At 39.2% G+C, this 56274-nt stretch carries 70 protein-coding genes, 1 rRNA gene, 1 pseudogene and 2 other annotated features (1 of these 74 only partly in view); of the genes and pseudogenes, 71 read left to right on the top strand and 1 reads right to left on the bottom strand.

Annotated features, from left to right (window positions below; genetic code table 11):
• From rrf to ACIQ7L_RS24690, 71 genes and pseudogenes are all read left to right on the top strand, one after another.
• A 5S ribosomal RNA gene (gene rrf, locus ACIQ7L_RS24340) occupies positions 1–93 on the top strand; the annotation flags it as partial.
• A gap of 179 nt (positions 94–272) precedes the next feature.
• Positions 273–734, top strand: coding sequence for a CtsR family transcriptional regulator (locus ACIQ7L_RS24345; protein ID WP_400572341.1), 462 nt, complete (start codon positions 273–275; stop codon positions 732–734).
• Positions 735–898: 164 nt separating this feature from the next.
• Positions 899–1447 carry a protein-arginine kinase activator protein McsA gene (mcsA, locus tag ACIQ7L_RS24350; protein ID WP_400572343.1) on the top strand — a complete coding sequence of 183 codons (549 nt, stop codon included), beginning with the start codon at positions 899–901 and terminating at the stop codon, positions 1445–1447.
• Between the two features lie 4 nt (positions 1448–1451).
• The gene (gene mcsB, locus ACIQ7L_RS24355) at positions 1452–2516 is read left to right on the top strand and encodes a protein-arginine kinase McsB (protein WP_400572345.1); all 1065 of its coding nucleotides are present in this window, start codon (positions 1452–1454) and stop codon (positions 2514–2516) included.
• A gap of 22 nt (positions 2517–2538) precedes the next feature.
• On the top strand, positions 2539–4974 hold the full coding sequence (gene clpC, locus ACIQ7L_RS24360; RefSeq protein ID WP_400572346.1) for an ATP-dependent protease ATP-binding subunit ClpC: 2436 nt from the start codon (positions 2539–2541) through the stop codon (positions 4972–4974).
• A 95-nt stretch (positions 4975–5069) separates the two neighbouring features.
• Complete coding sequence (gene radA, locus ACIQ7L_RS24365; RefSeq protein WP_400572348.1) at positions 5070–6446, top strand: DNA repair protein RadA; 1377 nt, start codon at positions 5070–5072, stop codon at positions 6444–6446.
• A 3-nt stretch (positions 6447–6449) separates the two neighbouring features.
• On the top strand, positions 6450–7523 hold the full coding sequence (gene disA, locus ACIQ7L_RS24370) for a DNA integrity scanning diadenylate cyclase DisA (protein WP_400572350.1): 1074 nt from the start codon (positions 6450–6452) through the stop codon (positions 7521–7523).
• A gap of 160 nt (positions 7524–7683) precedes the next feature.
• A complete protein-coding gene (locus tag ACIQ7L_RS24375) occupies positions 7684–8790 on the top strand; it encodes a PIN/TRAM domain-containing protein (protein WP_335358655.1) in 1107 nt (368 codons plus the stop codon).
• 16 nt (positions 8791–8806) lie between these two features.
• Complete coding sequence (gene ispD, locus ACIQ7L_RS24380; RefSeq protein WP_400572352.1) at positions 8807–9487, top strand: 2-C-methyl-D-erythritol 4-phosphate cytidylyltransferase; 681 nt, start codon at positions 8807–8809, stop codon at positions 9485–9487.
• Positions 9488–9603: 116 nt separating this feature from the next.
• A complete protein-coding gene (ispF, locus tag ACIQ7L_RS24385; RefSeq protein ID WP_097898951.1) occupies positions 9604–10089 on the top strand; it encodes a 2-C-methyl-D-erythritol 2,4-cyclodiphosphate synthase in 486 nt (161 codons plus the stop codon).
• Positions 10090–10168: 79 nt separating this feature from the next.
• Positions 10169–11626 carry a glutamate--tRNA ligase gene (gene gltX, locus ACIQ7L_RS24390; protein WP_400572354.1) on the top strand — a complete coding sequence of 486 codons (1458 nt, stop codon included), beginning with the start codon at positions 10169–10171 and terminating at the stop codon, positions 11624–11626.
• A 47-nt stretch (positions 11627–11673) separates the two neighbouring features.
• Positions 11674–11920, top strand: a binding site (T-box leader).
• A gap of 135 nt (positions 11921–12055) precedes the next feature.
• Positions 12056–12721 carry a serine O-acetyltransferase gene (gene cysE / locus ACIQ7L_RS24395; protein WP_097898949.1) on the top strand — a complete coding sequence of 222 codons (666 nt, stop codon included), beginning with the start codon at positions 12056–12058 and terminating at the stop codon, positions 12719–12721.
• A complete protein-coding gene (gene cysS, locus ACIQ7L_RS24400; RefSeq protein ID WP_400572356.1) occupies positions 12702–14099 on the top strand; it encodes a cysteine--tRNA ligase in 1398 nt (465 codons plus the stop codon). Before cysE ends, cysS begins: the two co-directional genes overlap by 20 nt.
• 2 nt (positions 14100–14101) lie before the next feature.
• Complete coding sequence (locus tag ACIQ7L_RS24405) at positions 14102–14509, top strand: Mini-ribonuclease 3 (RefSeq protein WP_097898947.1); 408 nt, start codon at positions 14102–14104, stop codon at positions 14507–14509.
• Positions 14506–15249 carry a 23S rRNA (guanosine(2251)-2'-O)-methyltransferase RlmB gene (rlmB, locus tag ACIQ7L_RS24410; protein WP_400572359.1) on the top strand — a complete coding sequence of 248 codons (744 nt, stop codon included), beginning with the start codon at positions 14506–14508 and terminating at the stop codon, positions 15247–15249. The genes ACIQ7L_RS24405 and rlmB overlap by 4 nt, the downstream gene beginning before the upstream one ends.
• Positions 15250–15251: 2 nt before the next feature.
• Positions 15252–15764 (top strand): NYN domain-containing protein, encoded by a 513-nt coding sequence (locus ACIQ7L_RS24415; RefSeq protein WP_400572360.1) that lies wholly within the window; start codon positions 15252–15254, stop codon positions 15762–15764.
• A 67-nt stretch (positions 15765–15831) separates the two neighbouring features.
• Entirely contained in the window at positions 15832–16491 is a 660-nt protein-coding gene (locus ACIQ7L_RS24420; protein WP_400572362.1) for an RNA polymerase factor sigma-70, read from the top strand.
• A gap of 129 nt (positions 16492–16620) precedes the next feature.
• Positions 16621–16767, top strand: coding sequence for a 50S ribosomal protein L33 (rpmG, locus tag ACIQ7L_RS24425; protein ID WP_002070160.1), 147 nt, complete (start codon positions 16621–16623; stop codon positions 16765–16767).
• Positions 16768–16799: 32 nt separating this feature from the next.
• Complete coding sequence (secE, locus tag ACIQ7L_RS24430; protein ID WP_097898943.1) at positions 16800–16979, top strand: preprotein translocase subunit SecE; 180 nt, start codon at positions 16800–16802, stop codon at positions 16977–16979.
• 120 nt (positions 16980–17099) lie between these two features.
• Positions 17100–17633 carry a transcription termination/antitermination protein NusG gene (gene nusG / locus ACIQ7L_RS24435; protein WP_000415795.1) on the top strand — a complete coding sequence of 178 codons (534 nt, stop codon included), beginning with the start codon at positions 17100–17102 and terminating at the stop codon, positions 17631–17633.
• 169 nt (positions 17634–17802) lie between these two features.
• Positions 17803–18228, top strand: a complete 426-nt coding sequence (gene rplK, locus ACIQ7L_RS24440; protein WP_001085872.1) for a 50S ribosomal protein L11 — start codon at positions 17803–17805, stop codon at positions 18226–18228.
• 181 nt (positions 18229–18409) lie between these two features.
• Positions 18410–19102, top strand: a complete 693-nt coding sequence (gene rplA, locus ACIQ7L_RS24445) for a 50S ribosomal protein L1 (protein ID WP_400572365.1) — start codon at positions 18410–18412, stop codon at positions 19100–19102.
• Positions 19103–19151: 49 nt separating this feature from the next.
• Positions 19152–19295: a sequence feature (ribosomal protein L10 leader region), on the top strand.
• 40 nt (positions 19296–19335) lie between these two features.
• A complete protein-coding gene (rplJ, locus tag ACIQ7L_RS24450) occupies positions 19336–19836 on the top strand; it encodes a 50S ribosomal protein L10 (protein WP_097898942.1) in 501 nt (166 codons plus the stop codon).
• Between the two features lie 67 nt (positions 19837–19903).
• Positions 19904–20263 carry a 50S ribosomal protein L7/L12 gene (rplL, locus tag ACIQ7L_RS24455; protein WP_000159736.1) on the top strand — a complete coding sequence of 120 codons (360 nt, stop codon included), beginning with the start codon at positions 19904–19906 and terminating at the stop codon, positions 20261–20263.
• A 76-nt stretch (positions 20264–20339) separates the two neighbouring features.
• Entirely contained in the window at positions 20340–20939 is a 600-nt protein-coding gene (locus tag ACIQ7L_RS24460; protein ID WP_400572367.1) for a class I SAM-dependent methyltransferase, read from the top strand.
• A gap of 289 nt (positions 20940–21228) precedes the next feature.
• A complete protein-coding gene (gene rpoB, locus ACIQ7L_RS24465; RefSeq protein WP_097898940.1) occupies positions 21229–24759 on the top strand; it encodes a DNA-directed RNA polymerase subunit beta in 3531 nt (1176 codons plus the stop codon).
• Between the two features lie 37 nt (positions 24760–24796).
• Positions 24797–28411: a DNA-directed RNA polymerase subunit beta' gene (gene rpoC / locus ACIQ7L_RS24470; protein ID WP_400572368.1), complete on the top strand. Its 3615-nt coding sequence runs from the start codon at positions 24797–24799 to the stop codon at positions 28409–28411.
• Positions 28412–28524: 113 nt separating this feature from the next.
• Positions 28525–28773 carry a ribosomal L7Ae/L30e/S12e/Gadd45 family protein gene (locus ACIQ7L_RS24475; RefSeq protein ID WP_097898938.1) on the top strand — a complete coding sequence of 83 codons (249 nt, stop codon included), beginning with the start codon at positions 28525–28527 and terminating at the stop codon, positions 28771–28773.
• Between the two features lie 115 nt (positions 28774–28888).
• A complete protein-coding gene (rpsL, locus tag ACIQ7L_RS24480) occupies positions 28889–29311 on the top strand; it encodes a 30S ribosomal protein S12 (protein ID WP_001142341.1) in 423 nt (140 codons plus the stop codon).
• A 29-nt stretch (positions 29312–29340) separates the two neighbouring features.
• A complete protein-coding gene (gene rpsG, locus ACIQ7L_RS24485) occupies positions 29341–29811 on the top strand; it encodes a 30S ribosomal protein S7 (protein ID WP_003194344.1) in 471 nt (156 codons plus the stop codon).
• 210 nt (positions 29812–30021) lie between these two features.
• On the top strand, positions 30022–32100 hold the full coding sequence (fusA, locus tag ACIQ7L_RS24490) for an elongation factor G (RefSeq protein WP_400572371.1): 2079 nt from the start codon (positions 30022–30024) through the stop codon (positions 32098–32100).
• Between the two features lie 117 nt (positions 32101–32217).
• Positions 32218–33405, top strand: a complete 1188-nt coding sequence (gene tuf, locus ACIQ7L_RS24495) for an elongation factor Tu (RefSeq protein ID WP_400572373.1) — start codon at positions 32218–32220, stop codon at positions 33403–33405.
• A 388-nt stretch (positions 33406–33793) separates the two neighbouring features.
• Positions 33794–34102, top strand: coding sequence for a 30S ribosomal protein S10 (rpsJ, locus tag ACIQ7L_RS24500; RefSeq protein ID WP_001040596.1), 309 nt, complete (start codon positions 33794–33796; stop codon positions 34100–34102).
• Positions 34103–34136: 34 nt separating this feature from the next.
• Positions 34137–34769 carry a 50S ribosomal protein L3 gene (rplC, locus tag ACIQ7L_RS24505; protein WP_400572375.1) on the top strand — a complete coding sequence of 211 codons (633 nt, stop codon included), beginning with the start codon at positions 34137–34139 and terminating at the stop codon, positions 34767–34769.
• Positions 34770–34794: 25 nt separating this feature from the next.
• A complete protein-coding gene (rplD, locus tag ACIQ7L_RS24510; protein ID WP_001127261.1) occupies positions 34795–35418 on the top strand; it encodes a 50S ribosomal protein L4 in 624 nt (207 codons plus the stop codon).
• Positions 35418–35708 carry a 50S ribosomal protein L23 gene (gene rplW, locus ACIQ7L_RS24515; RefSeq protein ID WP_003194353.1) on the top strand — a complete coding sequence of 97 codons (291 nt, stop codon included), beginning with the start codon at positions 35418–35420 and terminating at the stop codon, positions 35706–35708. The genes rplD and rplW overlap by 1 nt, the downstream gene beginning before the upstream one ends.
• Positions 35709–35736: 28 nt before the next feature.
• Positions 35737–36567 (top strand): 50S ribosomal protein L2, encoded by an 831-nt coding sequence (gene rplB / locus ACIQ7L_RS24520; RefSeq protein WP_006093109.1) that lies wholly within the window; start codon positions 35737–35739, stop codon positions 36565–36567.
• 60 nt (positions 36568–36627) lie between these two features.
• Positions 36628–36906, top strand: coding sequence for a 30S ribosomal protein S19 (rpsS, locus tag ACIQ7L_RS24525; RefSeq protein WP_042981373.1), 279 nt, complete (start codon positions 36628–36630; stop codon positions 36904–36906).
• Between the two features lie 17 nt (positions 36907–36923).
• A complete protein-coding gene (rplV, locus tag ACIQ7L_RS24530) occupies positions 36924–37265 on the top strand; it encodes a 50S ribosomal protein L22 (protein WP_003194358.1) in 342 nt (113 codons plus the stop codon).
• 3 nt (positions 37266–37268) lie between these two features.
• Positions 37269–37928 (top strand): 30S ribosomal protein S3, encoded by a 660-nt coding sequence (gene rpsC / locus ACIQ7L_RS24535; protein WP_000529958.1) that lies wholly within the window; start codon positions 37269–37271, stop codon positions 37926–37928.
• A 1-nt stretch (position 37929) separates the two neighbouring features.
• The gene (gene rplP / locus ACIQ7L_RS24540) at positions 37930–38364 is read left to right on the top strand and encodes a 50S ribosomal protein L16 (RefSeq protein ID WP_016116953.1); all 435 of its coding nucleotides are present in this window, start codon (positions 37930–37932) and stop codon (positions 38362–38364) included.
• Positions 38354–38554, top strand: a complete 201-nt coding sequence (rpmC, locus tag ACIQ7L_RS24545; RefSeq protein ID WP_000855718.1) for a 50S ribosomal protein L29 — start codon at positions 38354–38356, stop codon at positions 38552–38554. The genes rplP and rpmC overlap by 11 nt, the downstream gene beginning before the upstream one ends.
• 20 nt (positions 38555–38574) lie before the next feature.
• Positions 38575–38838, top strand: coding sequence for a 30S ribosomal protein S17 (gene rpsQ, locus ACIQ7L_RS24550; protein WP_016116954.1), 264 nt, complete (start codon positions 38575–38577; stop codon positions 38836–38838).
• Positions 38839–38881: 43 nt separating this feature from the next.
• On the top strand, positions 38882–39250 hold the full coding sequence (gene rplN, locus ACIQ7L_RS24555; protein ID WP_061129083.1) for a 50S ribosomal protein L14: 369 nt from the start codon (positions 38882–38884) through the stop codon (positions 39248–39250).
• A 38-nt stretch (positions 39251–39288) separates the two neighbouring features.
• Positions 39289–39600, top strand: coding sequence for a 50S ribosomal protein L24 (gene rplX / locus ACIQ7L_RS24560; RefSeq protein ID WP_000558201.1), 312 nt, complete (start codon positions 39289–39291; stop codon positions 39598–39600).
• Between the two features lie 26 nt (positions 39601–39626).
• On the top strand, positions 39627–40166 hold the full coding sequence (gene rplE, locus ACIQ7L_RS24565; RefSeq protein WP_400572380.1) for a 50S ribosomal protein L5: 540 nt from the start codon (positions 39627–39629) through the stop codon (positions 40164–40166).
• Between the two features lie 33 nt (positions 40167–40199).
• Positions 40200–40385 carry a 30S ribosomal protein S14 gene (gene rpsN, locus ACIQ7L_RS24570; protein ID WP_001085700.1) on the top strand — a complete coding sequence of 62 codons (186 nt, stop codon included), beginning with the start codon at positions 40200–40202 and terminating at the stop codon, positions 40383–40385.
• A gap of 29 nt (positions 40386–40414) precedes the next feature.
• Positions 40415–40813, top strand: coding sequence for a 30S ribosomal protein S8 (gene rpsH / locus ACIQ7L_RS24575; protein ID WP_000245511.1), 399 nt, complete (start codon positions 40415–40417; stop codon positions 40811–40813).
• Between the two features lie 32 nt (positions 40814–40845).
• Positions 40846–41385 (top strand): 50S ribosomal protein L6, encoded by a 540-nt coding sequence (rplF, locus tag ACIQ7L_RS24580; RefSeq protein WP_003194369.1) that lies wholly within the window; start codon positions 40846–40848, stop codon positions 41383–41385.
• A 31-nt stretch (positions 41386–41416) separates the two neighbouring features.
• On the top strand, positions 41417–41779 hold the full coding sequence (gene rplR, locus ACIQ7L_RS24585; protein WP_000628816.1) for a 50S ribosomal protein L18: 363 nt from the start codon (positions 41417–41419) through the stop codon (positions 41777–41779).
• 21 nt (positions 41780–41800) lie between these two features.
• Positions 41801–42301 (top strand): 30S ribosomal protein S5, encoded by a 501-nt coding sequence (rpsE, locus tag ACIQ7L_RS24590; RefSeq protein WP_003194373.1) that lies wholly within the window; start codon positions 41801–41803, stop codon positions 42299–42301.
• Between the two features lie 16 nt (positions 42302–42317).
• Positions 42318–42500: a 50S ribosomal protein L30 gene (gene rpmD / locus ACIQ7L_RS24595; RefSeq protein WP_001085234.1), complete on the top strand. Its 183-nt coding sequence runs from the start codon at positions 42318–42320 to the stop codon at positions 42498–42500.
• A 33-nt stretch (positions 42501–42533) separates the two neighbouring features.
• Positions 42534–42974, top strand: a complete 441-nt coding sequence (gene rplO, locus ACIQ7L_RS24600; RefSeq protein WP_400572382.1) for a 50S ribosomal protein L15 — start codon at positions 42534–42536, stop codon at positions 42972–42974.
• Positions 42974–44275, top strand: coding sequence for a preprotein translocase subunit SecY (gene secY / locus ACIQ7L_RS24605; protein WP_400572384.1), 1302 nt, complete (start codon positions 42974–42976; stop codon positions 44273–44275). Before rplO ends, secY begins: the two co-directional genes overlap by 1 nt.
• Positions 44276–44327: 52 nt before the next feature.
• Positions 44328–44978 carry an adenylate kinase gene (locus ACIQ7L_RS24610; protein WP_097898926.1) on the top strand — a complete coding sequence of 217 codons (651 nt, stop codon included), beginning with the start codon at positions 44328–44330 and terminating at the stop codon, positions 44976–44978.
• A complete protein-coding gene (gene map / locus ACIQ7L_RS24615; protein ID WP_097898925.1) occupies positions 44978–45724 on the top strand; it encodes a type I methionyl aminopeptidase in 747 nt (248 codons plus the stop codon). Before ACIQ7L_RS24610 ends, map begins: the two co-directional genes overlap by 1 nt.
• Positions 45725–45792: 68 nt before the next feature.
• Positions 45793–46011 carry a translation initiation factor IF-1 gene (infA, locus tag ACIQ7L_RS24620; protein WP_001029884.1) on the top strand — a complete coding sequence of 73 codons (219 nt, stop codon included), beginning with the start codon at positions 45793–45795 and terminating at the stop codon, positions 46009–46011.
• A 35-nt stretch (positions 46012–46046) separates the two neighbouring features.
• Entirely contained in the window at positions 46047–46160 is a 114-nt protein-coding gene (gene rpmJ, locus ACIQ7L_RS24625; protein WP_000868344.1) for a 50S ribosomal protein L36, read from the top strand.
• Between the two features lie 21 nt (positions 46161–46181).
• A complete protein-coding gene (gene rpsM, locus ACIQ7L_RS24630) occupies positions 46182–46547 on the top strand; it encodes a 30S ribosomal protein S13 (RefSeq protein ID WP_000090789.1) in 366 nt (121 codons plus the stop codon).
• A 24-nt stretch (positions 46548–46571) separates the two neighbouring features.
• Positions 46572–46961 (top strand): 30S ribosomal protein S11, encoded by a 390-nt coding sequence (gene rpsK, locus ACIQ7L_RS24635; protein WP_000101799.1) that lies wholly within the window; start codon positions 46572–46574, stop codon positions 46959–46961.
• A 180-nt stretch (positions 46962–47141) separates the two neighbouring features.
• Positions 47142–48086, top strand: a pseudogene (locus ACIQ7L_RS24640) (DNA-directed RNA polymerase subunit alpha).
• 35 nt (positions 48087–48121) lie between these two features.
• Entirely contained in the window at positions 48122–48484 is a 363-nt protein-coding gene (gene rplQ / locus ACIQ7L_RS24645; RefSeq protein WP_000331491.1) for a 50S ribosomal protein L17, read from the top strand.
• A 110-nt stretch (positions 48485–48594) separates the two neighbouring features.
• Entirely contained in the window at positions 48595–49437 is an 843-nt protein-coding gene (locus tag ACIQ7L_RS24650; protein WP_400572388.1) for an energy-coupling factor ABC transporter ATP-binding protein, read from the top strand.
• Positions 49413–50294, top strand: coding sequence for an energy-coupling factor ABC transporter ATP-binding protein (locus ACIQ7L_RS24655; protein ID WP_400572390.1), 882 nt, complete (start codon positions 49413–49415; stop codon positions 50292–50294). Before ACIQ7L_RS24650 ends, ACIQ7L_RS24655 begins: the two co-directional genes overlap by 25 nt.
• A complete protein-coding gene (locus ACIQ7L_RS24660) occupies positions 50282–51076 on the top strand; it encodes an energy-coupling factor transporter transmembrane component T family protein (protein WP_097898921.1) in 795 nt (264 codons plus the stop codon). Before ACIQ7L_RS24655 ends, ACIQ7L_RS24660 begins: the two co-directional genes overlap by 13 nt.
• 14 nt (positions 51077–51090) lie before the next feature.
• The gene (gene truA, locus ACIQ7L_RS24665; RefSeq protein ID WP_400572392.1) at positions 51091–51834 is read left to right on the top strand and encodes a tRNA pseudouridine(38-40) synthase TruA; all 744 of its coding nucleotides are present in this window, start codon (positions 51091–51093) and stop codon (positions 51832–51834) included.
• Between the two features lie 152 nt (positions 51835–51986).
• Positions 51987–52424, top strand: a complete 438-nt coding sequence (rplM, locus tag ACIQ7L_RS24670; protein ID WP_400572394.1) for a 50S ribosomal protein L13 — start codon at positions 51987–51989, stop codon at positions 52422–52424.
• 21 nt (positions 52425–52445) lie between these two features.
• Complete coding sequence (gene rpsI, locus ACIQ7L_RS24675; RefSeq protein WP_000079986.1) at positions 52446–52838, top strand: 30S ribosomal protein S9; 393 nt, start codon at positions 52446–52448, stop codon at positions 52836–52838.
• Between the two features lie 393 nt (positions 52839–53231).
• Entirely contained in the window at positions 53232–53660 is a 429-nt protein-coding gene (locus ACIQ7L_RS24680; protein ID WP_097898919.1) for a DUF2521 family protein, read from the top strand.
• 66 nt (positions 53661–53726) lie between these two features.
• Positions 53727–54440, top strand: a complete 714-nt coding sequence (gene cwlD, locus ACIQ7L_RS24685; RefSeq protein WP_097898918.1) for an N-acetylmuramoyl-L-alanine amidase CwlD — start codon at positions 53727–53729, stop codon at positions 54438–54440.
• 149 nt (positions 54441–54589) lie between these two features.
• Positions 54590–55657: an Mrp/NBP35 family ATP-binding protein gene (locus tag ACIQ7L_RS24690; RefSeq protein WP_400572396.1), complete on the top strand. Its 1068-nt coding sequence runs from the start codon at positions 54590–54592 to the stop codon at positions 55655–55657.
• 194 nt (positions 55658–55851) lie between these two features.
• Here ACIQ7L_RS24690 and gerD read toward each other — a convergent pair whose 3' ends face one another.
• Positions 55852–56274 carry the 3' portion of a spore germination lipoprotein GerD gene (gene gerD / locus ACIQ7L_RS24695; RefSeq protein WP_400572398.1) on the bottom strand. It continues 189 nt past the right edge of the window, so the window shows 423 of its 612 coding nt (coding positions 190–612); its start codon lies off the right edge, out of view; its stop codon occupies positions 55852–55854.

Genomic DNA, 56274 nt, shown 5'->3' on the forward strand with positions numbered 1-56274 from the left:
CACACCCGTTCCCATACCGAACACGGAAGTTAAGCTCTCTAGCGCCGATGGTAGTTGGGGCCTTGCCCCTGTGAGAGTAGGACGTCGCCAAGCAATTAAAGCACGAGTCAATTGACTCGTGCTTTTTTGTATTCTTTTATAAACAATAAATCTTGTGATTAAACAATGAAAATTATGGCTAGGATAATGAAGAGGCAAAAGAGTTGCAAATTTTTTTAATACGTATATAATTAAAGTCAAAGATAGTCAAAGTCAATAAAGGTGGCGGATAAATGAGAAATATATCTGATATCATTGAGCAATATCTAAAGCAAGTTATTGACTTAAGCAACAATAATGTGATTGAAATTAAGAGAAATGAGATCGCGGATCGATTTGATTGTGTTCCGTCTCAAATTAATTATGTAATCAATACCCGCTTTACATTGGAAAGAGGATTTGTAGTGGAAAGTAAACGAGGTGGAGGAGGTTACATTCGCATTATCAAAGTCAAATTGCATGACGATATAGACATTATTGATCAAATGTTTCATATGATTGAGCATAGTATTGCACAAGGAAATGCAGAAAGTATTATTATACGCTTAATAGAAGAAGGTATTGTAACAAAGAGGGAAGCCAAACTTATGTTAAGTGTATTAGATCGCTCTGTATTATTAATGGATGCATCTTCTAGAGATCAACTTAGGGCGCGCATATTATGCGCAATGTTAAGGACACTGAAATATAAATAAATATAACTTTTGTTAAGAAATGTTTTTGAGAGTAATACAATTCATAATAGTTTTTTACAGACAACATGTACCTTTGCAAAACTGATTAAGTGAAGGAGAAAATTTTGTAATGTATGAAAAGTATTATGAAATAGATCGTTCCTGTTGTAAAGGTGGGGATAGAGATGACTTGTCAAAACTGTAATATAAGACCAGCGGCCTTACATTATACAAAAGTAGTAAATGGAAAAAAGACGGAAGTTCATCTTTGTGAGCAATGTGCAGAACAAAGTGGCTATACGTCTTTCTTTCAATCACCACAATCCAGTTTTTCCTTTCATGACTTATTAGCTGGATTACTACATGGTGAACCATCGATGTTTGAACAACAAGAGAATCATTTTACAGATTCAAAGGTTTTAAAATGCCCAGATTGTAAGATGACATATGAACAATTTGCAAAGGTGGGGCGTTTTGGCTGTTCTTCTTGTTATGAGGCATTTGGAGAACAAATAAAGCCAATGTTGAAGCGTCTTCATGGTGGTCATACGCATCATTGTGGAAAAATTCCAGAACATATGGGAGGAAATATCCACTTAAAGAAAGAATTAGATGAACTAAAACTAAGTTTGAAGCAATATGTACAGAAAGAAGAATTTGAAAAAGCGGCTCAAGTCCGTGATCAAATTCGAAGTATCGAAAATCAGCTTAGTGAGCATAGAAAGGGGGAATAATTCTATGTCACTGGATCGTATTATGAATGAAGCAATTAGCCCTTGGATGAAGGGAGATGGCCCTGATTCTGACATTGTTTTAAGCAGTCGTATTCGTTTGGCTCGTAATTTAAAAAAATATCATTTCCCTACTATGCAGACAGACGAAGAAGCTAAGCAGATTACTGAGTTATTTCAGCAAAAGTTTGTTAATGAAACAACGGAAACTTTTGTTGATTTTGAGTTATTAAAGATGAGTGATCTAAAGCCCTTACAGCGGAGAGTTTTAGTAGAAAAACATTTAATTAGTCCTAACCTTGCAGGGACAGAATTTGGAGCTTGTCTATTATCAGAAAGCGAACATATGAGTGTAATGCTTAATGAAGAAGATCATGTGCGAATTCAATGTCTATTCCCTGGACTACAATTATCTGAGGCGCTTCAAAGTGCAAATCAAATGGATAATAAGATTGAAGAAGTGGTTGAGTATGCTTTTGATGAATCACTTGGCTATATTACCAGTTGTCCTACAAATGTAGGTACGGGGTTAAGAGCTTCTGTAATGATTCATTTGCCTGCACTTGTTTTAACGAAGCAAATAAACCGTATTATACAGGCAATTCAAAAATTAGGATTGGTAGTAAGGGGAATATATGGTGAAGGTAGCGAAGCGTTAGGGAATATATTTCAAGTCTCTAATCAGATGACACTAGGAAAGTCAGAAGAAGATATTATAGCAGATTTAAAGAGTGTCATTCATCAACTTATACAGCAAGAAAGATTGGCCCGAGAATTAATTGTGAAAAATTCAAGTATTGAGCTTGAAGATAAGGTGTATCGTTCTTACGGTGTTTTGGCTAATAGCCGTTTAATTGAATCAGCGGAGGCAGCTACTTGCTTATCCGATGTACGACTTGGCATTGATCTTGGCTATATAAAAAATATATCGAGAAATATTTTAACAGAGCTAATGGTCCTGACCCAGCCAGGGATTTTACAGCAATATGCAGGTGGTCCTTTAGGGCCAGAGGAAAGAGATTATCGAAGAGCAACGTTAATCCGTGAACGATTACGAATTGAACAAAATTGAGCGCAAGTAGGAGGCGATTTCTATGATGTTTGGAAGATTTACAGAGCGAGCACAGAAAGTATTAGCTTTATCTCAAGAAGAAGCAATTCGCATTGGGCATAATAATATTGGAACAGAACATATTTTACTTGGGCTTGTACGCGAAGGGGAAGGAATTGCAGCTAAAGCGTTAATTGCTCTTGGATTAAGTCCAGAAAAGGTACAAAAGGAAGTAGAAGCATTAATTGGCCGTGGAACAGAGGTATCTCAAACGGTTCATTATACACCTCGTGCCAAAAAGGTAATCGAATTATCTATGGACGAAGCGCGTAAATTAGGTCATTCCTATGTTGGAACAGAACATATTTTACTAGGTTTGATTCGTGAAGGTGAAGGCGTTGCAGCACGTGTTTTAAATAACTTAGGTGTAAGTTTAAATAAAGCAAGGCAACAAGTACTACAGCTTCTTGGAAGCAATGAAGCTACTTCAGGTCACCAAGGTGGTTCTTCAACAAATGCGAATACACCAACACTTGATAGCTTAGCGCGTGATTTAACAGTTGTTGCACGTGAAAATCGATTAGACCCTGTTATCGGCCGTAGTAAGGAAATACAACGTGTTATTGAAGTACTGAGCCGTAGAACGAAAAATAATCCAGTGTTAATTGGAGAACCAGGTGTAGGTAAAACAGCAATCGCAGAAGGATTAGCGCAGCAAATCGTAAATAATGAAGTTCCGGAAACATTACGTGATAAGCGTGTTATGACACTAGATATGGGTACTGTTGTTGCTGGTACAAAATATCGCGGTGAGTTTGAAGATCGTTTAAAGAAAGTAATGGATGAGATTCGCCAAGCGGGTAATATCATTTTATTTATTGATGAACTTCATACATTAATTGGTGCAGGTGGTGCAGAAGGTGCAATCGATGCATCTAATATTTTAAAACCATCTTTAGCACGTGGTGAATTACAATGTATTGGAGCTACAACGCTAGATGAGTATCGTAAGTATATTGAAAAAGATGCAGCGTTAGAGAGACGTTTCCAACCAATCCAGGTTGATGAACCGAGTCTAGAAGAGTCTATTCAAATTTTAAAAGGTCTCCGTGACCGCTACGAGGCACATCATCGCGTATCCATTACAGACGATGCAATTGACGCAGCGGTAAAACTTTCAGATCGCTATATTACAGATCGTTTCTTACCTGATAAAGCAATTGATTTAATTGACGAAGCTGCATCAAAAGTTCGTTTGCGTTCATATACAACGCCACCAAATTTAAAAGAACTTGAAGTGAAGCTTGAGGAAATTCGTAAAGAAAAAGATGCAGCTGTACAAAGCCAAGAATTTGAAAAGGCCGCTTCTTTACGAGATATGGAACAACGTTTACGTGAAAAATTAGAAGATACAAAACGTCAATGGAAAGAACAGCAAGGAAAAGAAAATTCAGAAGTAACAGTAGAAGATATTGCAAATGTTGTTTCTACATGGACACGTATTCCGGTTTCTAAGCTTGCACAAACAGAAACAGATAAATTGCTGAACTTAGAGTCTATTTTACATGATCGTCTAATTGGTCAAGATGAAGCGGTTGTTGCTGTAGCAAAAGCAGTGCGACGTGCAAGAGCGGGGTTAAAAGATCCAAAACGTCCAATTGGTTCATTTATTTTCTTAGGACCGACTGGTGTAGGTAAGACAGAGCTAGCGCGAGCATTAGCAGAATCCATGTTCGGTGATGAGGATGCAATGATTCGTATCGATATGTCTGAGTATATGGAGAAACATTCTACATCTCGTTTAGTTGGATCTCCTCCAGGATATGTTGGGTACGAAGAAGGCGGTCAATTAACAGAAAAAGTTCGTCGCAAACCATACTCTGTTGTTCTATTAGATGAAGTAGAGAAAGCACATCCAGACGTATTTAACATTTTATTACAAGTGTTAGAAGACGGTCGTTTAACAGATTCTAAAGGCCGCACAGTTGATTTCCGAAATACAATTGTTATTATGACTTCTAACGTTGGTGCTGAGGCATTAAAACGTAATAAGCATCTTGGATTTAACGTGCAAGATGAGAGTCGTGACTATTCAGATATGAAAGGTAAAGTAATGGATGAATTGAAAAAGGCATTCCGTCCAGAATTCTTAAACCGCATCGATGAAATCATTGTGTTCCATATGCTTGAGAAAAAACATATTCAAGAAATTGTAACACTTATGGTAAATCAATTAGTGAAACGATTAAAAGAGCAAGAAATCGACTTAGAATTAACAAGTGCAGCAATTGCAACGATTGCTGATAAAGGATTTGATCGTGAATATGGTGCTCGTCCACTTCGTAGGGCAATCCAGAAACATGTGGAAGATCGATTATCAGAAGAACTTCTAAAAGGAGCAATTGAGAAAGGTCAAAAAGTTATCTTTGATGTAGAAGGAGAATCATTTGTCATTCACAGTGCAGAAAAGGTAAAATAAGTATAGACAAACAAAGAGGGCTATCAGGTAGCCCTCTTTGTTGTACGAGAAGAATCTATGTTTATAGATGAAAGTGAAGTGAAGTATAAAACAAAATGGCTAAAAAGAAAACAAAATTTATATGTCAAGAATGCGGATATCAATCACCAAAATATATGGGGAAATGCCCTGGGTGCGGACAATGGAATACACTCGTTGAAGAAATGGAACAAGTTGTATCATCACGGCGTCTTAACTATGCAAATGCAATTCAAACAGAAGTAACAAAGCCGCGGCGTCTTACAGAAGTGGAAATAAAGTCTGAAGCCCGTATTGAAACGAAATTCCAAGAGTTTAATCGTGTACTAGGTGGGGGGATTGTTGATGGTTCTCTTGTACTGATTGGTGGAGACCCTGGGATTGGGAAATCAACGTTGTTACTACAAATATCATCACAATTAGCAGACTCTTCGTATGATGTACTATATATATCGGGTGAAGAATCAGCGAAGCAAATTAAACTTCGCGCAGATCGTCTCCATGTAAATGGGGGTAATTTATTTGTTGTGTCGGAAACAGATTTGCAGCGAATCGTAGCGCATATTGAGGAAATGAATCCGTCCTTCGTTGTGATTGATTCCATTCAAACGATTTATTTACCAGAAGTGACTTCAGCACCTGGAAGTGTGGCACAAGTACGTGAATGTACAGCAGAACTGATGAAGCTTGCGAAAACGAAAGGGATTCCAATTTTTATTGTAGGGCATGTGACGAAAGAAGGTGCCATTGCAGGGCCACGTATGTTAGAACACATGGTGGATGCAGTCCTTTATTTTGAAGGAGATCGTCATCATACATATCGTATTTTGCGAGCGGTAAAAAACCGGTTTGGCTCTACAAATGAAATGGGTATTTTTGAAATGAAGGAACTCGGTCTTGCAGAAGTATTGAATCCTTCTGAAATTTTTCTAGAAGAAAGGCCTGTTGGAGTTGCAGGATCTACAGTTGTTGCTTCGATGGAAGGAACAAGACCTGTTTTAGTAGAAATACAAGCATTAATCTCTCCTACTAGTTTTGGAAATCCTCGGAGAATGGCTACAGGAATTGATCATAATCGAGTATCACTGATTATGGCAGTGCTAGAAAAAAGGTCTGGTTTATTATTACAAAACCAAGATGCGTATTTAAAGGTTGCTGGTGGTTTGAAATTAGACGAACCAGCAATTGATTTAGCGGTTGCTTTAAGTATCGCTTCAAGTTTTCGAGATAAATCAACTGCACCGACTGACGTGGTGATAGGAGAAGTGGGGTTAACTGGAGAAGTAAGAAGGGTATCAAGAATTGAACAACGTGTACAAGAAGCAGCTAAATTAGGATTTCAACGTGCTATTATCCCACGAAAAAATTTGGGGGGATGGACAATTCCTGATGGGATTGAAGTAGTTGGTGTTTCCAATTTAGGAGAGGCGCTTCGCTTGACATTAGGAGGCTAGGCTATGGAGGAAAACAAGCAACGTGTCAAAAGTATGATTAATATTTTACAGCTTGTTGCACCAGGAACACCGCTGCGTGATGGAATAGATAATGTACTTCGTGCACAGACAGGTGGCTTAATTGTTCTTGGATATAATGAACAAATTAAAAGTATTGTTGATGGAGGATTTCACATTAATTGTGCGTTTTCACCAGCTAGTTTATATGAATTGGCAAAAATGGATGGGGCGCTTATTTTAAATGAGACAGGGAGCAAAATTTTAATTGCAAATGCGCAATTAGTTCCTGAATCATCTATTGATTCTATTGAAACAGGGATGCGTCACCGTACGGCAGAACGTGTAGCAAAACAAACGGGTAGCCTTGTTATTGCTATTTCACAAAGACGTAATGTAATTACGCTATATCAGGGAAGTCTACGTTATACATTAAAGGATATAGGTGTTATTTTAACAAAAGCCAATCAAGCAATTCAAACTTTAGAAAAATATAAGGCAGTATGGAATGATGGTATTACGAATTTGGGCATTCTAGAATTTGAAGAGGTTGTTACATTGTCTGAAGTGGTTCATGTTTTGCATAGCGCTGAAATGGTACTTCGTATTAAGAATGAAATCCTAAGTTATATTCATGAACTAGGAACAGAAGGTAGACTCATTCGTTTACAACTGACGGAATTACTGGCAGATTTGGAAGCAGAGGCTGCATTGTTAATTAAAGACTATTATCAAGAGAAGACGCAAGATCATTATCAAATTTTAAAAAAATTACAGGAACTTGCTAATGCACAGCTTTTAGAAGACAGTGATTTAGTTAAATTGCTTGGTTACTCAGGACAAACGAGCTTAGAAGAAAGTGTGACACCGAGAGGGTATCGAATTACAAGTAAAATTTCTAGAGTACCCCCCCTTATTATTGAAAATTTAATTAATCGATTTAAAACATTGCAAGGTGTTTGTCGTGCAACGATTAATGAATTAGATGATGTGGAAGGAATTGGAGAAGTTCGAGCGAAGAAAATACGAGAAGGTTTAAAACGAATTCAAGAGCATCTTTATATGAGTAGACACAATTAAGAATATTACATTGATTCTACAATATAACGACACTAGAACATTTTTGGTATATGATATGGTATATTGGTAAATAAAACTATTTATGAAAAAACACGTCCGCTTTTGCATTCGGCGTTTTGAATAGCAAAACAATGGTTAATAATGAGTAGGAGGTGGTTGGATGTTAAAACGGATCGTACAGCTCTTCTTTTTAGTAATCGGGGGAGCGTTGGGGATTTTTCTAATCCCAAAAATTATTGATGTATTGGATATTGGTGCAGTCCCTTTTCTTGAAGGTTCATATGTTCGTGCAATTATTGGTGCAATTATTTTATTTCTAACAACATTTTGGCTTGTAGATTATATTGTTCAGCTTATTAAACACATTGAAGAAGCCCTTGTAAAGGCGCCCGTAGCAGATGTTTTATTTGGTACGTTAGGGTTAATCTCTGGTCTTATTGTTGCATATTTAATTTTGATACCAATTCGTGAATTTACAATTCCAGTCATTAGCACTGTATTACAAATCTTCTTTACACTTTTACTTGGCTATTTAGGTTTCCAAGTAGGATTTAAAAAGAGAAATGAACTGTTAGGATTATTTACATTACCACAGCGCGGTGGTAAGAAGAAAAATAATAATAGCGAAAGTGAAGAAATAGAAACAGAAGAATCTTCTTCACATTGGAAGATCCTTGATACAAGTGTAATTATTGATGGACGCATTGCTGATATTTGCCAAACTAAGTTTCTAGAAGGAACAATTGTTATTCCGCAGTTTGTATTAGAGGAATTGCAACATATTGCTGATTCTTCGGATGCATTAAAGCGTAATCGAGGTCGCAGAGGATTAGATATTTTAAACCGTATTCAAAAAGAGATGCCAATTCCGGTAGAGATTTATGAAGGCGATTTCGAAGACATTCAAGAAGTGGACAGCAAGCTTGTGAAATTAGCGAAAGTAACTGGTGGTACTGTTGTCACAAATGATTTTAATTTAAATAAAGTTTCCGAACTACAAGGAGTAACAGTTCTGAACATTAATGATTTAGCAAATGCGATTAAACCGGTTGTGCTACCTGGTGAAGAATTAAGTGTTTACGTTGTTAAAGATGGAAAAGAGCAAAATCAAGGTGTTGCTTACTTAGATGATGGTACGATGATTGTAGTAGAAGACGGTAGGGAGTATGTCGGTTCACAACTTGATGTGCTTGTTACGAGTGTATTACAAACATCTGCTGGCCGCATGATTTTTGCAAAGCGTAAATTATTAGAAAAAGCATTATAAGTAGAGGATTATTAGCATGTATACATTAATTATTCCGGCAGCGGGCCAAGGGAAACGAATGGGTGCTGGTAAAAATAAATTATTTTTGCTTATTGATGAAGTGCCTATTATTGTGCATACATTACGTGCTTTTGAGAAAGATGAAGCATGTGAAAGTATTATTATGGCAATTAATGAAGAAGAACGTTCCTATTTTGAAGAGTTAATGCAGAGATATCCGATTCAGAAAAGTGTGCAGTTTATTCAAGGTGGGGCTGAAAGACAAGATAGTGTATATAATGCACTTCAGCATGTGAAGCAAACTGAGTATGTTCTCGTACATGATGGAGCGCGTCCATTTGTAACAAATAAAATGACCCATGATGTATTAAATACAGCGAAGCAAAAAGGTGCTTCCATTTGTGCAGTACCTGTAAAGGATACAGTAAAGAGGGTAGAACAAAATACAGTTGTTGAAACAGTTGAGCGTTCTCACCTTAGAGCTGTACAAACACCGCAAGGATTTTCTGTTGCACTTTTACTAGAAGCGCATCAAAGTGCAAAACAGGGATGTTTTCTTGGTACAGATGATGCAAGTCTTGTAGAACGCATTGGTAAGGAAGTAGGCGTAGTAGAGGGTAGTTATTATAATATTAAAGTAACGACACCAGAAGATTTATTAATCGCTGAAAGTTTCTTACAGGTTCAGAAGGGATAGCGGCAGTGGTATAATATAAAGAAAAGCTCGGTCACTGCCGGGCTTTTCTTTATAGGGACAGCGATATAATATAGAGTCATAAAGCTTAGTAGTTTAGCTTGAGGAGGATGTAAACAATGTTTCGAATTGGGCAAGGTTTTGATGTGCATGAATTTGCAGAAGGTAGACCGCTGATTATCGGGGGGATTACAATTCCATATGAGAAAGGTTTGTTAGGTCACTCAGACGCAGATGTACTTTTGCATACAATTGCTGATGCATGTTTAGGAGCGATTGCTGCAGGTGACATCGGAAAACATTTTCCGGATACAGATCCTGCCTTTAAGGATGCTGATTCGGCGGTATTATTACAAAAGGTTTGGGAATTTGTGCATGAACAAGGCTATGAATTAGGTAACTTAGACTGTACAATTATTGCACAGAAGCCAAAGATGGCACCACATATTGAAAGTATGCGAAAGCGTATTAGTGAGTTGCTAGAAACTTCTATTGACAATATTAATGTAAAGGCAACAACAACAGAAAAATTAGGTTTTACAGGTAGAGAAGAAGGAATTGCTTCTCAAGCAGTGGTCTTATTGCAGAAAAATAATGGTTTTTGATTTGCAAGATGGATAATCGTATTTTTTTGGTGTACAATTATAGAATGTGTTGACATTAAGAATGGAAGGTGTACCAATTATGGAAAAGCAAGTGAGAGTGCGCTATGCGCCAAGTCCAACAGGACACTTACATATCGGAAATGCGCGTACGGCATTATTTAATTATTTATTTGCTCGTCATCAAGATGGCAAGTTTATTATTCGTATTGAAGATACTGATGTAAAACGTAACGTTGCTGGTGGTGAAGAAAGCCAATTAAAATACTTGAAATGGCTCGGCATGGACTGGGATGAGGGTGTTGATGTTGGCGGTGAATATGGACCGTATCGTCAAACAGAACGTTTAGATATTTATAAAAAGTTATATGAAGATTTATTAGAGCGTGGTTTAGCTTATAAATGTTATATGACAGAAGAAGAATTAGAAGCAGAACGCGAGGGACAAATTGCTCGTGGTGAAACACCTCGTTATGCAGGTAATCACCGTGATTTAACAGAAGAACAAATCAAACAATTTGAAGCGGAAGACCGCATTCCAAGTATCCGTTTCCGTGTACCAGCTAATCGCGACTACACATTTAAAGACATCGTAAAAGATGAAGTTGCTTTCCACTCAAATGACTTTGGTGACTTTGTTATTGTGAAAAAAGATGGCATTCCAACTTATAACTTTGCGGTAGCAGTAGACGATCATTTAATGGAAATTACGCACGTTCTTCGCGGTGATGATCATATTTCTAACACACCAAAACAAATGATGATTTATGAAGCGTTTGGATGGGATATCCCGCAGTTTGGTCATATGACATTAATCGTAAATGAAAGTCGTAAAAAATTAAGTAAACGCGATGAATCTATTATTCAATTTATTGAACAATATCAAGCGCTTGGATATCTTCCAGAGGCAATCTTTAACTTTATCGCATTATTAGGTTGGTCACCAGTAGGAGAAGAAGAAATTTTCTCTAAAGATGAATTTATTGAAATGTTTGATGCAGCTCGTTTATCAAAATCGCCTGCATTATTCGATTCTCAAAAACTAAAATGGATGAACAACCAATATATGAAAAAGCAAGATCTAGATGCTGTTGTGGCATTAAGCCTACCGCACTTAGTGAAAGCTGGTCGTGTAAGTGAAAGCCTAAGCGAACAAGAACAAGCTTGGGTTCGTGATGTAATTGCTTTATACCATGAACAAATGAGCTTTGGAGCTGAAATTGTAGAGCTTTCTGAAATGTTCTTCAAAGATCATGTAGACTATGAAGAAGAAGGACAAGAAGTATTGAAAGGTGAACAAGTACCTGAAGTACTTCGTGCATTCGCAGCGGAATTAGAAGCTTTAGAAGAAGTAGAGCCGGCAGCAATTAAAAAGGCAATTAAGGCTGTTCAAAAGGAAACAGGCCATAAAGGTAAAAACTTATTTATGCCAATTCGTGTTGCAACAACTGGACAAACACATGGCCCAGAACTTCCAAATGCAATTGCGCTTCTTGGAAAAGAGACAGTTTTAAATCGTATTCGTAAAGTAATTGGTTAACATTTAACGAATTTAGAAATATAATAAGAGTACTAAAAAACGAATAAGGAAAAGCGACGAGAAGGAGAAGTAGAAAGTCAGGCTTTTTACAGAGAGAACCACCTTTTGGCTGGAAGTGGTTTATAAGCGGATTTTCGAAATGCCCCTTCGAGTCTTCTGCCCAACAACGAATCATTTCGGGAAACGTCTAATGACGCAAAGTAAGCAGAAGCGGTGTAAACCGTTATCATGGATGAGTTTGAGGCTTTTTTTAGCCTAAACAGAGTGGAACCGCGCTTATAAGGCGTCTCTGTCAATTTGACAGAGGCGTCTTTTTTTATACCATGTAAATGATTATAAGTCTTTATGTATTTGAATAAAGACTGGGGGATAAGTGAGGGAGAAATCAGTTCACTCGGAAAAGCAGCCCATAAAGGGGAGGGGACATCGATGTTTAAGAGGCTTCGAGAAGATATTGAAGTCGTTTTTGAACAAGATCCAGCGGCAAGAGGTTATTTCGAAGTCATTTTAACGTATTCTGGATTACATGCAGTTTGGGCACATCGAATTGCACATGCTTTTTATAAAAAGAATTTTTTCTTTATTGCACGTTGGATTTCACAAGTTAGTCGTTTTTTTACTGGCATTGAGATTCATCCAGGAGCAACAATTGGTCGACGCTTTTTCATTGATCATGGTATGGGAGTTGTTATTGGCGAGACATGTGAAATTGGAGATAATGTAACAATTTATCAAGGAGTTACTCTTGGTGGTACGGGGAAAGAAAAAGGGAAAAGGCACCCAACAATTCAAGATAATGTATTAATTGCAACAGGTGCAAAAGTACTTGGATCCATTACCGTTGGAGAAAATTCTAAAATTGGGGCAGGGTCTGTCGTATTAAAAGAAGTTCCTGCACATTCTACAGTTGTAGGTATACCTGGTCGTGTCGTAATTCAAAATGGAGTAAAGATTGGTCAGGAATTAAATCATTCAGATCTTCCGGATCCAATTTTTGATAAATTGAAAGTGATGGAAGCAGAGCTTGAGGCATTAAAGAAGCAACTTGCATTAAAAGTAGAGAGGAAGGATAAAAATGACTATTCACATTTATAATACGTTAACGCGTCAAAAGGAAGCGTTTGTTCCATTAGAAGAAAATAAGGTGAAAATGTATGTGTGCGGTCCTACAGTATACAACTATATCCATATTGGGAATGCAAGACCACCTATGGTATTCGATACAGTACGTCGTTATTTAGAATATAAAGGGTACGATGTACAATATGTTTCTAACTTTACTGATGTAGATGATAAATTAATTAAAGCGGCGAATGAGCTAGGAGAAGATGTTCCAACAATTGCAGATCGCTTTGTTGAAGCGTACTTTGAAGATGTAACGGCACTAGGTTGCAAACATGCGACAGTTCATCCTCGTGTAACAGAAAATATGGATATCATTATTGAGTTTATTCAGGAACTTGTGAATAAAGGCTATGCATATGAATCTGAAGGTGATGTTTATTACCGAACAAAGGAATTTGAAGGTTACGGTAAATTATCACATCAGCCAATTGCAGACCTACGTCATGGTGCACGTATTGAAGTTGGAGAAAAGAAACACGATCCACTTGACTTTGCATTATGGAAAGCAGCGAAAGAAGGAGAAATCTTCTGGGAGAGCCCTTGGGGGAAAGGTCGTCCAGGATGGCATATCGAATGCTCGGCAATGGCACGTAAATATTTAGGGGATACAATCGATATTCATGCTGGTGGTCAAGATTTAACATTCCCACATCATGAAAATGAGATTGCGCAATCAGAAGCTTTGACTGGAAAAACATTTGCACGTTACTGGATGCATAATGGATATATTAATATTAACAATGAAAAGATGTCTAAGTCATTAGGAAACTTCATTTTAGTTCACGATATTATTAAACAGTATGATCCACAGTTAATCCGATTCTTTATGTTATCTGTACATTATCGTCATCCAATCAACTTTAGTGAAGAGTTATTGCAAAGTACGAATAATGGATTAGAGAGAATTAAAACGGCTTATGGAAACTTAAAACATCGCATGGAAAGCAGTGCGGATTTAACGGACCATAATGAGAAATGGTTAGCTGAAATGGATAAATTCCAAGTGGCATTTGAAGAAGCGATGGATGATGACTTCAATACAGCAAATGCGATAACTGAGTTATATAATTTAGCAAATCATGCGAATCAATATTTATTAGAAGAGCATACGTCAAAAACTGTCATTGAAGCATATGTAAAACAATTTGAAACATTGTTTGGCATTTTAGGTTTAGAATTAGCAAAAGAAGAGTTGCTTGATGAAGAGATTGAAGCACTCATCCAAAAACGTATCGAGGCTCGTAAAAATCGTGATTTTGCATTATCTGATCAAATTCGTGATAATTTAAAAGAGCGTAATATTATTTTAGAAGATACCGCTCAAGGTACAAGATGGAAAAGAGGATAAGTATGATCGATGCAAAGCAATTAAATAGCTTGGCGTTAGCATATATGGGTGATGCGGTATATGAACAATATATTCGCTATCACCTTCTTCAAAAAGGAACGGTTCGTCCTAACCAGCTACATCGTTTAGGGACAAGCTTTGTTTCAGCGAAAGCGCAGGCGAAAGTGGTTTATCATTTATTAGAAACGGCATTCTTAACAGAGGAAGAAGAAGCGGTACTAAGAAGAGGGCGTAATGCAAATTCGGGTACTGTGCCGAAAAATACGGATGTACAAACATATCGTTATAGCACGGCCTTCGAGGCACTGCTTGGTTATCATTATTTATTGAACAATCGAGAAAGATTAGAAGAACTTGTATATAAGGCAATTGATGTTTTAGAAGCGAAGGAAGGGGGCACATCATCATGAGTAGTGAATACATTATTGGACGTAACCCTGTAATTGAAGCGTTACGATCTGGAAGAGATATTAATAAGATTTGGATTGCAGAAGGTGCTGCCAAAGGACAAGTACAAATTGTATTAGCGTTAGCAAAAGAAAATAAAATTATTTTGCAGCATGCACCAAAGAAAAAGTTAGATCAACTTGTTGAAGGGAACCATCAAGGTGTAATTGCGCAAGTGGCGGCATATCAATATGCAGAGTTAGAGGATTTATTTGAAGTGGCTGCTAAGCGTAATGAAGATCCTTTCTTCTTAATCTTAGATGAAATTGAGGATCCACATAATTTAGGCTCTATTATGCGTACGGCGGATGCGACTGGGGCTCATGGGATTATTATTCCGAAAAGAAGAGCTGTAGGTCTTACAGCATCAGTTGCAAAAGCTTCAACAGGAGCAATTGAATATATTCCTGTTGTGCGTGTGACAAATTTATCCCGTACAATTGATGAATTGAAGGAACGCGGTCTTTGGATTGCAGGTACAGATGCAAAAGGAAAAACGGATTACCGTAACCTAGATGGTAATATGCCAATCGGATTAGTAATTGGTAGCGAAGGGAAAGGTATGAGCCGTATTATTGGCGAAAAATGCGATTTCCTAATTCATTTACCGATGGTTGGTAAAGTTACATCCTTAAATGCTTCGGTAGCTGCAAGTCTGTTAATGTATGAGGTATATCGTAAACGTCACCAAATCGGTGAGTGAAAATGAACGATATTTTAATCGTTGATGGTTACAACATTATTGGGGCTTGGAGAGACTTAAAAAAATTGAAGGATGTAGATTTACAGGCATCAAGGGACGCGCTAATTGATAAAATGGCGGATTATCAAGGCTACACAGGAACGAGAGTAATAATTGTATTTGATGCTTATACAGTTTACGGTATTGAGAAGAAGATGAAACAATCGCGTGTTGAAGTTATTTTCACAAGGAAAAATCAAACGGCCGATGAAAAAATTGAACAGCTCGCGATTGAGCTTCGTAACATTAATACACAAATTTATGTTGCGACTTCTGATTATACGGAGCAGTGGGTTATCTTTGCGCAAGGAGCACTTAGGAAATCAGCTCGCGAACTAGAGATAGAAGTGCAGGCGATGGAACAACAAGTGCGCCAGCAGACACAAGTTACAAAAGAGAAACAGCCTACTATGCGAACGATATTTAGTAAAGATATTACAGAAAAGTTAGAAAAATTAAGGCGAGGAGAGCGTTGAAACATTGACGCTCTTCAAACGCTTACTGTATAATATTTCTAAATAAATAGCGGTCGGAGGGATCAGAGTGGAAGCAGGCTTCGTAAGTACCAACAACGTTACGTTTCGCGATTTAGAGGATGAGGCGATAGTTGAGTTAGTTCGAAAAGGTAATATTGATGCTCTTGAATATTTAATTCACAAGTATAAGAACTTTGTTCGTGCAAAATCAAGATCGTATTTTTTAGTAGGGGCCGATCGAGAGGATATTGTTCAAGAGGGTATGATTGGATTGTTTAAAGCAATTCGTGATTATAAAGAGGACAAGCTATCTTCTTTTAAAGCATTTGCTGAATTGTGTATTACTCGTCAAATTATTACTGCTATTAAGACAGCAACGAGACAAAAACATATTCCTTTAAATTCGTATGTTTCTTTAGATAAACCGATTTACGATGAGGAATCTGATCGTACGCTATTAGATGTTATTTCGGAAGCAAAGGTGACTGATCCTGAAGAGATGATCATCAGTCAGGAAGAATATACCGACATAGAACTAAAAATATCTGAATTATTAAGCGATTTAGAAAGGAAAGTTCTTTCTTTATATTTGGATGGTCGTTCTTATCAAGAAATCTCAGAGCAACTAAATAGGCATGTGAAATCGATTGATAATGCTCTGCAACGTGTAAAAAGAAAATTGGAACGATATATGGAAATGAGAGAAAATACAACTTCAAACTCATAGTATATGTTGCAGGAGTGAAGTGAATCTCCTGCTTTCTTTTTGTAAGAGAGTAAGCGGCATGTCATTGACATTACCTTTTATTGTATGATACATTTTTAGGGACATAATGTTACAAGGTTGGTGTAACAAATGAGAAAAAAAGTTGTACTCTCATGTGAAGAGTGTAAAAATCGAAACTACTCTACAATGAAAGATACGAGCTCAGTGGAGCGACTTGAGATAAAGAAGTTTTGTAAAACATGCAATCAGCATACAGTTCATAAGGAAACAAAATAAATAATCGAAATAATACACTGGAGGTCCCGTAAATGCGTTTGACGAACTTTTTCGGCGATGTAGGTCGCGAAATGAAAAAAGTAAGTTGGCCTAAGAAAGACGAATTACTCCGTTCAACAACTACTGTTATTGCAACAGTTGTATTCTTTGCGATTTTCTTCGCAGTGGTTGATATGGGTATTTCTTCTTTAATTCGGTTAATTCTTGAATAAGAAGTACTTATCCATGATATAATGTTATTTATACGAACTGTGTAAAAGCCCGGTGAACGGGTTTTTTCATTTGCACAAAAAAATGTACGTCAGGGAGGGAAGGACGCTCGTCCTAAATGAATGGAAAAAAGTTGGTATGTTGTCCATACTTATTCTGGATATGAAAATAAAGTAAAAGCAAACCTAGAGAAACGTGTAGAATCAATGGGAATGCAAGATAAAATTTTCCGTGTTGTTGTCCCAGAAGAAGTAGAAGTAGAAATGAAAAACGGAAAAGAAAAATTAACAAAAAGAAAAGTATTCCCAGGTTATGTGTTAGTTGAACTAATTATGACTGACGATTCTTGGTATGTTGTCCGTAATACACCAGGCGTGACAGGTTTTGTTGGATCTTCCGGATCAGGTTCAAAACCATCTCCTCTATTAGAAGAGGAAGTTGTTACCATTATGAAGCATATGGGAATGGACAATGAAGTTGTTGATTTTGACTTTGAACTTCATGAAACAGTGCGTGTAAATGAAGGTCCGTTCGCAAACTATACAGGTGCAATCGAAGAAATTGATATGGAAAAACAAAAAGTACGAGTGCTTGTAGATATGTTTGGTCGCGAAACGCCGGTCGAGCTTGACTTCCATCAAATTGAAAAATTATAAAATGAAACTTGAAATGAATTGTAAAAAGTGATAATATCTTTTAAGTCAGTACGTCTTCGGTAACGGAGACGTTTTTTGAAAAAGATTTTATCGTTATAGATAAAATATGAAGTGGGAGGACAAATCATTGTCCAATTGACCACATCACGGACTTAAGGAGGTGTGTCTCGTGGCTAAAAAGGTAATTAAAATGGTAAAACTTCAAATTCCTGCAGGTAAAGCTAACCCAGCTCCACCAGTTGGTCCAGCATTAGGACAAGCGGGTGTTAACATCATGGGCTTCTGTAAAGAGTTCAACGCTCGTACAGCAGATCAAGCTGGTCTTATCATTCCTGTTGAAATTACGGTATTCGAAGACCGTTCATTCACTTTCATTACTAAAACTCCTCCTGCTGCTGTTCTTCTTAAGAAAGTAGCTGGTATCGAGTCTGGTTCTGGTGAACCAAATCGTAATAAAGTGGCAACTGTTAAGCGTGATAAAGTACGCGAAATCGCTGAAACTAAAATGCCTGACCTTAACGCTGCTAGCGTAGAAGCTGCAATGCGTATGGTTGAAGGTACTGCACGCAGTATGGGCATCGTTATCGAAGACTAATTCGATTTGTTTTTTGTAAAGAAGGTTGCGGGTCTGGAATTCCAATTCGCAACCTTTATTATCGTAAATGAGTATCGTTTTTAAATAAATGGATGGGCGCGCATCCTCGGGGTTTTCCCGGAATGAAGGCGTAAACGTGGGAGGTTATTCCGCTAAAACCACATTCAAGGAGGAAATAAACATGGCTAAAAGAGGTAAAAAGTACGTAGAAGCTGCGAAGCTTGTTGATCGTGCAACTGCTTACTCTGCAACAGAAGCAGTAGAATTAGTAAAGAAAACAAACACAGCTAAATTTGATGCAACTGTAGAAGCTGCATTCCGTTTAGGTGTTGATCCTAAGAAAGCTGACCAACAAATTCGTGGTGCAGTTGTTCTTCCACACGGTACTGGTAAAGTACAACGTGTATTAGTATTCGCTAAAGGTGAAAAAGCAAAAGAAGCTGAAGCTGCTGGTGCTAACTTCGTAGGCGATACTGATTACATCGGTAAAATCCAACAAGGTTGGTTCGATTTCGATGTAGTAGTAGCAACTCCGGACATGATGGGTGAAGTTGGTAAACTTGGTCGCGTATTAGGACCTAAAGGTTTAATGCCAAACCCTAAAACTGGAACAGTTACTTTCGATGTAACAAAAGCTGTTAACGAAATCAAGGCTGGTAAAGTTGAATACCGCGTTGATAAAGCTGGTAACATCCATGTTCCAATCGGTAAAGTATCTTTCGAAGATGCAAAATTAGTAGAAAACTTCAAAACAATTGCTGACACGCTATTAAAAGCTAAACCAGCTGCTGCAAAAGGTACTTACATGAAGAACGCAACTGTTGCTTCTACAATGGGACCTGGCGTACGTGTAGACGTTTCTACAATCGCGTAAAAATTGGAAGTTGACTTCATAAAGAAGTTTTAATATAATCATTTATGTTGTGAATTTAAATAGTGTACCGTAGACAGTAGGTGCCAATTTGGCTTAATTTCCTACCTAGGTGTTAATATACGAAACGGAATTTTTTTCTGTGACTATATGCCTCCATGTCTACAATTGGGCATGGAGGTTTTTTAGTGCACTGTCGGTACATCTTCTATATAATCTACAGGAGGTGTAATAACATGAGCAAAGCAATCGAAACTAAACAACAAGTTGTGACTGAAATCGCTGAAAAACTTCGCGAAAGTAAATCTACAATCGTTGTTGACTACCGTGGTTTAACAGTATCTGAAGCAACTGAATTACGTAAAAACTTACGTGAAGCTGGCGTTGAGTTCAAAGTTTACAAAAACTCTTTAACTCGTCGTGCTGCAGAGTCTGTTGAAATGGCTGAGTTAAACGAATTCTTAACAGGACCAAACGCAATCGCATTCAGTAACGAGGATGTAGTTGCTCCTGCGAAAGTATTAAACGACTTCGCTAAAGATCATGAAGCTTTAGAAATTAAAGCAGGCGTAATCGAAGGTAAACTTGTAACACTTGATGAGGTTAAAGCTATCGCTACTCTTCCATCACGTGAAGGCTTACTTTCTATGCTTCTTAGCGTTCTTCAAGCTCCAATCCGTAATCTTGCACTTGCTACTAAAGCAGTTGCAGATCAAAAGGAAGAGCAAGGCGCTTAATTTTTTAAAAGATAATTACGTATTATCGATACAACAATACAAACCTATTTAAGGGAGGATATTTACAATGACTAAAGAACAAATCATTGAAGCAGTTAAATCTATGACTGTATTAGAACTTAACGACTTAGTAAAAGCTATCGAGGAAGAATTCGGCGTAACTGCTGCTGCTCCTGTAGCTGTTGCTGGTGGCGCTGGAGAAGCTGCTGCTGAGAAAACTGAATTTGATGTGGAACTAACTAGCGCTGGTGCACAAAAAATCAAAGTTATCAAAGTTGTTCGTGAAATCACTGGTCTTGGCTTAAAAGAAGCTAAAGAATTAGTTGACAACACTCCAAAAGTAATCAAAGAAGCTGCTGCTAAAGAAGAAGCTGAAGAAATCAAAGCTAAACTTGAAGAAGTTGGCGCTGCTGTAGAAGTTAAGTAATTAACTTTTGATGCTTTAAAAAAAGCTCGCTCTCATGCGAGCTTTTTTTTTAACTGTAAAGAAAAGAGGTGGCCATATGGCAGACCATTATTTTTCTAACGACCCTTCTAGTAAAAGTGATCGTAAACGATGGGAATTTGCACTTCGTGGATCGCGGTTTGTTTTTTTATCTGACCATGGGGTGTTTTCGAAAAACGAGGTGGACTTTGGTTCTCGTCTTTTAATTGAAGCGTTTCAAATGCCGGATATCAAAGGCGATGTATTAGATGTCGGATGTGGATACGGTCCAATCGGCTTATCATTGGCGAAAGAGTTTCAGGAGCGTAGTGTTCACATGGTGGATGTGAATGAAAGGGCACTTGGGCTTGCGAAAGAAAATGCGGTTAATAACAAAGTTGCAAACGTTCGTATTTTTCAAAGTAGCGTCTATGAAAATGTAGATGGCAAGTATGCTGCTATTCTATCTAATCCGCCGATTCGTGCTGGTAAGCATATCGTACATGAGATTTTAGAAGAAGCTGCCCATCATCTAGTACCGGGTGGAGAACTTTGGATTGTTATTCAAAAGAAACAAGGTGCACCATCTGCACTTAAAAAACTAGAGGAAACATTTTCTGAAGTCGAAGTTGTAGAAAAGAAAAAAGGATATTATATCATAAAATCAAAAAAACGTTGACGGTTTTTTTTGGCTATGTTACCATTATAAAATGCCAATATATGATTTTCTGCGTTGAGAAAGATGTATATTTTTGCTTCTCTTGGAAAAGATAGTAAAATCAGCAGATTATGAAACAGAATGATGGTTTTCTTATAGAAGCCATTTTTCTTTTTTGAACAGGTAGAAAGACTCAACGTATCTATCTTTGAGAGAAAAAGCTACGCTACTAGCGTTAGCTGTATTTATTTGTGATTTTGCACAATTTTTTTGTGCATTTATAATACTCATGATTTGAGGGGTGAAGCAGTTGACAGGTCAACTAGTTCAATACGGACGCCACCGCCAACGAAGAAGTTATGCCCGTATTAGTGAAGTATTAGAGTTACCAAATCTTATCGAAATTCAAACCTCTTCTTATCAGTGGTTTCTTGATGAGGGTTTGCGAGAAATGTTCCAAGACATTTCTCCGATTGAAGACTTTACGGGAAATCTATCGCTTGAATTTATCGACTACAGTTTAGGTGAACCGAAATACTCTGTAGAAGAATGCAAAGAGCGTGATGTGACGTACGCAGCACCACTTCGTGTGAAAGTTCGTCTAATCAACAAAGAAACTGGTGAAGTAAAAGAACAAGATGTGTTCATGGGAGATTTCCCACTCATGACAGAGACTGGAACATTCGTAATTAACGGTGCAGAACGTGTTATCGTTTCCCAGTTAGTTCGCTCTCCAAGCGTATACTATAGTGGCAAAGTGGATAAAAACGGAAAGCGTGGTTTTACTGCTACTGTAATTCCAAACCGCGGAGCTTGGTTAGAGTATGAAACAGATGCTAAGGATGTTGTATATGTGCGTATCGACCGTACGCGTAAACTTCCTGTAACTGTTTTGTTACGCGCATTAGGGTTTGGCTCTGATCAAGAAATCACCGAGCTTTTAGGTGATAACGAATACTTAAGCAATACGCTAGAAAAAGACAACACAGACAGCACAGAAAAAGCATTGCTTGAAATTTATGAGCGTCTACGTCCAGGTGAACCACCAACAGTAGAAAATGCAAAAAGCTTGCTTGTTTCGCGTTTCTTTGATCCAAAGCGCTATGATTTAGCAAATGTAGGTCGCTATAAGATCAACAAAAAGCTACACATTAAAAACAGATTGTTTAACCAACGCTTAGCTGAAACATTAGTAGATCCAGAAACTGGAGAGATTTTAGCGGCAGAAGGAACAGTCTTAGATCGCCGTACACTAGATCGCATTTTACCTTACTTAGAGAAAAACATTGGATTCAAAACAGCGAAACCAATGGGTGGAGTGGTAGAAGGCGATGTTGAGCTGCAATCTATTAAGATTTATGCTCCAGAGTCAGACGGTGAACGTTCTATCAATGTAATTGGGAATGCAAACATCACTCGTGACATAAAACACATCACACCAGGTGATATTCTTGCTTCTATTAGTTACTTCTTTAACCTGCTATACAAAGTAGGGGATACAGATGATATTGACCATTTAGGAAATCGTCGTCTGCGTTCTGTAGGGGAACTATTACAAAACCAATTCCGTATCGGTCTTTCTCGTATGGAACGTGTTGTTCGTGAGAGAATGTCGATCCAAGATACAAATGCAATTACACCGCAGGCGTTAATTAACATTCGTCCGGTTATTGCATCTATTAAAGAGTTCTTCGGAAGTTCTCAGTTATCTCAGTTCATGGATCAAACGAATCCATTAGCAGAGTTAACACATAAACGAAGACTATCTGCATTAGGACCCGGTGGTTTAACACGTGAGCGTGCAGGCTTTGAAGTACGTGACGTTCACTATTCTCACTATGGTCGTATGTGTCCGATTGAAACGCCAGAGGGACCAAATATCGGTTTGATTAACTCGTTATCTTCCTTCGCGAAAGTAAATGAGTTTGGTTTCATTGAAACACCATACCGTCGTGTTGATCCAGAAACTGGTCGTGTAACGGGCCATGTTGATTACTTAACAGCAGATGAAGAAGATAATTATGTTGTAGCCCAAGCGAATATGAAGTTATCTGAAGAAGGAGAATTCCTTGATGAAGATATCGTAGCTCGTTTCCGTGGTGAAAACATTGTCACAAATAAAGAACGTATCGACTACATGGATGTATCTCCAAAACAAGTAGTGTCCGCAGCGACAGCTTGTATACCGTTCTTAGAAAACGATGACTCCAACCGTGCACTTATGGGTGCGAACATGCAACGTCAGGCGGTTCCGTTAATGAATCCGGAATCTCCGATTGTAGGTACAGGTATGGAGTATGTATCAGCAAAAGACTCAGGTGCTGCAGTAATTTGTAAACACCCTGGTGTTGTTGAACGCGTAGAAGCACGTGAAGTTTGGGTACGTCGCTATGTAGAAGTTGACGGTCAAAAAGTAAAAGGCGATTTAGATCGCTACAAAATGTTGAAATTCATTCGTTCTAACCAAGGAACATGTTACAACCAACGTCCAATCGTAAGTGTTGGCGATCAAGTTGTAAAAGGTGAGATCCTTGCGGATGGTCCTTCTATGGAAAAAGGTGAACTAGCACTTGGACGTAACGTGCTTGTTGGCTTTATGACATGGGACGGTTATAACTACGAGGATGCGATCATTATGAGTGAGCGCCTTGTAAAAGATGATGTGTACACTTCTATCCATATTGAAGAATATGAATCAGAAGCTCGTGATACGAAGCTTGGACCAGAAGAAATCACACGTGATATTCCGAACGTTGGGGAAGATGCACTTCGCAACCTTGACGAGCGCGGTATTATTCGTGTCGGTGCTGAAGTAAAAGACGGAGATCTACTTGTTGGTAAAGTAACACCAAAAGGTGTAACGGAATTAACAGCAGAAGAACGTTTATTACATGCAATCTTCGGTGAGAAAGCGCGTGAAGTACGTGATACATCACTACGTGTACCACATGGTGGTGGCGGTATTATCTTAGACGTAAAAGTATTTAACCGTGAAGATGGCGATGAGTTGCCACCAGGTGTAAATCAACTTGTACGTGCATATATTGTTCAAAAACGTAAAATTTCTGAAGGTGACAAGATGGCCGGTCGTCACGGTAACAAAGGTGTTATCTCCCGTATTTTACCGGAAGAAGACATGCCGTACTTACCAGATGGCACACCAATCGATATCATGTTGAACCCATTAGGGGTACCATCTCGTATGAATATCGGTCAGGTATTAGAGCTTCACCTTGGTATGGCAGCAAGATACCTTGGCATCCATGTTGCAACACCAGTATTCGATGGTGCTCGTGAGGAAGATGTATGGGGTACAATTGAGGAAGCTGGTATGGCGAATGACGCGAAGACGATTCTATATGATGGACGTTCTGGTGAACCATTCGACAACCGTGTATCAGTTGGTGTCATGTACATGATTAAGCTTGCGCACATGGTTGACGATAAACTTCATGCTCGTTCTACTGGACCATACTCACTTGTAACGCAACAACCTCTTGGAGGTAAAGCACAGTTCGGTGGACAACGTTTCGGTGAGATGGAGGTTTGGGCACTTGAAGCTTACGGTGCTGCTTATACTCTTCAAGAAATCTTAACAGTGAAGTCTGACGATGTTGTCGGCCGCGTTAAGACATACGAAGCAATTGTTAAAGGCGAAAATGTTCCAGAACCAGGCGTTCCAGAATCATTCAAAGTATTGATTAAAGAACTGCAAAGTTTAGGTATGGACGTTAAAATGATGTCTAGCGACGATACAGAAATTGAAATGCGTGATACGGAAGATGATGAACAGCAATCCGCAGACAAATTAAATATCGAAGTTGAGGCAACTAAGGAATAATTGGGATAACCTGTAGACTAAAAGGGAGGTAGGCCCCTTGATAGATGTAAATAACTTTGAATATATGAAGATTGGACTTGCTTCACCTGACAAGATTCGCTCTTGGTCATATGGTGAAGTTAAGAAACCAGAAACAATTAACTATCGTACATTAAAGCCTGAAAAAGATGGCTTGTTCTGTGAGCGTATTTTTGGACCACAAAAGGACTGGGAATGTCATTGCGGAAAGTATAAACGTGTACGTTATAAAGGTGTAGTTTGTGATCGATGTGGCGTTGAAGTAACGCGTGCGAAAGTTCGTCGTGAACGTATGGGTCATATTGAATTAGCTGCTCCTGTATCTCATATTTGGTATTTCAAAGGTATCCCGAGCCGCATGGGACTTGTCTTAGACATGTCCCCTCGCGCGCTTGAAGAAGTAATTTATTTCGCTTCTTATGTTGTAACAGAAAGTGGAGATACACCACTTGATAAGAAGCAATTGCTTTCTGAAAAAGAATACCGTGCATATCGTGATCGATATGGTAGCACATTCCAAGCTGCTATGGGCGCAGAAGCGATTAAGAAGCTATTACAAGACATCGATTTAGATAAAGAAGTAGACTTCTTAAAAGAAGAATTAAAAACAGCACAAGGACAACGTCGTACTCGTGCTATTAAACGTCTAGAAGTATTAGAAGCATTCCGTAACTCTGGAAATCAGCCATCTTGGATGATTTTAGATGTTCTTCCAGTTATCCCACCAGAACTACGTCCAATGGTACAGTTAGATGGTGGACGTTTTGCAACTTCTGACTTAAACGACCTATACCGTCGTGTAATTAATCGTAACAACCGTTTAAAACGTCTATTGGACTTAGGTGCACCAAGCATTATCGTTCAAAACGAAAAACGTATGTTACAAGAAGCTGTAGATGCGTTAATCGATAACGGCCGCCGTGGTCGTCCAGTTACTGGACCAGGTAATCGTCCGTTAAAATCACTATCTCACATGCTGAAAGGTAAACAGGGACGTTTCCGTCAAAACTTATTAGGTAAACGTGTTGACTACTCTGGTCGTTCTGTAATCGTTGTAGGACCGAACTTAAAGATGTACCAATGTGGATTACCAAAAGAAATGGCGCTTGAACTGTTCAAACCTTTCGTTATGAAAGAGTTAGTGGGAAAAGGGTTAGCACACAACATTAAGAGTGCGAAACGTAAAATCGAGCGTGTACAACCTGAAGTTTGGGATGTTTTAGAATCTGTGATTAAAGAGCATCCAGTACTTCTAAACCGTGCTCCAACACTTCACCGTCTTGGTATCCAAGCGTTCGAACCTACATTAGTAGAAGGACGCGCAATCCGTCTTCATCCACTTGTATGTACTGCATACAACGCGGACTTTGACGGTGACCAAATGGCGGTTCACGTTCCGTTATCATCAGAAGCACAAGCTGAAGCGCGTCTTCTTATGTTAGCGGCACAAAACATCTTGAACCCGAAAGATGGAAAACCAGTTGTTACACCATCTCAGGATATGGTATTAGGTAACTACTACCTAACACTTGAGCGTGAGGGTGCAATTGGTGAAGGTATGGTGTTCAAAGATACAAATGAAGCAGTGCTTGCGTACCAAAATGGATATGTACATCTTCATACTCGTGTCGCAGTTGCTGCAAGCTCAGTGAATAACAATGAAACATTTACTGAAGAGCAAAAGAGCAAGCTTCTATTAACAACAGTTGGTAAATTAATATTTAACGAAATCTTACCGAAGTCGTTCCCTTATATTAACGAGCCAACAAATTCAAACCTTGAAAAAGAAACACCAGCGGAGTATTTCGTTGAAAAAGGTGCGAACATTAGAGAGATTATTGCTAGTCGCGAAGAAGTGGCACCATTTAGCAAGAAAATCCTTGGTAACATCATTGCGGAAGTGTTTAAACGTTTCCAAATTACAGAAACGTCTCGCATGCTTGACCGTATGAAAAACTTAGGATTTAAACATTCTACAAAAGCTGGTATTACAGTTGGGGTAGCAGATATTCTTGTATTAGGTGAAAAAGATGAAATTCTCCACGAAGCACAAGCAAAAGTAGATAAAGTAATTAAACAATTCCGTCGCGGTTTAATCACGGAAGAAGAACGTTACGATCGCGTTATCTCTATTTGGAGTAATGCGAAAGATGTTATCCAAGGAAAACTGATGAAATCCTTGAATAAGCGCAACCCAATCTTTATGATGAGTGACTCTGGTGCCCGTGGTAACGCATCGAACTTCACTCAGCTTGCTGGTATGCGTGGTTTGATGGCCAACCCATCTGGTCGTATCATCGAACTTCCAATCAAATCAAGTTTCCGTGAAGGTTTAACAGTACTTGAGTACTTCATCTCTACGCATGGTGCGCGTAAAGGTCTTGCCGATACAGCACTTAAGACTGCCGATTCTGGTTACTTAACACGTCGTCTTGTAGACGTTGCACAAGATGTAATCGTCCGTGAAGATGATTGTGGAACAGATCGTGGTTTACTAATTGGTGCGATTAAAGAGGGTAATGAAGTTATCGAGTCATTATATGATCGTCTTGTTGGACGTTTTGCAAGAAAAACTGTAAAACATCCTGAAACAGGTGAAGTATTAGTTCGTGAAAATGAATTAATTACTGAAGATATCGCTCACATCGTTGAAAACTCAGGTGTGGGAACAGTAAACATCCGTTCAGCGTTTACATGTAACACTCGCCATGGTGTATGTAAGAAATGTTACGGTCGTAACTTAGCAACTGGAACAGACGTAGAAGTAGGGGAAGCGGTAGGTATTATCGCAGCTCAATCTATCGGTGAGCCAGGTACACAGTTAACGATGCGTACATTCCATACAGGTGGGGTTGCCGGAGATGATATCACACAAGGTTTACCTCGTATCCAAGAGATCTTCGAAGCTCGTAATCCGAAAGGTCAGGCAGTTATCAGTGAAATCGACGGTGTTATCGCGGCGATCAACGATGTTAAAGATCGTCAAGAGGTTGTTGTACAGGGTGAGGTTGAAGCTCGCACGTATGCAATTCCTTACGGTGCTCGTCTGAAAGTAGCTCTAGGACAACAAATTAGTCACGGAAAAGAGTTAACAGAAGGTTCTATTGATCCGAAAGAATTACTAAAAGTAACAGATATTACATCAGTTCAAGAATACTTACTACGTGAAGTTCAAAAAGTATACCGTATGCAAGGGGTAGAAATTGGTGACAAGCACGTAGAGGTAATGGTACGTCAAATGCTTCGCAAAGTTCGTGTAAGCGATGCGGGCGAAACAGATGTATTACCTGGAACATTACTGGATATCCATCAGTTTACTGATGCGAATGCAAAAGTACTGCTTAAAGGTAAACAGCCAGCAACAGCGAGACCAGTTCTTCTTGGTATTACGAAAGCTTCGCTTGAAACAGATTCATTCTTATCAGCAGCGTCGTTCCAAGAAACAACTCGCGTTCTAACAGATGCAGCAATTAAAGGCAAGCGCGATGAGCTTCTAGGATTGAAAGAAAATGTTATTATCGGTAAACTTGTTCCTGCTGGAACTGGTATGAATCGTTATCGTAAAGTCGATCTTGTTAAAACAACACAAGACGACATGAATGTAGAAAACGATGAAGTTTACGTGGAACAGTAAAATTTTCCGTCGTAAATTTTGTATAAAAACAGATAATCCTAGTTGACATTGTATGAGTCAAAATGTTACTATAAGCAAGGTTGCTCCTGAACGATGCTTTGGAGGATATGTATATGTCTTATCAAAAAGTATCAAATGCTGAAAATGTAGTCGTTGGTCATAAACGGACATTGGAAGCAATCAAAAATGGTACAGTTAAAGAAGTTGTCATTGCAGAAGATGCTGATATGCGGTTAACCCATATTATTGCTCGCACTGCGTTGCAACATAACGTGCCCATAACCAAAGTTGAATCAGTTCGTAAGCTTGGAAAAGCTTCGGGGATTCAAGTAGGAGCTTCAGCAATAGGAATAATAAGTTAAAACTGTTTTTGTGAGGAGAGAGCATTTGCTCTCCCTTGCAAAAACTTTGTTTTCAACTAATAATGAACCACCTGGATATGTGGTCATACAAACATGCGAAGGGAGGATAAATCAAATGCCTACTATTAACCAATTAGTGAGAAATGGTCGTACTGATAAAGTATGGAAATCTAAATCACCTGCGTTAAACAAAGGTTTCAACTCTTTAAAGAAAAAATCAACTGATATCTCTGCACCTCAAAAACGTGGTGTATGTACTCGTGTTGGTACAATGACTCCAAAGAAACCGAACTCAGCGTTACGTAAATACGCTCGTGTACGTTTAACAAACGGTATCGAGGTTACTGCTTACATCCCAGGTATCGGTCATAATCTACAAGAGCATAGCGTAGTATTAATTCGCGGTGGTCGTGTAAAGGATTTACCAGGGGTACGTTACCACATCGTTCGTGGTGCGCTTGACACAGCTGGTGTTGACAAACGTATGCAAGGACGTTCTAAATATGGTACTAAGAGACCAAAACCTGCTAAAAAATAATAAACTTAAAATGAAAGGAGGAACTCAATATGCCTCGTAAAGGACCTGTTGCGAAACGTGACGTGTTACCAGATCCAATGTACAATTCTAAACTTGTAACACGCCTAATCAACAAAATGATGGTTGACGGTAAAAAAGGTAAATCTCAAACAATTCTTTATAACGCGTTCGATATCGTTCGTGAACGTGCTGGTAAAGAACCAATGGAAGTATTCGAGCAAGCTCTTAAGAACATCATGCCTGTTCTTGAAGTACGCGCTCGTCGTGTTGGTGGTGCTAACTACCAAGTTCCAGTTGAGGTTCGTCCAGAACGCCGTACAACTTTAGGTCTTCGCTGGTTAGTAAACTACGCTCGTCTTCGTGGTGAAAAAACTATGGAAGAGCGTTTAGCTTACGAAATCTTAGATGCAGCTAACAATGCTGGTGCATCTGTTAAGAAACGTGAAGACACTCATAAAATGGCAGAAGCTAACAAAGCATTTGCTCATTACCGTTGGTAGGATTCAACGTAAAATAAATTGTAAGCATAAACCGCTTTATTTGTCGCTTATGGAAGTGTGGAGAGGGAGAATGCCTCTCCCTTTCAATGGGCGCTCGTTTTACATAATGAGGGTACTGAACATACTGACATATGTAACAAAATAAAGTGGCTTTTTTGCTACTTAAAATAAAAATAATCCAATCCATATATGGAAGGAGCAAGACACCAAATGGGAAGAGAGTTCTCTTTAGAAAACACTCGTAATATTGGTATCATGGCTCACATCGATGCTGGTAAAACAACAGCAACTGAACGTATCCTGTACTATACAGGCCGTATTCATAAAATCGGTGAAACTCACGAAGGTGCATCTCAGATGGACTGGATGGAGCAAGAGCAAGAGCGTGGTATCACAATTACTTCTGCTGCAACTACAGCTCAATGGAAAGGTCACCGTGTAAACATCATTGACACTCCAGGACACGTAGACTTCACAGTAGAAGTAGAACGTTCTTTACGCGTACTTGATGGTGCGGTAGCAGTACTTGATGCACAATCTGGTGTAGAACCACAAACAGAAACTGTTTGGCGTCAGGCTACTACTTACGGCGTACCTCGTATCGTATTCGTTAACAAAATGGATAAAATCGGTGCAGATTTCTTATACTCTGTAGGAACAATCCACGATCGTTTACAAGCAAACGCACACCCAATTCAGTTACCAATCGGTGCTGAGGACGAGTTCAATGGTATCATTGACCTTGTTGAAGAGTGTGCTTACATGTACGGTAACGATTTAGGAACAGACATCGAGCGTGTTGAAATTCCTGAAGAGCACAAAGAACTAGCTGAAGAATACCGTGGAAAACTTATTGAAGCGGTAGCTGAGCTTGATGAAGAAATGATGATGAAGTACCTAGAAGGTGAAGAAATCACTGTAGAAGAGCTTAAAGCTGGTATCCGTAAGGCTACAACTTCTGTTGAATTCTTCCCAGTAATCTGTGGTTCTGCATTCAAAAATAAAGGTGTTCAAATTCTGTTAGATGCAGTTATCGACTACCTACCGTCTCCATTAGATGTACCTGCTATTAAAGGTACTCTTCCAGATACAGACGAAGAAGTAGAACGTCATTCTAGCGATGAAGAGCCTTTCGCAGCATTAGCATTCAAAATCATGACTGACCCTTATGTTGGTAAGTTAACATTCTTCCGTGTGTACTCTGGTGTGTTAAACTCTGGATCATACGTGAAAAACTCAACTAAAGGTAAGCGTGAGCGTGTAGGTCGTATCCTACAAATGCACGCAAACAGCCGTGAAGAGATTTCAACAGTTTACGCTGGTGACATCGCTGCTGCTGTAGGTTTAAAAGATACTACTACTGGTGATACTCTTTGTGACGAGAAGAGCCTTGTTATCCTTGAGTCTATGGAATTCCCAGAGCCAGTAATTTCTGTAGCTATCGAACCAAAATCTAAAGCTGACCAAGATAAAATGGGTACAGCATTATCTAAGCTTTCTGAAGAAGATCCAACATTCCGTGCTCACACTGACCAAGAAACTGGCCAAACAATCATCGCTGGTATGGGTGAACTTCACCTTGATATCATCGTTGACCGTATGCGCCGTGAATTCAAAGTAGAAGCAAACGTTGGTGCTCCTCAGGTAGCATACCGTGAGACTTTCCGCGCTGCTGCGAAAGTTGAAGGTAAGTTCGCTCGTCAATCTGGTGGTCGTGGACAATTCGGTCACGTTTGGATTGAGTTTGAACCTAATGAAGAAGGTAAAGGATTCGAATTCGAAAACAAGATCGTCGGTGGTGTAGTTCCACGTGAATACATCCCAGCTGTTGGAGCAGGTCTTGAAGATGCACTTAAAAATGGTGTACTAGCTGGTTATCCACTAGTTGACATTAAAGCTGCATTAGTTGACGGATCTTACCATGATGTTGACTCCTCTGAGATGGCGTTCAAAATCGCTGCATCTATGGCGCTTAAAGCTGCGGTTTCTAAATGTAGCCCAGTAATTCTTGAGCCAATGATGAAAGTTGAAGTTGTAATTCCTGAAGAGTACATGGGTGACATTATGGGTGACGTAACATCTCGTCGTGGACGTGTAGAAGGTATGGAAGCTCGCGGTAACGCACAAGTTGTTCGCGCTATGGTTCCACTTTCTGAAATGTTCGGTTATGCAACGTCATTACGTTCTAACACTCAAGGACGCGGAACATTCTCAATGACATTTGATCATTATGAAGAAGTACCAAAGTCTGTTTCAGAAGAAATTATTAAAAAAAATAAAGGTGAATAATTGATTTTTATCGATTGTTCAAGTATAACTACTTATGTAAGCTTAGAAAGTGAGGCTTAAGTCTCACTTTCTAGTCTAAATATAAAATAACCTATATAAACTAAGGAGGAATTTAGAATGGCTAAAGCTAAATTCGAACGTTCTAAACCCCATGTTAACATCGGTACAATCGGCCACGTTGACCATGGTAAAACTACATTAACTGCTGCGATCACTACAGTTCTTGCAAAAGCTGGTGGTGCTGAAGCACGCGGATACGACCAAATCGATGCTGCTCCAGAAGAAAGAGAGCGCGGTATCACAATCTCAACTGCACACGTTGAGTACGAAACTGAAACTCGTCACTATGCACACGTTGACTGCCCAGGACATGCTGACTATGTTAAAAACATGATCACTGGTGCTGCTCAAATGGACGGCGGTATCTTAGTAGTATCTGCTGCTGATGGCCCAATGCCTCAAACACGTGAGCACATCCTTCTTTCTCGTCAAGTAGGTGTTCCTTACATCGTTGTATTCTTAAACAAATGCGACATGGTAGACGACGAAGAATTATTAGAATTAGTAGAAATGGAAGTTCGCGATCTATTATCTGAATATGGCTTCCCAGGCGATGACATCCCTGTAGTTAAAGGTTCTGCTCTTAAAGCTCTTCAAGGCGAAGCTGAGTGGGAAGAAAAAATCATCGAATTAATGGCTGAAGTTGATGCTTACATCCCAACTCCAGAACGTGAAACTGACAAACCATTCTTAATGCCTATCGAGGATGTATTCTCTATCACAGGTCGTGGTACAGTTGCAACTGGTCGCGTAGAGCGCGGTGTAGTTAAAGTTGGTGACGTAGTAGAAATCATCGGTCTTGCTGAAGAGAATGCTACTACAACTGTAACTGGTGTAGAAATGTTCCGTAAGCTTCTTGACCAAGCTCAAGCTGGAGACAACATCGGTGCTTTACTTCGTGGGGTTGCTCGTGAAGACATCCAACGTGGACAAGTTCTTGCTAAAACTGGCTCTGTAAAAGCTCACGCTAAATTCAAAGCTGAAGTTTTCGTTTTATCTAAAGAAGAAGGTGGACGTCACACTCCATTCTTCGCTAACTACCGTCCGCAATTCTACTTCCGTACAACTGACGTAACTGGTATCATCCAATTACCAGAAGGTACTGAAATGGTAATGCCTGGTGACAACATCGAAATGACTATCGAACTTATCGCTCCAATCGCAATCGAAGAGGGAACTAAGTTCTCTATTCGTGAAGGTGGACGTACTGTAGGTTATGGCGTAGTTGCAACTATCGTTGAGTAATCTCAACTGATATATGAAACCCAAGGGATTTTCCCTTGGGTTTTTTATATATAGAAGAAAGAGTGTTTTTTAATTTTTGACGAGTTTCTTCTATAGTATATAAATCGTAAAAATAGATAATCCAAAAACTGTAAAAAGAATTGTGACAGATGAAAACTTGAAATTCTTTAAAGTGCCATGTATAATAGCAAAAGTAGAGAAAAGTAGATGCAAACAAAAAGATGCTTGCATCTAGACGAATAACATTGTATAATAGACAATGTTGGTCTTTGACTGCGATGAAGTGGAAGGTTGCTGACACACCCGGCCGCTTTGCCATGGCATGGTGTGGGGAAATTTCCATGGAGAAGGTCTATTTTAGAAATAGGCGAACGAAGGAGGGAAAATAATGGCAAAAGAAAAAATCCGTATCCGTTTAAAAGCTTACGATCACCGTATTCTTGATCAGTCAGCTGAGAAAATTGTAGAAACAGCTAAGCGTTCTGGGGCAACAGTTTCTGGTCCGATCCCATTACCAACTGAAAAAACTGTTTACACAATTCTTCGTGCTGTTCATAAGTACAAAGATTCTCGTGAGCAATTCGAAATGCGCACGCACAAACGTCTAATCGACATCGTGAGTCCTACTCCGCAAACAGTAGATTCATTAATGCGTTTAGATTTACCATCTGGTGTAGATATCGAAATCAAACTATAATTCATATAACTTAAAAATGTAGGAGGTGTAACTCATGACCAAAGGAATCTTAGGAAGAAAGATCGGTATGACTCAAGTATTTGCTGAAAACGGTGAGTTAATCCCAGTAACAGTAATCGCTGCGACTCCAAACGTTGTTCTTCAAAAGAAAACAACAGAAACTGACGGCTATAATGCAATTCAGTTAGGATTTGACGATAAACGTGAAAAGTTAACTAACAAACCTGAACAAGGCCACGCTGCTAAAGCATCTACTACTCCTAAGCGCTTCATTCGCGAAATCCGCGATGCAGACGTGGACGGATTAGAGGTTGGTCAAGAGGTAAAAGTTGAAGTTTTCACTGCAGGTGAAATCGTTGACGTAACAGGAATTTCTAAAGGTAAAGGTTTCCAAGGTGTTATTAAACGCCACGGACAATCTCGCGGACCTATGTCTCATGGTTCTCGCTATCACCGTCGTCCTGGTTCAATGGGCCCAGTTGCTCCGAACCGTGTATTCAAAGGTAAAAAACTTGCTGGACGTATGGGTGGAGACCAAGTTACAATCCAAAACTTAGAAATCGTTCAAGTTGACGCTGAGCGCAACTTATTACTAGTAAAAGGTAACGTTCCAGGTGCTAAGAAATCTCTTGTAGTTGTTCAAGGCGCTGTGAAGGTTAGTAAATAATTCACAATAGGAAGGAGGAATTCCAATGCCAAAAGTTACTGTATATAACCAAACTGGTTCACAGGTTGGTGAAATCGAATTAGCTGAAGCTATTTTCGGTATCGAACCAAATGAAGCTGTACTTTTCGAAGCTGTAATGATGCAACGTGCATCTTTACGTCAAGGTACACACAAAGTAAAAACTCGCTCTGAAGTGCGCGGTGGTGGTCGTAAACCATGGCGTCAAAAAGGAACTGGACGTGCTCGTCAAGGTTCTATCCGCTCTCCTCAATGGCGTGGTGGTGGTACGGTATTCGGACCTACACCAAGAAGCTATGCGTACAAACTTCCTAAGAAAGTTCGTCGCTTAGCTATTAAATCTGCATTAGCTACTAAAGTAGTTGAGAACAACATTGTAGTTCTTGAAGACCTAGTGTTAAATGCACCAAAAACAAAAGACATGGTAGCAGTACTTAAAGGATTAACTGTTGAAAAGAAAGCTCTTATCGTAACTGCTGATGCAAACGAATCTGTAGAGTTATCTGCTCGCAATATTCCTGGAGTAACAGTAATCACTGCTGATGGCGTAAACGTTTTAGACGTGCTTCATCATGATAAGCTAATCATGACAAAAGCGGCAGTGGAAAAAGTAGAGGAGGTGCTTGCATAATGAGAGATCCTCGTGATATCATTAAGCGCCCAGTTATCACTGAACGTTCTATGGAAATGATGGCTGAAAAAAAATACACGTTCGATGTGGACGTTAAATCTAATAAAACAGAAGTTAAAGATGCTGTAGAAGCGATCTTTGGTGTTAATGTAGACAAAGTAAATATCATGAACTACAAGCCGAAAGCAAAACGCGTTGGTCGTCACGCTGGTTTTACTAACCGTCGTCGTAAAGCAATCGTTAAGCTAACTGCTGACAGCAAAGAAATCGAAATCTTCCAAGGTGTTTAATTCTTACTAAAGAAGGAGGGAAATTGAGATGGCAATTAAAAAGTATAATCCAACTACTAACGGTCGTCGTAATATGACAACGAATGATTTCGCTGAAATTACGACTGACAGACCGGAAAAGTCTTTACTTGCGCCTTTAAGCAAAAAGGCTGGTCGTAATAACCAAGGTAAAATTACTGTACGTCACCAAGGTGGCGGACATAAGCGTCAATACCGTATCATCGACTTTAAACGTAACAAAGATGGAATTCCAGGACGCGTTGCTACGATCGAATACGATCCAAACCGCTCTGCGAATATCGCATTAATTAACTACGTTGACGGTGAAAAACGTTACATCCTTGCTCCTAAAAACTTAGAAGTAGGTATGGAAGTTATGTCTGGCGCTGAAGCTGACATTAAAATCGGTAACGCATTACCATTAATCAACATTCCAGTAGGTACTGTTGTTCATAACATCGAGCTTAAGCCTGGTCGTGGCGGACAATTAGTTCGTTCTGCTGGTACATCTGCTCAAGTACTTGGTAAAGAAGGAAAATACGTACTTGTACGTTTAACTTCTGGTGAAGTGCGTTTAGTATTATCTGCTTGTCGCGCTACAGTTGGTCAAGTAGGTAACGAACAACATGAACTTATCAAAATCGGTAAAGCAGGTCGCTCTCGCTGGTTAGGTAAGCGCCCAACAGTTCGTGGTTCTGTAATGAACCCAGTTGATCACCCACACGGTGGTGGTGAAGGACGCTCTCCAATCGGACGTAAGTCTCCAATGTCTCCATGGGGTAAACCAACTCTTGGATTCAAGACTCGTAAGAAAAATAAAGCGTCTGATAAATTTATCGTTCGTCGTCGTAAAAAATAATGGGATTGTAGTACGGTTCATTTCTAGAACCGTACGCCAATCACGAAGGGAGGCACCACAATGGCTCGTAGCTTAAAAAAAGGACCATTTGTTGATGAGCACTTAATGAACAAAATGGAAAAATTAGTTGCATCTGAGCAAAAACAAGTTGTTAAAACTTGGTCTCGTCGTTCAACAATCTTCCCTCAGTTCATCGGTCATACAATTGCTGTATATGATGGTCGTAAACACGTACCTGTGTACATCACTGAGGATATGGTTGGCCATAAGTTAGGTGAATTCGCACCAACTCGTACGTACAAAGGTCACCTTGCTGACGATAAGAAAACTAGAAGATAATGAGAGGAGGCACTTCAATGCAAGCTAAAGCAGTAGCGAGAACAGTTCGTATTGCTCCTCGTAAAGTTCGTTTAGTTGTAGACTTAATCCGAGGTAAGCAAGTGGGTGAAGCGATTGCTATCCTTAACCACACACCAAAAACTGCTTCTCCAGTTGTAGAGAAAGTTTTAAAATCTGCAATCGCAAATGCAGAGCACAATTACGAAATGGACATTAACAACCTAGTTGTTGAAACAGTTTTCGTTGACGAAGGTCCTACGTTAAAACGTTTCCGTCCACGTGCAATGGGTCGTGCAAGCCAAATTAACAAACGCACAAGCCACATTACAGTTGTGGTATCAGAAAAGAAGGAGGGATAATCGATGGGTCAGAAGGTTAATCCAATTGGTCTTCGTGTCGGTGTTATCCGTGACTGGGAATCTCGTTGGTTCGCTGAAAAAGATTACGCTACATTATTACATGAAGACATCAAAATCCGTGAGTACATTACTGTACGCTTAAAAGATTCTGCTGTTGCTAAAGTAGAAATCGAACGTGCAGCAAATCGTGTAAATGTTACAATTCACACTGCAAAACCTGGTATGGTAATTGGTAAAGGTGGTACAGAAGTTGAAGCGCTTCGTAAAGCACTTAACCAATTAACAGGCAAGCGTGTACACATCAACATCTTAGAAGTTAAGAGAGCTGATCTTAACGCTAAATTAGTAGGCGAAAACATCGCTCGTCAATTAGAAAACCGTGTATCTTTCCGTCGTGCACAGAAGCAAGTAATTCAACGTGCTATGCGTGCAGGAGCTAAAGGTATTAAAACACAGGTTTCTGGTCGTCTTGGCGGAGCTGATATCGCTCGTGCAGAATCTTACAGTGAAGGAACTGTTCCACTTCATACACTTCGCGCTGATATTGACTATGCAGCAGTTGAAGCTGATACAACATACGGTAAATTAGGCGTAAAAGTATGGATCTACCGTGGAGAAGTCCTTCCTACAAAAAAGAAAGCTTCTGAGGAAGGAGGAAAATAATATGTTAATGCCTAAACGCGTAAAATATCGTAGAGAGCATCGTGGTAAAATGCGTGGTCGTGCAAAAGGTGGAGCTGAAATTGCTTTCGGTGAATTCGGTTTACAAGCACAAGCTGCTTCATGGATTACAAACCGTCAAATCGAAGCTGCTCGTCGTGCAATGACTCGTTACATGAAACGTGGCGGTAAAGTATGGATTAAAATTTTCCCTTCTAAGCCTTACACTGCAAAACCTCTAGAAGTACGTATGGGTTCCGGTAAAGGGGCACCAGAAGGCTGGGTAGCAGTAGTAAAACCTGGGAAAATTATGTTCGAAATCGCGGGTGTATCTGAAGAGGTAGCACGCGAAGCCTTACGTCTTGCAGCTCACAAATTACCAGTGAAATGTAAATTCGTAAAACGTGAAGAAAATGGTGGTGAATCTAATGAAAACTAATGATATTCGTGAATTAACCACTGCCGAAATCGAAACAAAAGTTAAAGCTTTAAAGGAAGAGTTGTTTAATCTTCGCTTCCAACTTGCTACAGGACAATTAGAGAATCCAACTCGCATCCGTGAAGTGCGTAAAGCGATTGCTCGTATGAAAACTGTAGTTCGTGAAAGAGAGATCGGAATTAATCGATAAATTGAGGGGAGGTTTGCATAGTGAGCGAACGTAACCAACGCAAAGTTTATACTGGTCGTGTAGTGTCTGACAAAATGGACAAAACGATTACAGTTTTAGTTGAAACTTACAAAACTCATTCCTTGTACGGAAAACGTGTTAAGTATTCTAAAAAGTACAAAGCCCATGATGAGCAAAACCAAGCAAAAATTGGCGATATCGTAAAAATCATGGAAACTCGCCCGCTTTCTGCTACTAAGCGTTTCCGTTTAGTTGAAATCGTTGAAGAAGCGGTTATTATCTAAATAGACGAATCGGAATTTTTAGTCCGAAGGGAGGTTTCATAACATGATCCAACAAGAATCTCGTTTGAAAGTTGCTGACAATTCTGGTGCACGTGAACTTTTAACAATTAAAGTATTAGGCGGCTCTGGTCGTAAATATGCTAACATTGGTGATATTATCGTTGCTACGGTAAAACAAGCAACACCAGGTGGCGTTGTTAAAAAAGGTGACGTTGTTAAGGCAGTAGTGGTACGTACGAAGAGCGGAGCTCGTCGTACGGACGGTTCTTACATTAAATTTGATGAAAACGCAGCGGTTATCATCAAAGACGATAAGAGCCCACGTGGTACTCGTATCTTTGGACCAGTAGCTCGTGAATTACGTGATAGCAACTTCATGAAGATCGTTTCTTTAGCTCCAGAAGTTCTATAATTTAAGGTATTGCCTTGCTAAGGAGGTGCAGAATTAAGATGCATGTAAAAAAAGGTGATAAAGTACAGGTAATCACTGGTAAAGACAAAGGAAAACAAGGTGTTATCCTTGTGGCTTTCCCAAAGCAAAACCGTGTTATCGTTGAGGGTGTTAACATCGTTAAGAAACACTCTAAGCCATCTCAATTAAATCCACAAGGTGGAATTATTACGAAAGAAGCACCTATTCACGTTTCTAATGTTATGGTATTAGATCCGAAAACAGGCGAACCTACTCGTGTAGGCTTCAAAGTAGAAGATGGTAAAAAAGTTCGTATTGCAAAAAAATCTGGTGAATTATTAGATAAATAATTTTCTTAAGAAAGGAGGTCACTTCATTGAATCGCCTTAAAGAGAAGTTCCAAAAGGAAGTTACTCCTGCTCTAGTGAGCAAGTTTAACTATAAATCTGTAATGCAAGTACCGAAGATCGAAAAGATCGTTATCAACACTGGTGTTGGTGATGCGGTAGCAAACTCTAAAGCATTAGACAATGCTGTAGAGGAATTAACTCAAATCACAGGTCAAAAACCTGTTATCACTCGCGCGAAGAAATCTATCGCAGGTTTCCGTCTTCGTGAAGGTATGCCTATCGGTGCGAAAGTTACTTTACGCGGTGAGCAAATGTATGAGTTCTTCGACAAATTAGTAGCTGTTTCTTTACCACGTGTACGTGATTTCCGTGGTGTATCTAAGAAATCTTTTGATGGTCGTGGTAACTATACGTTAGGTGTTAAAGAGCAACTTATTTTCCCTGAGATTGATTATGATAAAGTAAGCAAAGTCCGCGGTATGGACATCGTAATCGTTACTACAGCGAAAACTGATGAAGAAGCTCGTGAACTTTTAACACAATTCGGTATGCCATTCCAAAAATAATGGAAGCCAACGCTAAGTAGAGGAGGCGAAAACGTGGCTAAAAAATCTATGATTGCGAAACAAAAGCGTACTCCTAAGTTTAAAGTACAAGAGTATACACGTTGCGAACGCTGCGGTCGTCCGCATTCTGTATACCGCAAATTTAAACTTTGCCGTATTTGTTTCCGTGAACTTGCATATAAAGGTCAAATTCCTGGTGTTAAAAAAGCTAGTTGGTAAAACCCACAAATGGGAAGGAGGTAAAACACATGGTGATGACAGATCCAATTGCAGATATGCTTACTCGCATCCGTAATGCGAACATGGTACGTCATGAGAAATTAGAGGTTCCTGCTTCTAAAATCAAAAAAGAGATTGCTGAACTTTTAAAACGTGAAGGTTTCATTCGTGATGTAGAATACATCGAGGATAACAAACAAGGTATCCTTCGTATTTTCCTGAAATATGGTGCAAACAATGAACGTGTAATCACTGGATTAAAACGTATCAGTAAACCGGGCTTACGCGTTTACGCTAAAGCTGACGAAGTACCACGTGTACTTAACGGATTAGGTATCGCTCTTGTTTCTACATCTAAGGGAGTAATGACAGACAAAGATGCTCGTCAATTACAAACTGGTGGAGAAGTAGTAGCATACGTTTGGTAATATATATTTAAAACGAACGGAGGTGTGACCACATGTCTCGTATTGGTAAAAAGATTCTTGAAATCCCTGCAGGTGTTACTATCACAGTTGCAGAAGACAATACTGTAACAGTAAAAGGCCCTAAAGGTGAATTAACTCGTACTTTCAATGCTGATATGTCTATCAAAATTGAAGAAAATACACTAACAGTTGAGCGTCCATCTGAACAGAAGGAACACCGTGCATTACACGGTACAACTCGTGCTTTAATCGGAAACATGGTTGAAGGTGTAACTACAGGTTTCGCACGCGGACTTGAATTAGTCGGTGTTGGTTACCGTGCTCAAAAACAAGGTGATAAACTTGTATTAAGCGTAGGTTATTCTCATCCAGTAGAAATGACTCCGGAAGCAGGACTTGAAGTTGAAGTACCTGCACCAACTAAAATCGTAATTAAAGGTATCGACAAGCAACGTGTTGGCGAATTTGCTGCTAACATCCGTGCTGTACGTGCTCCAGAGCCATATAAAGGCAAAGGTATTCGTTACGAAGGCGAAGTTGTTCGTCGTAAAGAAGGTAAAACTGCTAAGTAAACCCGTTAGGTGAGAGAAAGGAGTGACAAGAATGATCACTAAAGCTGATAAAAATGCGACTCGTAAGAAAAGACATGCACGCGTACGTGCTAAACTTACTGGTACTGCAGAACGTCCACGTTTAAATGTGTTCCGTTCTAATCAACATATTTACGCTCAAGTTATTGATGATGTAAATGGTGTAACATTAGTAAGTGCATCTACTCTTGATAAAGACCTTGCTCTTAACGGTACTAGCAATATTGAAGCTGCTACGAAAGTTGGAGAATCAGTTGCTAAGCGTGCTGTAGAGAAAGGCGTTAAAGAAGTAGTATTTGATCGCGGTGGTTACTTATACCATGGCCGTGTTAAAGCTCTAGCTGAAGCTGCTCGTGAGGCTGGATTACAATTTTAATGGTCAAAGGAGGGAAAATTGATGCATCGCATTGACCCAAGTAAATTAGAACTTGAAGAACGTGTAGTTACGATAAATCGTGTCGCGAAAGTTGTTAAGGGTGGTCGTCGTTTCCGCTTTGCTGCACTAGTTGTAGTTGGCGATAAAAACGGTCATGTTGGATTCGGTACGGGTAAAGCACAAGAGGTACCAGACGCAATTCGCAAAGCTATCGAAGACGCTAAGAAAAACTTAATCACAGTACCATTAGTTGGTACAACAATTCCACACACAATCAACGGTCATTTTGGAGCTGGTGAAGTATTCTTAAAACCTGCTGCTGAAGGTACTGGAGTTATTGCTGGTGGACCAGTTCGTGCGGTTCTTGAATTAGCTGGTGTACAAGATATTCTTTCGAAATCTCTTGGTTCTAACACACCAATTAACATGATTCGCGCTACTGTGAACGGATTAAGCGAACTTAAGCGTGCTGAAGATGTTGCAAAATTACGCGGTAAATCTGTAGAAGAGCTACTAGGTTAAGAAGGAGGGAAAACAAATGGCGAAAAAGTTAGAAATTACCCTCACTCGTAGTGTAATTGGTCGTCCACAAGATCAACGTGCGACGGTAGAAGCTTTAGGTCTTAAAAAGTTGAATTCAACTGTAGTTAAGGAAGAAACTCCTGCTATTCTTGGTATGATCAACAAAGTTTCTCACCTTGTAACTGTAAAAGAAGCTTAAGGATAACTCATTAATATAAGGAGGTGCCTGGGAATGAAACTTCATGAATTAAAACCTGCAGAAGGTTCTCGTAAAGTACGTAACCGTGTCGGTCGTGGTATCGGTTCTGGTAACGGTAAAACTGCTGGTAAAGGTCATAAAGGACAAAACGCACGTTCTGGTGGCGGTGTTCGTCTTGGCTTTGAAGGTGGTCAAACTCCACTATTCCGTCGTTTACCAAAACGCGGCTTCACAAACATTAACCGTAAAGAGTTTGCTATCGTAAACTTAGCAACGTTAAATCGTTTTGAAGATGGTACAGAAGTAACACCTGAATTATTGCTGGAAACTGGCGTTATCAGCAAATTAAACGACGGTGTTAAAGTTCTTGCACGCGGAGCTGTAGAGAAAAAATTAACTGTTAAAGCGCACAAGTTCTCTTCAAGTGCTAAAGAAGCAATTGAAGCAGCTGGTGGAACAGTTGAGGTGATCTAATGTTTCGTACAATCTCCAACTTTATGCGCGTTGCTGAGATAAGACGTAAAATATTATTCACTTTAGCGATGTTAATCGTATTCAGGATTGGCACGTTTATCCCAGTGCCATTCACAAATGGAGATGTACTGAAAGCACAAGATCAGTTAAATGCATTAGGAATCCTAAATACATTTGGCGGTGGCGCTTTGAAAAACTTCTCCATCTTCGCGATGGGAATCATGCCGTATATTACAGCATCCATCATCGTGCAATTATTGCAGATGGATGTTGTTCCTAAATTTTCGGAATGGTCGAAGCAAGGCGAAATGGGCCGTCGTAAATTAACACAATTCACGCGTTACTTTACGATTGTTCTTGCGTTTATTCAGGCGTTTGGTATGTCAATCGGTTTTAACGGTATGGCAGGTGGCCAGTTAATTTTGAATCCAGGTTGGAGCACTTATTTATACATTGCAACGGTACTGACTGCTGGTACTGCATTTTTAATGTGGTTAGGTGAACAGATTACCGCTAAAGGTGTAGGAAATGGTATTTCCATTATTATCTTTGGTGGTATTGCCGCGGCGATCCCAAATGTATTACATCAAGTATACTTACAACAGTTTCAAAATGTCGGAGATCAACTGTTCATGAGTATCGTTAAAGTCGTATTGGTTTTACTAGCTGTGCTAGCGGTTGTTGTGGGTGTTATTTTCATCCAACAAGCTGTTAGAAAGATCCCAATTCAATATGCGAAGCGTGTAACAGGAGGAAATGGTAGTTATACTGGAGCACAAAACACACATTTACCGCTTAAGGTAAATAGTGCGGGTGTTATTCCAGTAATTTTTGCTGTTTCATTCTTAATTACACCTCCAACTATTGCACAGTTCTTCCCGAATCATGATATATCGAAGTGGATTATTGCAAACTTTAACTATTCTCACCCTGTGGGAATGATTATATATGTAGCGCTCATTGTAGCTTTCGCATATTTCTATGCATTTGTTCAGGTTAATCCAGAGCAAATGGCAGAGAATCTAAACAAACAAGGTGGATATGTTCCTGGTATTCGTCCGGGTAAGAATACAGAACAATATCTAACAAAAATCTTGTATCGTTTGACCTTTGTAGGATCTATTTTCCTAGCAGCGATTGCAATTCTTCCAGTCATATTTACCAAGCTGGGGAACCTTCCTCCATCTGCACAGATTGGTGGAACGAGTATGTTAATCGTTGTCGGCGTTGCTTTAGAAACAATGAAGCAGCTAGAAAGCCAACTGGTAAAACGCCATTACAAAGGGTTTATCAAGCAGTGAGTAAGTGGGAAGAAGTGTCTTCCCTACATGCTCATTATGAGGGGGAACAAAGATGAACTTAATTTTAATGGGGCTTCCTGGTGCCGGTAAAGGTACACAAGCCGAGCAGATTGTTGCCAAGTATAACATCCCTCACATCTCAACAGGTGATATGTTCCGTGCAGCTATGAAGGCTGAAACTGAACTGGGTTTACAAGCTAAGTCCTTTATTGATAAAGGTGCGCTTGTTCCAGATGAAGTTACAATCGGAATCGTTCGTGAACGTCTAAGTCAAGAAGACTGCGTTAAAGGCTTCTTACTAGATGGTTTCCCACGAACAGTTGCACAGGCATCTGCGCTTGAAGAGATTATGAAAGATCTTGGCAAAAAAATCGACTATGTTTTAAACATTAATGTGGATTCAGGATTGCTATTAAAACGTCTTACAGGCCGTCGCATTTGTAAAGAGTGCGGTGCGACTTACCATTTAGAATTTAATCCGCCAGCAAAAGCTGACGTGTGCGATAAATGTGGTGGCGAATTATATCAACGCTCTGATGACAATGAAGAGACTGTAGCAAATCGTTTAGAAGTAAATATTAAGCAAACAAAACCTTTGCTTGATTTCTACGAGGAGCTTGGTTACTTACAAAGCATTAATGGTGAGCAAGATATCAATAAAGTATTTGCTGATATCGATGTTCTCATCGGAGGCTTAGCGTAATGATCATTTGCAAAACTCCTCGCGAGATAGAAATCATGCGAGAAGCTGGCAAGATCGTTGCTTTAACTCATCAAGAGTTGAAAAAGCATATTGCTCCAGGAATTACAACGAAAGAGCTCGATCAAATAGCGGAAAAGACGATTCGAAAATATGGTGCTACGCCATCTTTTAAAGGATACAACGGATTTCCGGGAAGCATCTGTGCTTCTGTAAATGAAGAGCTTGTACATGGGATTCCAGGAAAGCGCAAGCTCCAAGAAGGCGATATCATCAGTATCGATATTGGTGCGAAATACAATGGGTACCATGGAGATTCTGCATGGACGTATCCAGTAGGAAACATTTCTGAATCTGTTCAAAAGCTACTTGATGTCACAGAAAAATCGTTGTATCTTGGTCTAGAACAAGTAAAACCAGGCGAGAGATTATCAAATATCTCACATGCGGTTCAAACGTATGCTGAAGATAATGGGTTCTCGATCGTTAGGGAGTATGTTGGTCACGGAATCGGGCAAGACTTACATGAAGACCCACAAATCCCGCACTATGGTCCACCAAATAAAGGTCCTAGATTAAAGCCGGGAATGGTCATCTGTGTTGAGCCGATGGTGAACCAAGGAAGACGATATGTAAAAACACTATCTGATGACTGGACAGTGGTAACGGTAGATGGTAAATGGTGTGCCCACTTCGAGCACACGATTGCTCTTACAGAAGCAGGATACGAAATCCTTACCACTTTATAAGTAGCTGGCTCTCCGGGATTTCAGAACAGTGTAAAATGTTACTGATTTGAAGAAGGGAGAACTATTGAATGGCTAAAGATGATGTAATTGAAGTCGAAGGTACCGTTCTTGAAACGTTGCCAAATGCTATGTTCAAAGTAGAATTAGAGAATGGGCATGTCGTATTGGCTCACGTTTCTGGTAAAATCCGTATGAACTTCATTCGTATTTTACCAGGAGACAAAGTTACGGTAGAATTATCTCCGTACGATTTAAATCGTGGTCGTATTACGTACCGTTTTAAATAATATAGCACTCCGTAATCTTTAAGGAGGTTCGAGACATGAAAGTAAGACCGTCAGTTAAACCAATCTGCGAAAAATGTAAAGTTATTCGTAGACGTGGAAAAGTAATGGTTATTTGTGAAAACCCTAAACATAAACAAAAACAAGGTTAATCAGAAGGAGGTGCATTCGTAATGGCACGTATCGCAGGTGTAGATATTCCTCGTGACAAACGCGTTGTTATTTCTTTAACTTACGTATTCGGCATTGGTCGTACTACTGCTGAAAAAATTCTTGCTGAAGCTGGTGTTTCTGAAGAAACACGAGTTCGTGATTTAACGGAAGACGAATTAGGACGTATCCGTGATATCATCGATCGTATTAAAGTTGAGGGAGACCTTCGTCGTGAAGTATCTCTTAACATTAAACGTCTAATGGAGATCGGTTCTTACCGTGGTCTTCGTCACCGTCGTGGTTTACCAGTTCGTGGTCAAAACTCTAAAAACAATGCTCGTACGCGTAAAGGTCCACGTCGTACAGTAGCAAATAAAAAGAAATAATAAGTAAAGGAGGTTGAACTAACAATGGCACGTAAAACAAACACTCGTAAAAAACGTGTGAAAAAGAATATTGAAGCTGGTGTAGCTCATATTCGTTCTACTTTCAACAACACAATCGTAACACTTACAGATACTCACGGTAACGCGCTTTCTTGGTCTAGTGCTGGTGCACTTGGTTTCCGTGGATCTCGTAAATCTACTCCATTCGCTGCGCAAATGGCTGCTGAAACTGCTGCTAAAGCTGCAATGGAGCACGGTTTAAAAACTTTAGAGGTTACTGTAAAAGGTCCTGGTGCTGGTCGTGAAGCTGCAATTCGTGCTCTTCAAGCTGCAGGTCTAGAAGTAACAGCAATTAGAGATGTTACTCCAGTTCCTCATAATGGATGTCGTCCACCAAAACGTCGTCGTGTGTAATTTTTCTGTATAGAATTTTCCCTTTTGTCTATAATGGATATGATGCATTATCGAGAAATTTCGTACAGAAACATCGCTTGTTGTGCACAATCGGGAACTGCCTAAGGGGGACTTTCGGTTAAACAGAGGTTTTTCCTTTGTTTAGCCGGGGTTTCGACGTTTTGAAGGAGGGTTTAGTTAATGATTGAGATTGAAAAACCGAAAATCGAAACGGTTGAACTTAACGAAGATGCTAAGTATGGTAAATTCGTGATTGAACCGCTTGAGCGTGGATATGGTACTACTTTGGTTAACTCCTTAATTAGTATTATTTTATCCTCACTCCGTTTTTCCGCTGTTATTTACTTCATAATCTACTGAGTATTTCTTTTTTTTTATAATGTAGAGGGCGTAGTAGAGGACGTTACAACGATCATCTTAAACTTGAAAAAGTTAGCTCTTAAAATCTACTCTGAAGAAGAGAAGACGTTGGAAATCGATGTACAGGGCGAAGGTATTGTCACAGCTGGTGATATTACTCACGATAGTGATGTTGAAATCTTAAATCCAGATTTATACATTGCGACGTTAGCAAAAGATGCGCATTTCCGCGTGCGTTTAACTGCAAAGCGTGGCCGTGGGTATACGCCAGCTGATGCAAATAAAAGCGAAGATCAACCAATAGGAGTTATTCCTATTGATTCTATTTATACTCCAGTATCACGTGTTACTTACCAAGTGGAAAAGACACGTGTCGGACAAGTGGCAAATTATGATAAGCTTACGCTTGATGTATGGACGGATGGAAGCATCGGGCCAAAAGAAGCTATCTCTTTGGGTGCCAAAATCTTAACTGAGCATTTAAACATCTTCGTTGGTTTAACTGATGAAGCACAAAATGCTGAGATTATGGTCGAGAAGGAAGAAGATCAAAAAGAAAAAGTTCTAGAGATGACTATTGAAGAACTTGATCTTTCTGTTCGTTCTTATAATTGCTTAAAACGTGCAGGAATTAATACTGTACAAGAGCTTGCGAACAAAACAGAAGAAGATATGATGAAAGTTCGTAACTTAGGACGTAAATCTTTAGAAGAAGTTAAACATAAGCTTGAGGAATTAGGCTTAGGTTTACGCAAAGACGACTGAGGATTTAAATTCATCAACAAAGGAGGGAACTACGAATGGCATACAGAAAATTAGGCCGTACAAGTGCGCAACGTAAAGCTATGTTACGTGACTTAGCTACTGATTTAATTATCAACGAGCGCATTCAAACGACAGAAACTCGTGCAAAAGAACTTCGTTCTGTAGTGGAAAAAATGATCACTTTAGGTAAACGCGGAGATCTTCATGCTCGTCGTCAAGCAGCATCTTTCATCCGCAATGAAGTTGCTAACGCTGAGACTGGTCAAGATGCACTTCAAAAATTATTCGCTGATGTAGCTCCACGCTATGCTGAGCGTCAAGGCGGATACACTCGTATTGCAAAAATTGGTCCACGTCGCGGAGACGCAGCACCAATGGTAATTATCGAGTTAGTATAATGATAATTAAAAGGGCAGGACAGTTCTTTTCAAGTAACTGGTCATGGCCCTTTTTTTTAATATAAGAAAATAGGCTAACTTGGCGAAGTAACGAAAGAGGGTGCCTTGTATTGAAAAAAGAGAAGCTTCGCACACGAAATATATCATTTCAATATCCCGGGGCAACTTCTTATGCGTTAAAAGATGTATCATTCTCTTTATATGAGGGAGAGTGGATATCTGTTATTGGACAAAATGGTTCAGGAAAGTCTACCCTTGCAAAATTATTAAATGGTTTATTTCTACCAGAATCAGGTACGATTACTGTGAACGATACAATGATTCTATCTGAGGAAACGGTATGGGATATTCGAAAGCAAATTGGTATGGTATTTCAAAATCCAGATAATCAATTTGTAGGTACAACAGTACAAGACGACGTTGTATTTGGGCTTGAGAATATTGGAATGCCCCGGGAACAGATGGTAGAACGGCTGAATCAAGCGTTGCAGCTTGTTCGGATGGAGGAGTTTTTAAATGAAGAACCGCATTCATTATCTGGTGGACAAAAGCAACGTGTTGCGATAGCAGGTGTTTTAGCTCTCCAACCATCTATTTTAATATTGGATGAGGCAACATCAATGTTAGATCCACAGGGGAGACGTGAAGTAGTTGAAACGGTTAGACAGCTTGTTGGTAAGAAAGGGATTACTGTCTTATCAATTACGCATGATCTAGAAGAAGCTGCGCAGTCAGATCGCATCATTATTTTGAATAAGGGAGAAATATTAGAGGAAGGGACACCACAGCAAATTTTTAAGTCCTCTCATATGCTCAGAGAAATTGGTTTAGATGTACCTTTTTCAGTGAAAATAGCAGAATTATTAAAAAGAAATGAAATTCCGCTGCAAAATACGCATCTTACAATGGAAAGCTTGGTGAACGAACTTTGGAGATTACATTCCAAAAGGTAGAGCATCGTTATCAATATAAGACTCCATTTGAAAGACGCGCGCTTTATGATGTAGACGTGTCGTTTCCAAGTGGGGGCTATTATGCCATTATCGGTCATACTGGTTCCGGCAAATCGACGATGATTCAACATTTAAATGGCTTATTGCAGCCAACACATGGTACAGTCCAAATTGGAGAACATTTAATTTCCGCACAAAAGAAAGCGAAGAAGTTAAAGCCACTGCGAAAAAAGGTAGGGGTTGTCTTTCAATTTCCAGAGCATCAACTATTTGAAGAAACAGTTGAGAAGGATATTTGTTTTGGACCCTCAAATTTCGGTGTACCTGAAGACAAGGCAAAGCAAAAGGCGAGAGATGCAATCGAGCTTGTTGGATTGGATCCAGAATTATTATCACGTTCTCCGTTCGAGTTAAGCGGTGGACAAATGAGACGTGTTGCAATAGCAGGCGTACTTGCGATGGAACCGGAAGTGCTTGTATTAGATGAACCCACAGCAGGACTTGATCCAAAGGGGCACCATGAGCTTATGGAGATGTTTTATAAGCTTCATAAGGAGCAGGGGCTTACAGTAATCCTTGTTACCCATAATATGGAGGATGCTGCTAAATATGCGGATCAAATTGTGGTTATGCATAAAGGAACGGTCCTTTTGCAAGGAACAGCAGAGGAAGTATTTTCACATGCGGATGAGCTAGAACAAATCGGTGTGGATCTTCCAATGTCTTTAAAGTATAAACGTGCAATTGAAGAGAAGTTTGGTATTTCGATTCCAAAGGCTACCTTATCTTTAGAGGACCTTACTCATGAAGTTGTACAGGTGTTACGAAAAGGTGGTCATGAATCATGCAGCAGTTGATTATTGGGAGATATATTCCAGGTCAGTCACTCATTCATCAACTTGATCCTCGTACGAAGCTGTTGATTGTCTTTTTATATGTATTTGTTGTCTTTTTAGCAAATAATGCGATTTCATATGGATTTTTATTTTTATATGCACTCATTGCTTTATTTTTTGCAAAAGTGCCGATTCGTTATGTACTTTCGGGCTTAAAACCAATTTTATGGATTTTCCTTTTTACATTTTTCCTGCATATTTTTACGAATAAAGAAGGGGATGTACTGTTCCAGCTTGGTTGGTTTTCGATACATGAAAAAGGATTAGAGCAAGGGATATATATTTCAATACGCTTCTTTGTCATTATTTTAATGACAACATTATTAACGTTAACGACAACACCAATCGAGATTACGGATGGTATGGAAACGTTATTAAAACCATTAAAGCGTTTAAAAGTTCCTGTTCACGAAATCGCATTAATGATGTCTATTTCTCTTCGTTTTATTCCAACATTAATGGATGAGACAAGTAAAATTATGAAAGCACAAGCATCCCGTGGTATTGATTTTGCTGGTGGACCGATAAAGGATCGGCTGAAAGCAGTTATTTCTTTACTTGTCCCTCTGTTTATTAGTGCTTTTAAGCGTGCTGAGGACTTAGCAATTGCAATGGAAGCACGAGGTTATCAAAGCGGTGAAGGACGTACTAAATTTAGGCAGCTACGCTGGAAAACAAGCGATACGTTAACAATAGTGAGTTTACTTTGTTTAGCGTGTATTCTAGCATGGGTGCGATCGTAATGGAGAATAGAGAGATGGAAAGAATAAAATGTACAGTTGCATATGATGGTATCAATTTTTGTGGGTATCAAATTCAACCACAGCATCGTACTGTTCAGCAAGAAATAGAAAAGGCTCTGCAAAAATTGCATAAAGGAGAGCTTATTCGTGTTCAGGCATCAGGAAGAACGGACTCTACTGTTCATGCAAGAGGACAGGTGATTCATTTTGATACACCGTTGTCTCTTGAAGAATGGCAATGGATGAATGCTTTAAATACAATGTTGCCAGATGATATTGTTGCCTTGCAAGTAGAGAAAAAAACAGAAGATTTCCATGCACGCTACGGTGTGGAGAGAAAAGAGTATCGTTACCGTGTATTATTATCTAAAACAGCTGATGTATTCCGTAGAAATTATGTATATCAGTATCCGTATCCACTAGAGATAGAATCTATAAGAAAAGCAATTCCTTATTTTATAGGGACGCATGATTTCACTTCATTTTGTTCGGCAAAAACTGATAAAAAAGATAAAGTGCGAACAATTTATGAAATAGATTTAATTGAACAAGATGATGAATTAATTTTTCGTTTTGTAGGCAATGGATTTTTATATAATATGGTTAGAATTATTGTCGGTACGCTACTTAGCGTAGGACAAGGAAAGATAGCTCCTGACAGCATTCCAGAGATTTTAGAAAAACAAGATCGTCGTTTTGCTGGGAAGATGGTGCCAGGGCAAGGGCTTTATTTATGGCAGGTAAACTATAACAACTAATCCTGGTGTAACATTTGCTTGACATTAGAATCTCAAAAGGATATCATAACATATGGTATTGTTTCTAAAACCACGATTAGCCCCGGAAGGAAATCGTGTTTAAGATAAACAATAGATTTTTTCTATGGAAAAGATAACGAGGAGGGAAACAAATGCGTACGACTTTTATGGCAAAAGCTAACGAAGTTGAGCGTAAATGGTACGTGGTTGACGCTGAAGATAAAACTTTAGGTCGCCTTGCTAGTGAAGTAGCATCCATTTTACGTGGTAAAAACAAACCAACATTTACACCACACGTTGACACGGGTGATCATGTAATTATTATTAACGCTGAGAAAATTCATTTAACAGGTAATAAATTAAACGATAAAATTTACTACCGTCACACTAACCACCCAGGTGGTCTTAAACAAAGAACAGCTCTAGAAATGCGTACAAACTACCCTGTACAAATGTTAGAGCTTGCAATTAAAGGCATGCTTCCAAAAGGACGTTTAGGACGTCAAATGTCTAAAAAATTAAATGTGTATGCTGGAGCTGAGCATCCACACCAAGCACAAAAACCAGAAGTTTACGAACTTCGCGGATAATTAATTAAAGGAGGGCTTACTTTGGCACAGGTACAATACTATGGTACTGGACGTCGTAAGAGTTCAGTAGCACGCGTACGCCTAGTTCCAGGCGAAGGACGCGTTATCATTAACGGTCGTGATTTTGAAAACTATATCCCATTTGCTGCATTACGTGAAGTAGTGAAACAACCTCTAGTTGCAACAGAAACTTTAGGTAACTACGATGTACTTGTAAACGTAAATGGTGGTGGATACACTGGTCAAGCTGGTGCTATTCGTCACGGTATCTCTCGCGCTTTATTAAAAGCTGACCCAGAATACCGTCTAACATTAAAACGTGCAGGTCTATTAACTCGTGACGCACGTATGAAAGAGCGTAAAAAATACGGTCTTAAAGGCGCACGTCGTGCACCTCAGTTCTCAAAACGTTAATTTTTGCGAACTTCAAACCCCAGCCACTCGGCTGGGGTTTTTTATTATGTCTTAATCAATGGAACTATATAAATTAAACCTTTCATCATCGACCGTGAGTTCACAGGATAAACCTATTTTGATTTTTCACTATATAAGTTGCTGCTACGAAGAATAAAAGGCAACCTGCATCTATCTGTATATTCCTTTTGTTTTCACACGGCATGGGACAGAAAAAAGGGTCTGACCGTTTCTTGCATGGCCGGATGCTCTCTCCCATCTAAAAAGAAAGGTTTTGCACCGTTTTTTTAAATTTTTTGTATTATAGCTTGGAATATTTTAGTGCTACCTTCTTACGTATGCTTCGTCTTTAGAAGTTTAGACTAATACGTATTAGGGAGGTTTATAAGTACTATGAATGTCATTGTCACCTTACAAGAAAAACAAAAAGAAAAGCAATTGAAGTATGAACGGAAGATGCTCCGTGAATTGTCATTAAAAACATTGCGTTCAAATATCCGTGATGCTTTTGATATGAAGGAATTGCATCGTCAGTACGAAGATTATTGTATTGAACTAGGAATTGAATCGTACTTACTAGGAGCAAGATATAGTAAATTTGGCTATTATGGCGAATCTTTTTTCGATGTGAAATATAGAGCTTTAGAAGAAGAGCAACAATTAACGGAAATGTTATTTCATTTTTTAACGAGTATGACCGCGCGAGAGATAGGATCAAAAGATGAGGAACAACTTTATGAATCATGCCAGCAATTTATTAGCGTATGGTGGCGCGAAGGATACGAAAAAGGTGAAAGAAGATATCGTTTAAAGCTGCATTAAGAGAAGCATAAACTTTCCTCTTGTCCCATATAAGTAATTAGAGGGACTAGCTGGAGGAGGAAAGGTATGAAGAGAATTCGAATTATCTCTTTTGTGCTGGCTGCTATTGTATTGTTTTTCCTGGTAAAACAAGAATTTCAAATTACAAAATCGTGGCGAGCTTGGAATTTACCCTTATCTGGGAAAGTAATTGTGCTAGATGCTGGACATGGGGGACCAGATGGAGGGGCGGTTGGTGGGGAAGATATTGTAGAAAAAAACATTACACTGGAAATTACCAAAATGGTACAAGATTATTTACAAGAACAAGGTGCTTTAGTTATTTTAACGCGAGAGGGAGATTATGATTTAGCTGATAAAGACACAAAGTCATATAGCAGGCGCAAAGCAGAGGATCTCAAAAAACGTGTAGAGATCATTAATAAGCCTGATGTAGATTTTTTTGTGAGCATTCACTTAAATGCTTTGCCTAGCAGTAGCTCGAAGGGAGCACAAACGTTTTATTATCGCTCTTTAATTGAGAATGAACGTGCAGCAAAGTATATACAAGCTGAATTGCGAACGAGTCTAGAAAACACAAATCGTTCAGCTAAAACAATCTCTCATGTCTATTTACTTAAGTATGCAAAAACACCAGGTGCTTTAGTTGAAGCCGGCTTTTTATCGAATGTAAATGAACGATATATGTTAAATTCAGAGAAGTATCAGCAAAAGGTTGCAGCTGCGATATACCGGGGGATACTACGTTATTTTACGGAAAAAGGAAATCCTCCTGAGTAAGGAGGATTTTTTTGAGGGCCTCTCGTTAACGAAGTTTTTGGAAAATATGTTATACTGGAAATGTAAACGCATTTATTTTGAAAATAAAAATGAACAAACCCAATTCATTTAACATTACTTTATTTTTCATACAGGGGGCTGGGGTAATTATGGTAACGAAAGAGCAAGTGGTCGAGGCGCTTGAAGGGATTACTGATCCATTTCTACATAAAACATTAAAAGAAACAAATGCAATTCAAGAGGTAACTGTTAAGCCTGAGAAAGAGCATGTGAGCGTGAAAATTGCGATTGTAAAAACAGGGACTGCTGAACAAATGCAGTTGCAGGCTGCTATTGTTAAACTTGTAAAAGAACTTGGAGCAGCAACAGTTGGTTTACGTTTTGCCGAATTTACGGGGGAAGAACTAGCGCAGTTTGCACCACCGCAAGAAGAGAAGGGAAGTGAATCGCTACTATCCCCGCATTCTAAAACAACATTTTTAGCGGTTGCAAGTGGAAAAGGCGGAGTGGGTAAATCAACGGTTTCGGTTAACCTTGCGATTTCACTAGCTCGTTTAGGGAAAAAAGTCGGTATTATTGATGCAGATATTTATGGTTTTAGTGTGCCAGATATGATGGGCATAGAAAAACGTCCAATTGTAAGAGGGGATAAAATTATTCCAGTGGAGCGATTAGGGGTTAAAGTAATTTCAATGGGCTTCTTTGTTGAGGATAATGCACCAGTTATTTGGAGAGGACCAATGCTTGGTAAAATGCTAAATCACTTTTTCACAGAAGTGGAATGGGGTGATTTAGATTATTTAGTACTAGATTTACCACCAGGTACAGGGGATGTAGCATTAGATGTTCATTCAATGCTCCCATCTTGTAAAGAGATTATTGTAACAACGCCTCATCCAACTGCTGCATTTGTAGCGGCTCGTGCGGGTGCAATGGCACTGCGCACTGAACATAGCATTCTTGGAGTTATTGAAAATATGGCATACTTCGAAAGTAAAGTAACTGGTGAAAAAGAATATGTATTCGGAAAAGGTGGAGGAGATAAATTAGCCACAGAACTACAAACTGATGTGCTAGGCAGAATTCCACTTCAGCAACCGGATTGGAATAAAGAAGACTTTGCGCCATCAGTATACGAAGGTACACATAAAACAGGAATTATCTATCGAACAATAGCTGAACAAGTTATTGATAGAACATCTGTGAAACAGAAATAAAGTGAAACTTTAATTAGTGGAGTTTTTTTAACTCTCGCTGATTATTAACTCTCACCTCAAACTTCATTATTTTCGCTGAAGTTTGAGGTGAGAGCATTACTGCCTGCATATAGCGAGGTAAATAAAAGAAGTAGAAAATTCCCCATCCTAGTATATAGTGCTGGGGAATTTACAATATATAGTCATTTTCTTTATTATTGTCCTTTGTTCCCACCTTGTGAGCCACCACCAGATTCTTTTTTCTCAGAACCTCCACCTTTTTCGGCTTTTTGAACACCTTTGCCAATGATATCAATCATCTTAGCTTGGAAGAGTGGGCTTTCCGTAGTCTCGGTTAATACTTGCTGCAAATATTGGCGATACTCTTTACTTTTCATAGTTTGTAGCATCATTTTTTCTACTTCGGGATTTTTCATAATTTCTATAACGCCTGCTTGGTATTCAGGGTCTTTTAATAGGGTTTTCATTAAGCTTGTTTGTTCCTTCCCCATACTTTTAGCAAACTTCGCTGAAAACTCAGGGTCTTTAAATAATTTTCCCCAAAACTGTTGTCCCTTTTCGGATACCATTGCATCTTCAATTGTTTTCTTTACTACAGTTTCATCTAATATAAGTGC

Source organism: Bacillus sp. NPDC094106 (genome assembly GCF_044764345.1).
Classification (GTDB): domain Bacteria; phylum Bacillota; class Bacilli; order Bacillales; family Bacillaceae_G; genus Bacillus_A.

Bases quoted from the DNA above. Each gene is read 5' to 3' on its own strand.
- ACIQ7L_RS24345 (WP_400572341.1), top strand. From the start codon at position 273: ATGAGAAATATATCTGATATCATTGAGCAATATCTAAAGCAAGTTATT.
- rplJ (WP_097898942.1), top strand. From the start codon at position 19,336: ATGAGCAAAGCAATCGAAACTAAACAACAAGTTGTGACTGAAATCGCT.
- ACIQ7L_RS24375 (WP_335358655.1), top strand. From the start codon at position 7,684: ATGTTAAAACGGATCGTACAGCTCTTCTTTTTAGTAATCGGGGGAGCG.
- clpC (WP_400572346.1), top strand. From the start codon at position 2,539: ATGATGTTTGGAAGATTTACAGAGCGAGCACAGAAAGTATTAGCTTTA.
- disA (WP_400572350.1), top strand. From the start codon at position 6,450: ATGGAGGAAAACAAGCAACGTGTCAAAAGTATGATTAATATTTTACAG.
- fusA (WP_400572371.1), top strand. From the start codon at position 30,022: ATGGGAAGAGAGTTCTCTTTAGAAAACACTCGTAATATTGGTATCATG.
- rplX (WP_000558201.1), top strand. From the start codon at position 39,289: ATGCATGTAAAAAAAGGTGATAAAGTACAGGTAATCACTGGTAAAGAC.
- ACIQ7L_RS24690 (WP_400572396.1), top strand. From the start codon at position 54,590: ATGGTAACGAAAGAGCAAGTGGTCGAGGCGCTTGAAGGGATTACTGAT.
- rpsM (WP_000090789.1), top strand. From the start codon at position 46,182: ATGGCACGTATCGCAGGTGTAGATATTCCTCGTGACAAACGCGTTGTT.
- truA (WP_400572392.1), top strand. From the start codon at position 51,091: ATGGAAAGAATAAAATGTACAGTTGCATATGATGGTATCAATTTTTGT.
- radA (WP_400572348.1), top strand. From the start codon at position 5,070: ATGGCTAAAAAGAAAACAAAATTTATATGTCAAGAATGCGGATATCAA.
- rplN (WP_061129083.1), top strand. From the start codon at position 38,882: ATGATCCAACAAGAATCTCGTTTGAAAGTTGCTGACAATTCTGGTGCA.
- rplP (WP_016116953.1), top strand. From the start codon at position 37,930: ATGTTAATGCCTAAACGCGTAAAATATCGTAGAGAGCATCGTGGTAAA.
- rplR (WP_000628816.1), top strand. From the start codon at position 41,417: ATGATCACTAAAGCTGATAAAAATGCGACTCGTAAGAAAAGACATGCA.
- rpsJ (WP_001040596.1), top strand. From the start codon at position 33,794: ATGGCAAAAGAAAAAATCCGTATCCGTTTAAAAGCTTACGATCACCGT.
- map (WP_097898925.1), top strand. From the start codon at position 44,978: ATGATCATTTGCAAAACTCCTCGCGAGATAGAAATCATGCGAGAAGCT.
- ACIQ7L_RS24680 (WP_097898919.1), top strand. From the start codon at position 53,232: ATGAATGTCATTGTCACCTTACAAGAAAAACAAAAAGAAAAGCAATTG.
- rplA (WP_400572365.1), top strand. From the start codon at position 18,410: ATGGCTAAAAGAGGTAAAAAGTACGTAGAAGCTGCGAAGCTTGTTGAT.
- tuf (WP_400572373.1), top strand. From the start codon at position 32,218: ATGGCTAAAGCTAAATTCGAACGTTCTAAACCCCATGTTAACATCGGT.
- rplC (WP_400572375.1), top strand. From the start codon at position 34,137: ATGACCAAAGGAATCTTAGGAAGAAAGATCGGTATGACTCAAGTATTT.
- rpsL (WP_001142341.1), top strand. From the start codon at position 28,889: ATGCCTACTATTAACCAATTAGTGAGAAATGGTCGTACTGATAAAGTA.
- rpsK (WP_000101799.1), top strand. From the start codon at position 46,572: ATGGCACGTAAAACAAACACTCGTAAAAAACGTGTGAAAAAGAATATT.
- rpsS (WP_042981373.1), top strand. From the start codon at position 36,628: ATGGCTCGTAGCTTAAAAAAAGGACCATTTGTTGATGAGCACTTAATG.
- rplM (WP_400572394.1), top strand. From the start codon at position 51,987: ATGCGTACGACTTTTATGGCAAAAGCTAACGAAGTTGAGCGTAAATGG.
- rpmJ (WP_000868344.1), top strand. From the start codon at position 46,047: ATGAAAGTAAGACCGTCAGTTAAACCAATCTGCGAAAAATGTAAAGTT.
- rpmG (WP_002070160.1), top strand. From the start codon at position 16,621: ATGAGAAAAAAAGTTGTACTCTCATGTGAAGAGTGTAAAAATCGAAAC.
- infA (WP_001029884.1), top strand. From the start codon at position 45,793: ATGGCTAAAGATGATGTAATTGAAGTCGAAGGTACCGTTCTTGAAACG.
- rpsH (WP_000245511.1), top strand. From the start codon at position 40,415: ATGGTGATGACAGATCCAATTGCAGATATGCTTACTCGCATCCGTAAT.
- rplD (WP_001127261.1), top strand. From the start codon at position 34,795: ATGCCAAAAGTTACTGTATATAACCAAACTGGTTCACAGGTTGGTGAA.
- rplV (WP_003194358.1), top strand. From the start codon at position 36,924: ATGCAAGCTAAAGCAGTAGCGAGAACAGTTCGTATTGCTCCTCGTAAA.
- rpsC (WP_000529958.1), top strand. From the start codon at position 37,269: ATGGGTCAGAAGGTTAATCCAATTGGTCTTCGTGTCGGTGTTATCCGT.
- rpmD (WP_001085234.1), top strand. From the start codon at position 42,318: ATGGCGAAAAAGTTAGAAATTACCCTCACTCGTAGTGTAATTGGTCGT.
- ACIQ7L_RS24475 (WP_097898938.1), top strand. From the start codon at position 28,525: ATGTCTTATCAAAAAGTATCAAATGCTGAAAATGTAGTCGTTGGTCAT.
- ispF (WP_097898951.1), top strand. From the start codon at position 9,604: ATGTTTCGAATTGGGCAAGGTTTTGATGTGCATGAATTTGCAGAAGGT.
- ACIQ7L_RS24660 (WP_097898921.1), top strand. From the start codon at position 50,282: ATGCAGCAGTTGATTATTGGGAGATATATTCCAGGTCAGTCACTCATT.
- ispD (WP_400572352.1), top strand. From the start codon at position 8,807: ATGTATACATTAATTATTCCGGCAGCGGGCCAAGGGAAACGAATGGGT.
- ACIQ7L_RS24415 (WP_400572360.1), top strand. From the start codon at position 15,252: ATGAACGATATTTTAATCGTTGATGGTTACAACATTATTGGGGCTTGG.
- gltX (WP_400572354.1), top strand. From the start codon at position 10,169: ATGGAAAAGCAAGTGAGAGTGCGCTATGCGCCAAGTCCAACAGGACAC.
- rplB (WP_006093109.1), top strand. From the start codon at position 35,737: ATGGCAATTAAAAAGTATAATCCAACTACTAACGGTCGTCGTAATATG.
- ACIQ7L_RS24460 (WP_400572367.1), top strand. From the start codon at position 20,340: ATGGCAGACCATTATTTTTCTAACGACCCTTCTAGTAAAAGTGATCGT.
- rplQ (WP_000331491.1), top strand. From the start codon at position 48,122: ATGGCATACAGAAAATTAGGCCGTACAAGTGCGCAACGTAAAGCTATG.
- rplF (WP_003194369.1), top strand. From the start codon at position 40,846: ATGTCTCGTATTGGTAAAAAGATTCTTGAAATCCCTGCAGGTGTTACT.
- rlmB (WP_400572359.1), top strand. From the start codon at position 14,506: ATGAGTAGTGAATACATTATTGGACGTAACCCTGTAATTGAAGCGTTA.
- cwlD (WP_097898918.1), top strand. From the start codon at position 53,727: ATGAAGAGAATTCGAATTATCTCTTTTGTGCTGGCTGCTATTGTATTG.
- rplO (WP_400572382.1), top strand. From the start codon at position 42,534: ATGAAACTTCATGAATTAAAACCTGCAGAAGGTTCTCGTAAAGTACGT.
- secY (WP_400572384.1), top strand. From the start codon at position 42,974: ATGTTTCGTACAATCTCCAACTTTATGCGCGTTGCTGAGATAAGACGT.
- mcsA (WP_400572343.1), top strand. From the start codon at position 899: ATGACTTGTCAAAACTGTAATATAAGACCAGCGGCCTTACATTATACA.
- ACIQ7L_RS24610 (WP_097898926.1), top strand. From the start codon at position 44,328: ATGAACTTAATTTTAATGGGGCTTCCTGGTGCCGGTAAAGGTACACAA.
- rpsE (WP_003194373.1), top strand. From the start codon at position 41,801: ATGCATCGCATTGACCCAAGTAAATTAGAACTTGAAGAACGTGTAGTT.
- ACIQ7L_RS24405 (WP_097898947.1), top strand. From the start codon at position 14,102: ATGATCGATGCAAAGCAATTAAATAGCTTGGCGTTAGCATATATGGGT.
- rpmC (WP_000855718.1), top strand. From the start codon at position 38,354: ATGAAAACTAATGATATTCGTGAATTAACCACTGCCGAAATCGAAACA.
- cysE (WP_097898949.1), top strand. From the start codon at position 12,056: ATGTTTAAGAGGCTTCGAGAAGATATTGAAGTCGTTTTTGAACAAGAT.
- nusG (WP_000415795.1), top strand. From the start codon at position 17,100: ATGGAAAAAAGTTGGTATGTTGTCCATACTTATTCTGGATATGAAAAT.
- cysS (WP_400572356.1), top strand. From the start codon at position 12,702: ATGACTATTCACATTTATAATACGTTAACGCGTCAAAAGGAAGCGTTT.
- mcsB (WP_400572345.1), top strand. From the start codon at position 1,452: ATGTCACTGGATCGTATTATGAATGAAGCAATTAGCCCTTGGATGAAG.
- secE (WP_097898943.1), top strand. From the start codon at position 16,800: ATGCGTTTGACGAACTTTTTCGGCGATGTAGGTCGCGAAATGAAAAAA.
- rplL (WP_000159736.1), top strand. From the start codon at position 19,904: ATGACTAAAGAACAAATCATTGAAGCAGTTAAATCTATGACTGTATTA.
- rplW (WP_003194353.1), top strand. From the start codon at position 35,418: ATGAGAGATCCTCGTGATATCATTAAGCGCCCAGTTATCACTGAACGT.
- rpsG (WP_003194344.1), top strand. From the start codon at position 29,341: ATGCCTCGTAAAGGACCTGTTGCGAAACGTGACGTGTTACCAGATCCA.